The 55,452-nt window shown below is 65.5% G+C and carries 56 protein-coding genes (2 of these 56 only partly in view); 22 read left to right on the plus strand and 34 right to left on the minus strand.

Annotated features, from left to right (window positions below):
* The 8 genes from H5V43_RS02720 to H5V43_RS02755 form a co-directional block, all read left to right on the plus strand.
* Positions 1–950: the 3' portion of an XrtA/PEP-CTERM system amidotransferase gene (locus H5V43_RS02720; RefSeq protein ID WP_193666751.1), read on the plus strand. It extends 946 nt beyond the left edge of the window; 950 of the gene's 1,896 nt are visible here — the last part of the coding sequence; its start codon lies off the left edge, out of view; the stop codon is at positions 948–950.
* Positions 951–1,130: 180 nt separating this feature from the next.
* The gene (locus H5V43_RS02725; protein ID WP_373278240.1) at positions 1,131–2,420 is read left to right on the plus strand and encodes a sugar transferase; all 1,290 of its coding nucleotides are present in this window, start codon (positions 1,131–1,133) and stop codon (positions 2,418–2,420) included.
* A 12-nt stretch (positions 2,421–2,432) separates the two neighbouring features.
* Entirely contained in the window at positions 2,433–3,569 is a 1,137-nt protein-coding gene (locus H5V43_RS02730) for a glycosyltransferase family 2 protein (protein WP_244968650.1), read from the plus strand.
* 110 nt (positions 3,570–3,679) lie between these two features.
* Entirely contained in the window at positions 3,680–4,432 is a 753-nt protein-coding gene (locus tag H5V43_RS02735) for a class I SAM-dependent methyltransferase (RefSeq protein ID WP_025549655.1), read from the plus strand.
* Between the two features lie 2 nt (positions 4,433–4,434).
* The gene (locus H5V43_RS02740; RefSeq protein ID WP_244968678.1) at positions 4,435–5,787 is read left to right on the plus strand and encodes a hypothetical protein; all 1,353 of its coding nucleotides are present in this window, start codon (positions 4,435–4,437) and stop codon (positions 5,785–5,787) included.
* Positions 5,784–6,923 carry a glycosyltransferase family 4 protein gene (locus H5V43_RS02745; RefSeq protein ID WP_025549656.1) on the plus strand — a complete coding sequence of 380 codons (1,140 nt, stop codon included), beginning with the start codon at positions 5,784–5,786 and terminating at the stop codon, positions 6,921–6,923. The genes H5V43_RS02740 and H5V43_RS02745 overlap by 4 nt, the downstream gene beginning before the upstream one ends.
* Positions 6,920–7,672 (plus strand): FkbM family methyltransferase, encoded by a 753-nt coding sequence (locus H5V43_RS02750; RefSeq protein ID WP_025549657.1) that lies wholly within the window; start codon positions 6,920–6,922, stop codon positions 7,670–7,672. The genes H5V43_RS02745 and H5V43_RS02750 overlap by 4 nt, the downstream gene beginning before the upstream one ends.
* Positions 7,672–9,411, plus strand: coding sequence for an MFS transporter (locus H5V43_RS02755; RefSeq protein ID WP_140041518.1), 1,740 nt, complete (start codon positions 7,672–7,674; stop codon positions 9,409–9,411). Before H5V43_RS02750 ends, H5V43_RS02755 begins: the two co-directional genes overlap by 1 nt.
* A gap of 91 nt (positions 9,412–9,502) precedes the next feature.
* Here H5V43_RS02755 and H5V43_RS02760 read toward each other — a convergent pair whose 3' ends face one another.
* Together H5V43_RS02760 and H5V43_RS02765 are read right to left on the minus strand one after the other, a co-directional pair.
* Complete coding sequence (locus H5V43_RS02760) at positions 9,503–11,230, minus strand: amidohydrolase (RefSeq protein ID WP_052816714.1); 1,728 nt, start codon at positions 11,228–11,230, stop codon at positions 9,503–9,505.
* A gap of 53 nt (positions 11,231–11,283) precedes the next feature.
* Positions 11,284–12,153: an NAD(P)-dependent oxidoreductase gene (locus H5V43_RS02765; protein WP_025549659.1), complete on the minus strand. Its 870-nt coding sequence runs from the start codon at positions 12,151–12,153 to the stop codon at positions 11,284–11,286.
* Between the two features lie 97 nt (positions 12,154–12,250).
* Between H5V43_RS02765 and H5V43_RS02770 the strand changes: the two genes are divergently transcribed.
* Positions 12,251–13,498 (plus strand): threonine ammonia-lyase, encoded by a 1,248-nt coding sequence (locus H5V43_RS02770; protein ID WP_025549660.1) that lies wholly within the window; start codon positions 12,251–12,253, stop codon positions 13,496–13,498.
* A gap of 372 nt (positions 13,499–13,870) precedes the next feature.
* Here the strand turns inward: H5V43_RS02770 and wrbA are convergent, their stop codons facing one another.
* Both wrbA and H5V43_RS02780 read right to left on the minus strand, forming a co-directional pair.
* Positions 13,871–14,470, minus strand: coding sequence for an NAD(P)H:quinone oxidoreductase (wrbA, locus tag H5V43_RS02775; RefSeq protein ID WP_025549661.1), 600 nt, complete (start codon positions 14,468–14,470; stop codon positions 13,871–13,873).
* A 124-nt stretch (positions 14,471–14,594) separates the two neighbouring features.
* The gene (locus H5V43_RS02780) at positions 14,595–15,314 is read right to left on the minus strand and encodes a pirin family protein (RefSeq protein ID WP_025549662.1); all 720 of its coding nucleotides are present in this window, start codon (positions 15,312–15,314) and stop codon (positions 14,595–14,597) included.
* Between the two features lie 107 nt (positions 15,315–15,421).
* Here H5V43_RS02780 and H5V43_RS02785 point away from each other — a divergent pair, with 107 nt between their 5' ends.
* The 3 genes from H5V43_RS02785 (at position 15,422) to H5V43_RS02795 (ending at position 18,258) form a co-directional block, all read left to right on the plus strand.
* Complete coding sequence (locus tag H5V43_RS02785) at positions 15,422–16,315, plus strand: LysR family transcriptional regulator (protein ID WP_044661877.1); 894 nt, start codon at positions 15,422–15,424, stop codon at positions 16,313–16,315.
* Positions 16,316–16,524: 209 nt separating this feature from the next.
* On the plus strand, positions 16,525–17,232 hold the full coding sequence (ctrA, locus tag H5V43_RS02790) for a response regulator transcription factor CtrA (RefSeq protein ID WP_025549663.1): 708 nt from the start codon (positions 16,525–16,527) through the stop codon (positions 17,230–17,232).
* 265 nt (positions 17,233–17,497) lie between these two features.
* Positions 17,498–18,258, plus strand: a protein-coding gene (locus H5V43_RS02795; RefSeq protein WP_099185988.1) for an IS5 family transposase whose coding sequence is annotated in 2 segments (ribosomal slippage) — positions 17,498–17,822 and positions 17,822–18,258 — 762 coding nt in all. Because the reading frame shifts where the segments join, the coding sequence is not laid out codon by codon here.
* Positions 18,259–18,366: 108 nt separating this feature from the next.
* Here H5V43_RS02795 and H5V43_RS02800 read toward each other — a convergent pair.
* From H5V43_RS02800 to H5V43_RS02810, 3 genes are all read right to left on the minus strand, one after another.
* Entirely contained in the window at positions 18,367–18,783 is a 417-nt protein-coding gene (locus H5V43_RS02800; protein ID WP_193666752.1) for a hypothetical protein, read from the minus strand.
* A gap of 281 nt (positions 18,784–19,064) precedes the next feature.
* Entirely contained in the window at positions 19,065–19,748 is a 684-nt protein-coding gene (locus tag H5V43_RS02805) for a hypothetical protein (protein WP_099185902.1), read from the minus strand.
* A 99-nt stretch (positions 19,749–19,847) separates the two neighbouring features.
* Positions 19,848–21,170 (minus strand): S8 family serine peptidase, encoded by a 1,323-nt coding sequence (locus H5V43_RS02810; RefSeq protein ID WP_397586870.1) that lies wholly within the window; start codon positions 21,168–21,170, stop codon positions 19,848–19,850.
* 91 nt (positions 21,171–21,261) lie between these two features.
* Here H5V43_RS02810 and H5V43_RS02815 point away from each other — a divergent pair, with 91 nt between their 5' ends.
* Complete coding sequence (locus H5V43_RS02815; RefSeq protein ID WP_044663090.1) at positions 21,262–21,750, plus strand: RNA polymerase sigma factor; 489 nt, start codon at positions 21,262–21,264, stop codon at positions 21,748–21,750.
* Complete coding sequence (locus H5V43_RS02820) at positions 21,747–22,442, plus strand: anti-sigma factor family protein (protein WP_044661881.1); 696 nt, start codon at positions 21,747–21,749, stop codon at positions 22,440–22,442. The genes H5V43_RS02815 and H5V43_RS02820 overlap by 4 nt, the downstream gene beginning before the upstream one ends.
* Positions 22,443–22,737: 295 nt before the next feature.
* On the opposite strand, the gene H5V43_RS02825 is transcribed toward H5V43_RS02820, so the two are convergent.
* From H5V43_RS02825 to H5V43_RS02850, 6 genes are all read right to left on the minus strand, one after another.
* Positions 22,738–25,524, minus strand: coding sequence for a TonB-dependent receptor plug domain-containing protein (locus tag H5V43_RS02825; RefSeq protein ID WP_193666754.1), 2,787 nt, complete (start codon positions 25,522–25,524; stop codon positions 22,738–22,740).
* 185 nt (positions 25,525–25,709) lie between these two features.
* Entirely contained in the window at positions 25,710–26,474 is a 765-nt protein-coding gene (locus H5V43_RS02830; RefSeq protein WP_025549404.1) for a metallophosphoesterase family protein, read from the minus strand.
* 43 nt (positions 26,475–26,517) lie between these two features.
* Positions 26,518–27,072: a dCTP deaminase gene (gene dcd / locus H5V43_RS02835; RefSeq protein WP_025549403.1), complete on the minus strand. Its 555-nt coding sequence runs from the start codon at positions 27,070–27,072 to the stop codon at positions 26,518–26,520.
* A 6-nt stretch (positions 27,073–27,078) separates the two neighbouring features.
* Positions 27,079–27,537 carry a cytidine deaminase gene (locus tag H5V43_RS02840; protein ID WP_025549402.1) on the minus strand — a complete coding sequence of 153 codons (459 nt, stop codon included), beginning with the start codon at positions 27,535–27,537 and terminating at the stop codon, positions 27,079–27,081.
* Positions 27,534–28,199, minus strand: coding sequence for a glycoside hydrolase family 25 protein (locus H5V43_RS02845; protein WP_025549401.1), 666 nt, complete (start codon positions 28,197–28,199; stop codon positions 27,534–27,536). Before H5V43_RS02845 ends, H5V43_RS02840 begins: the two co-directional genes overlap by 4 nt.
* Positions 28,200–28,231: 32 nt before the next feature.
* Positions 28,232–28,714 (minus strand): UPF0262 family protein, encoded by a 483-nt coding sequence (locus H5V43_RS02850; RefSeq protein ID WP_025549400.1) that lies wholly within the window; start codon positions 28,712–28,714, stop codon positions 28,232–28,234.
* 122 nt (positions 28,715–28,836) lie between these two features.
* On the opposite strand from H5V43_RS02850, the gene H5V43_RS02855 reads away from it, so the two are divergent.
* On the plus strand, positions 28,837–30,318 hold the full coding sequence (locus H5V43_RS02855; RefSeq protein ID WP_025549399.1) for a replicative DNA helicase: 1,482 nt from the start codon (positions 28,837–28,839) through the stop codon (positions 30,316–30,318).
* A gap of 104 nt (positions 30,319–30,422) precedes the next feature.
* On the opposite strand, the gene H5V43_RS02860 is transcribed toward H5V43_RS02855, so the two are convergent.
* The 8 genes from H5V43_RS02860 to H5V43_RS02895 all read right to left on the minus strand — a co-directional run bounded on the left by H5V43_RS02860 (position 30,423) and on the right by H5V43_RS02895 (position 38,057).
* On the minus strand, positions 30,423–30,818 hold the full coding sequence (locus H5V43_RS02860; protein WP_025549398.1) for an MAPEG family protein: 396 nt from the start codon (positions 30,816–30,818) through the stop codon (positions 30,423–30,425).
* 204 nt (positions 30,819–31,022) lie between these two features.
* Positions 31,023–31,814: a phosphoadenylyl-sulfate reductase gene (locus H5V43_RS02865; protein ID WP_025549397.1), complete on the minus strand. Its 792-nt coding sequence runs from the start codon at positions 31,812–31,814 to the stop codon at positions 31,023–31,025.
* Entirely contained in the window at positions 31,807–32,247 is a 441-nt protein-coding gene (locus H5V43_RS02870) for a DUF934 domain-containing protein (protein WP_025549396.1), read from the minus strand. The genes H5V43_RS02865 and H5V43_RS02870 overlap by 8 nt, the downstream gene beginning before the upstream one ends.
* On the minus strand, positions 32,240–33,871 hold the full coding sequence (locus H5V43_RS02875) for a nitrite/sulfite reductase (RefSeq protein ID WP_025549395.1): 1,632 nt from the start codon (positions 33,869–33,871) through the stop codon (positions 32,240–32,242). The genes H5V43_RS02870 and H5V43_RS02875 overlap by 8 nt, the downstream gene beginning before the upstream one ends.
* Before the next feature lie 3 nt (positions 33,872–33,874).
* Positions 33,875–34,171 (minus strand): DUF2849 domain-containing protein, encoded by a 297-nt coding sequence (locus H5V43_RS02880; protein WP_025549394.1) that lies wholly within the window; start codon positions 34,169–34,171, stop codon positions 33,875–33,877.
* Positions 34,168–34,956, minus strand: a complete 789-nt coding sequence (cobA, locus tag H5V43_RS02885) for a uroporphyrinogen-III C-methyltransferase (RefSeq protein ID WP_025549393.1) — start codon at positions 34,954–34,956, stop codon at positions 34,168–34,170. The genes H5V43_RS02880 and cobA overlap by 4 nt, the downstream gene beginning before the upstream one ends.
* Before the next feature lie 127 nt (positions 34,957–35,083).
* On the minus strand, positions 35,084–36,517 hold the full coding sequence (astD, locus tag H5V43_RS02890; protein WP_025549392.1) for a succinylglutamate-semialdehyde dehydrogenase: 1,434 nt from the start codon (positions 36,515–36,517) through the stop codon (positions 35,084–35,086).
* Between the two features lie 145 nt (positions 36,518–36,662).
* Positions 36,663–38,057 carry a protein adenylyltransferase SelO gene (locus H5V43_RS02895; protein WP_025549391.1) on the minus strand — a complete coding sequence of 465 codons (1,395 nt, stop codon included), beginning with the start codon at positions 38,055–38,057 and terminating at the stop codon, positions 36,663–36,665.
* A gap of 40 nt (positions 38,058–38,097) precedes the next feature.
* Here H5V43_RS02895 and H5V43_RS02900 point away from each other — a divergent pair, with 40 nt between their 5' ends.
* From H5V43_RS02900 to H5V43_RS02920, 5 genes are all read left to right on the plus strand, one after another.
* The gene (locus H5V43_RS02900; RefSeq protein WP_025549390.1) at positions 38,098–38,967 is read left to right on the plus strand and encodes an alpha/beta fold hydrolase; all 870 of its coding nucleotides are present in this window, start codon (positions 38,098–38,100) and stop codon (positions 38,965–38,967) included.
* Positions 38,968–38,982: 15 nt separating this feature from the next.
* A complete protein-coding gene (locus H5V43_RS02905; protein WP_025549389.1) occupies positions 38,983–40,134 on the plus strand; it encodes a glycosyltransferase family 4 protein in 1,152 nt (383 codons plus the stop codon).
* 94 nt (positions 40,135–40,228) lie between these two features.
* Entirely contained in the window at positions 40,229–41,632 is a 1,404-nt protein-coding gene (locus tag H5V43_RS02910) for an NAD(P)H-dependent flavin oxidoreductase (RefSeq protein ID WP_025549388.1), read from the plus strand.
* Entirely contained in the window at positions 41,632–41,844 is a 213-nt protein-coding gene (locus H5V43_RS02915; RefSeq protein ID WP_025549387.1) for a DUF2093 domain-containing protein, read from the plus strand. Before H5V43_RS02910 ends, H5V43_RS02915 begins: the two co-directional genes overlap by 1 nt.
* 559 nt (positions 41,845–42,403) lie before the next feature.
* A complete protein-coding gene (locus H5V43_RS02920; protein WP_193666755.1) occupies positions 42,404–42,559 on the plus strand; it encodes a hypothetical protein in 156 nt (51 codons plus the stop codon).
* 92 nt (positions 42,560–42,651) lie between these two features.
* Here the strand turns inward: H5V43_RS02920 and H5V43_RS02925 are convergent, their stop codons facing one another.
* From H5V43_RS02925 to H5V43_RS02945, 5 genes are all read right to left on the minus strand, one after another.
* Complete coding sequence (locus tag H5V43_RS02925; protein ID WP_025549386.1) at positions 42,652–44,334, minus strand: acyl-CoA dehydrogenase family protein; 1,683 nt, start codon at positions 44,332–44,334, stop codon at positions 42,652–42,654.
* Positions 44,331–45,197 carry an enoyl-CoA hydratase gene (locus tag H5V43_RS02930; protein ID WP_025549385.1) on the minus strand — a complete coding sequence of 289 codons (867 nt, stop codon included), beginning with the start codon at positions 45,195–45,197 and terminating at the stop codon, positions 44,331–44,333. The genes H5V43_RS02925 and H5V43_RS02930 overlap by 4 nt, the downstream gene beginning before the upstream one ends.
* An 11-nt stretch (positions 45,198–45,208) precedes the next feature.
* Positions 45,209–45,991 (minus strand): SDR family NAD(P)-dependent oxidoreductase, encoded by a 783-nt coding sequence (locus H5V43_RS02935; protein ID WP_025549384.1) that lies wholly within the window; start codon positions 45,989–45,991, stop codon positions 45,209–45,211.
* Positions 45,988–47,241 carry a CaiB/BaiF CoA transferase family protein gene (locus H5V43_RS02940; protein ID WP_025549383.1) on the minus strand — a complete coding sequence of 418 codons (1,254 nt, stop codon included), beginning with the start codon at positions 47,239–47,241 and terminating at the stop codon, positions 45,988–45,990. Before H5V43_RS02940 ends, H5V43_RS02935 begins: the two co-directional genes overlap by 4 nt.
* Positions 47,242–47,382: 141 nt before the next feature.
* A complete protein-coding gene (locus H5V43_RS02945) occupies positions 47,383–47,757 on the minus strand; it encodes a c-type cytochrome (RefSeq protein WP_025549382.1) in 375 nt (124 codons plus the stop codon).
* A gap of 114 nt (positions 47,758–47,871) precedes the next feature.
* On the opposite strand from H5V43_RS02945, the gene H5V43_RS02950 reads away from it, so the two are divergent.
* Positions 47,872–48,765, plus strand: coding sequence for a DMT family transporter (locus H5V43_RS02950; RefSeq protein ID WP_037482658.1), 894 nt, complete (start codon positions 47,872–47,874; stop codon positions 48,763–48,765).
* Positions 48,766–48,918: 153 nt separating this feature from the next.
* On the opposite strand, the gene rplI is transcribed toward H5V43_RS02950, so the two are convergent.
* The 3 genes from rplI to rpsF are packed head-to-tail and all read right to left on the minus strand — an operon-like array spanning position 48,919 to position 50,189.
* Positions 48,919–49,515: a 50S ribosomal protein L9 gene (gene rplI, locus H5V43_RS02955; protein ID WP_025549380.1), complete on the minus strand. Its 597-nt coding sequence runs from the start codon at positions 49,513–49,515 to the stop codon at positions 48,919–48,921.
* Between the two features lie 13 nt (positions 49,516–49,528).
* Positions 49,529–49,753, minus strand: coding sequence for a 30S ribosomal protein S18 (gene rpsR, locus H5V43_RS02960; RefSeq protein WP_004212076.1), 225 nt, complete (start codon positions 49,751–49,753; stop codon positions 49,529–49,531).
* A 13-nt stretch (positions 49,754–49,766) separates the two neighbouring features.
* Entirely contained in the window at positions 49,767–50,189 is a 423-nt protein-coding gene (gene rpsF / locus H5V43_RS02965) for a 30S ribosomal protein S6 (RefSeq protein ID WP_025549379.1), read from the minus strand.
* 288 nt (positions 50,190–50,477) lie between these two features.
* Here rpsF and H5V43_RS02970 point away from each other — a divergent pair, with 288 nt between their 5' ends.
* Positions 50,478–51,881, plus strand: a complete 1,404-nt coding sequence (locus H5V43_RS02970) for a GntP family permease (RefSeq protein WP_025549378.1) — start codon at positions 50,478–50,480, stop codon at positions 51,879–51,881.
* A gap of 35 nt (positions 51,882–51,916) precedes the next feature.
* Here the strand turns inward: H5V43_RS02970 and H5V43_RS02975 are convergent, their stop codons facing one another.
* The 5 genes from H5V43_RS02975 to H5V43_RS02995 form a co-directional block, all read right to left on the minus strand.
* On the minus strand, positions 51,917–52,276 hold the full coding sequence (locus H5V43_RS02975; protein ID WP_025549377.1) for an RcnB family protein: 360 nt from the start codon (positions 52,274–52,276) through the stop codon (positions 51,917–51,919).
* A gap of 382 nt (positions 52,277–52,658) precedes the next feature.
* Positions 52,659–52,829 (minus strand): hypothetical protein, encoded by a 171-nt coding sequence (locus tag H5V43_RS02980; protein WP_193666756.1) that lies wholly within the window; start codon positions 52,827–52,829, stop codon positions 52,659–52,661.
* A gap of 194 nt (positions 52,830–53,023) precedes the next feature.
* A complete protein-coding gene (locus H5V43_RS02985) occupies positions 53,024–54,229 on the minus strand; it encodes an ABC transporter permease (RefSeq protein WP_025549376.1) in 1,206 nt (401 codons plus the stop codon).
* Positions 54,230–54,299: 70 nt separating this feature from the next.
* Entirely contained in the window at positions 54,300–55,001 is a 702-nt protein-coding gene (locus H5V43_RS02990; RefSeq protein ID WP_025549375.1) for an ABC transporter ATP-binding protein, read from the minus strand.
* Between the two features lie 5 nt (positions 55,002–55,006).
* A protein-coding gene (locus H5V43_RS02995) for an efflux RND transporter periplasmic adaptor subunit (protein ID WP_025549374.1) crosses the window boundary here: on the minus strand, positions 55,007–55,452 show its 3' end. The gene runs 1,123 nt beyond the window's last position; only the last 446 of its 1,569 coding nucleotides appear in the window; its start codon lies beyond the right edge, outside the window; it ends in the stop codon at positions 55,007–55,009.

Genomic DNA, 55,452 nt, shown 5'->3' on the forward strand with positions numbered 1-55,452 from the left:
GCACCCGCATCGTATCGCCCGATGATTATGGGCTGATCGATACGCTGGCGCTCCATTTCGACGAACCCTTTGCCGATGCTTCCGCGCTGCCGACCTATCGGGTGTGCGAACTGGCGCGGGAGCAGGTGACGGTCGCGCTCTCCGGAGACGGCGCGGACGAGGCCTTTGCCGGCTATCGGCGGCATCGGTTCCAGATGCAGGGCGAAAGGCTGCGCTCGCTGATCCCGGCTTCGGTGCGGCAACCGCTGTTCGGGACTTTGGGCCGCTGGTATCCCAAGGCCGACTGGGCGCCCCGGCCCCTGCGCGCGAAATCGACCCTGCTCGAACTGGCGGGGGAGGGCGGGGAAGCCTATGCCGCATCGGTCGGCGTGACGCCCCATGCGCTGCGGCAGCGGATGTTCAGCCAGGACATGAAGACCCGGCTCGGCGCCTATCGGGCGGAAGATCGCTATATCAGGACCATGGCGGAGGCGCCCGCGCGCGATCCGCTGGACCGGGCGCAATATGCCGACATTCGCATATGGCTGCCGGGCGACATCCTGACCAAGACCGACCGGATGAGCATGGCGGTCAGCCTGGAGGCGCGGGAGCCCCTGCTCGACCACCGGCTGGTCGAGTTCGCCGCGCGGCTCCCCGTGGCGCAACGGATTCGCGGGAACAGCGGCAAATATCTGATGAAGAAGGCGATGGAGCCTTTCCTGCCGCAGGACATACTCTACCGCCCGAAAATGGGCTTCGTGACCCCGATCAGCGCCTGGTTCCGTGGACCGCTGGCGGGCGAGGCTACGGCGATCGCCGGAGGATCTGCATTGGCGAAGACCGGCTGGTTCGACGCGAAGATGCTGGGCAAGATCGCGGCGGACCACAAGGCCGGGCTGGCCGATCATGGGCGGCTGCTGTGGCAGTTGCTGATGCTCGACAAGGCTTTGGGAAGGTTGTTTGCGCTTTGATCCGGACGATGCACGCTCCTGCGAAGGCAGGAACCCGGCTCTGACCTCCATTCAAACTCTTGAAAGCTGCTCCGACCAGTGCCAACGGAGCGGACACGCCAAGCTGATCAGGGTCCATAAGTGACAGTCTCCAAGGAAATATTGCGGGTGCGCCTGTACCTGCTGTGTCTGCTGGGGGACATGGCGGGGCTTTTCCTGTCCTTTCTGCTCGCCAATTATCTGGTGCTGGGCGCATGGCTGGGCGAACCGGGCAAGCCGCACGGCATCGTCATGTTCGCGATGATCGCGCCGCTTTACGTGCTGCTCGGCGTGCAGGGGGGCGCCTATGGCATCCATATGCTGGAGGATCTGCGGCGCGGCATTTTCCGGGGGTTGATGGCGCTGGCGCAGGCGGCGATGCTGATGCTGCTGATCGTCTATCTGGGGAAGATCGCGGAACAGCTTTCGCGTCTGACCTTCATCGTCGGCCTGGGCATTTCGGCAGTTGGCGTGGCTGCCGTCCGACTCGCCATCGGGCGGCTCGGCGCGCATCTGCTGGGCGAGGTGCCGCATCTGACCGTGGTCATCATGGACGGCGTGACCATCGACACCGGCCCGCACATGCATGTGATCGAGGCTGGGGCAGCCGGCCTGCAGCCCAAGGGGCATGACGCGGACATGGCGGCGCGGCTCGCCGCCGCCGTGGGCATGGCGGAACGGGTGATCGTCGCCTGCCCGATGGAGCGGATGGACGACTGGTCGGTGGCGCTCAAGTCCCTGTCGGCGCGGGGCGAGATCGTCGTGCCGGAACTGCTGCGCTTCGCCCCGGCGCGGGTGGACGAGTTCGACGGTCAGCCGACGATCATCGTCGCGGGCGGGCCGTTCCAGTTCCGCGACCGCCTGATCAAGCGATTCTTCGACATCGTCGTCGCGACGGCGGCCACCATCGCGCTTTCCCCGGCGCTGATCGCGGCGGCGCTGGCGGTGAAGCTGACCAGTCCCGGCCCGATCATCTTCCGCCAGCCGCGCATCGGCCGCGACGCCCGGCCGTTCAACATCTATAAATTCCGTTCCATGCGGACGGAGGCGAGCGACCGGAAGGCCGACAAGCTGACGGCGCGCGATGACGATCGGGTGACGGCTGTGGGCCGTTTCCTGCGCAAGACCAGCATCGACGAGCTGCCGCAACTGTTCAACGTGCTGCGCGGCGACATGAGCATCGTCGGCCCGCGCCCCCATGCGGCCGCCGCAAAGGCCGGCGACCGCCTCTATTGGGAAGTGGACGAGCGCTATTGGGAGCGGCATTGCATCAAGCCGGGCATGACCGGACTGGCGCAGGTGCGCGGCCATCGCGGATCGACCGACCATCATCAGGACCTGATCGACCGGCTCCAGTCGGACCTGGAATATGTCACCAAATGGTCGATCTGGCGCGACCTGCGCATCATCGTCGCGACCATCGGCGTGCTGGTGCACCACAAGGCCTATTGAGGGATGGGCCTGTTGACGGACAGCATCGACCTGATCGCGGCCCTGGCGCTGCTGCTCTCGCTGGTGGCGGTGGCTTGGCCGTTTCTCTTCTACCCCCTGATCCTGCGCCTGCTGCCGACAAAGGCGGAGCAGCCGGCCGCTGGGCCGCCGCCATCCGCATCGCTGCTCTTCTGCGCTTATAATGAGGCAGCGGCGATGCCGGAAAAACTGGCCAATCTGGCGATGTTGAAGGCGCGCCATCCGGCGCTGGAAATACTGGCCTTCGACGACGGCTCGTCGGACGAGACGGCGGCGCTGATCGAAGCGCGGGGCGATCTGGTGACGCTGCTGCGCGGGCCGGGGCGCAGCGGCAAGGCGCATGGCATGAAGCTGCTGGCGGCGCGGGCGCAGGGCGATGTGCTGATCTTCACCGACGCCAATGTGATGCTGGACCCCGACGCCATCGACAATCTGCTGGCGCGCTATGCCGATCCGGACATCGGGGGCGTGCTGGGGTCCTTGCATTATATGGGCGACGGGGAAAGCGCCACAGCCTCGGTCGGGTCGCTCTACTGGCGGATCGAGGAACGGTTGAAGGACGAGGAATCGCGCACCGGCAATGTGCTGGGGGCCGACGGGTCGATCTTCTCCATCCGGCGGGCGCTCTATCCCGACTTTCCCGACAGCGTGCTGGACGATCTGACGGTGTCGATGGCGGTGGTCTTCGCCGGCAAGCGGCTGGTGAAGGCGAAGGACGTGATCGCCCGGGAGCGGCTGGTGACGGCGCGTGGCGACGAATATCGGCGCAAGGTCCGCATCGCCGCCCGCGCCTGGCATACGCACAGCCATTTGCGGCCGCAATTGCGACGGATGCGCGGGGTCGACAGGTTCAAATATGCCTCGCGCAAGATCGTGCGATGGTTCGGCGGTCTCTTCATACTGACGGGGATCGTCGCGGCGGGGACGCTGGCGATGCGGATTTCCCCGATGCTCTACATGGTTGGCGGGCTGACCGGAGTATTCATCCTGTGGCGCGGGCTGCGGTCCAGGGGCGGACCCTTCGCGGCGGCGGTGGACATCGTGCTCGCCTATTTCGCGACCTTGCAGGGCGTGGCCAAGGCGATGACGGGGCGAACCGTGACTATCTGGAACCCCGCCAAGTCGCGCTGATTCCCGCCTTTGCGGGATGTCGGGCCTGATGGGCCACGCACAACGGAATCGCTCGCCAAAGCGGCGGCATATTGTATAGGCCGGTGCCAACTGCTTTTTGGAGCCAAGGCGTGATCACTTTTCAGCGGGTGGCGAAAGCCGCCGGCAAGCATCTGACCCGGACAATGCTGGCCGTGCGCAAGGCCATGGGCGCGCGGGCGAACCGGGCCTGCCCGGCCTGTGGGCAGGCGGTGGTGGGGTTTTTCCGCTATGGCGACAATGCCGAATGGGGCTGTCCGAACTGCGGCGCTTCCCCGCGCGAACGGTTGATGAACCATCTGATCGCTGGCCATGTGCTGACCGTGCCGGAACAGGGCGCGGTGCTGCACATGGCGCCCAATGAAGGCAGCCTGGTGCGCCGCTTCTCCACTGTCGCCGACTATACCCCCGCCGATCTCGATCCCGGCCGCTACCATGTGCCGAACATGCGGCGCGTCGACCTGATGGCGCTCGATGCCAGCGACCGCTACGACCTTTTCTATGCCAGCCATGTGATGGAGCATGTGCCGGACGATCATGCCGTGCTGCGCAACATCCATCGCGCGCTGAAGCCCGGCGGCGAAGCCTGGCTGATCGTCCCATTATGGGACAGGCCGACCGAGGATGGCAGCTTCGACATGCCTCCGCGCGAACGCGAACGGCGTTTCGGCCAATGGGACCATGTGCGCCAATATGGCCCGGACTTTGCCGACCGCATCCGGGCCGCCGGCTTCGATCTGGAGGAGATCGACGCCAGCGCCATCGATGCCGATACCCGGCATTATTTTGCACTGGACGACAGGCTGTTCCGCGCGCGCAAGCCGCTCGCGACCGGCGCCCGGTGAGCATGCCGCCCGGCAGCGCGCTTGCCCGGATGGAGGGGTCGGCGCGCATCCTTGCCCTGATCAAGCTCGCCAATGTCGGGCTGACCCTGATCTGGGGCTTTGCCGTCACCTATGTGTTCGTGCGCGCCCTGCCGCTGCGCGAGTTCCAGTCCTTCCTGCTGCTGGTGGCGTTCGGCAATTTCACTATCTCCGCCGAGTTCGGCCTGACGAGTATCGTCTATGCGCGGCTGCGGCGGCATTGGTTGGGGAATGTGGGGTCGGGGAATTTGGGGCCGGGGAATTCAAGACCGGGCCAGGACGGGGCGGGCGGATTCCGGCTGGAGGAAATGGGCGTCCTGTTCCTGTTCCTTGGCCTGCTGATCGTCGGCGGCCTGGCGATCCTGTCGGTTTCACTGGCGGCGGGCGGATTGCGCACGGGCATGCCGCTGCTGTTCCTGCTCTTCTTCCTCTCCGCCTGTCTCAACCTGCCCGCGCTGCTCGCCAAAAGGGCGCTTGCGGCGGTGGACGGCAATTTCCTCTGGGAAGCGCTGGATTGCCTGCGCCGGGTGATGACCATCGCGCTGCTGCTGTTCATCCTGCAAGGGCTGGACCCGCGCGTCTCCGTCGCCCTGCAACTTTGCGTGAGTGCGGCGGTGATCGGCTATGCTATCGCCCTGGTGCATCGGCGCCTCGGCATGGAGGCGCGGCACTGGCTGTCCTTCAGGGTCGGTGGCGGCCATGTCAGGCGCCATTATCTGCGGGACATCGGCGCATCGGCTGCCTTCACCATTTCCGAAATCCTCGCCTATAACGTGCCCTATTTCACCATCGCCGCCGCGACCCATGACGCGCGGCCGATGTTGATCTTCGACTTTTTCTTCAAGATGTCCCGCTCGCTTTCCATGCTCGTCAGGGCGACTGTGGAGGCGGCCTTGCCCCGGATCACCCGCGCTTTTCATGCGGGCGACGGGGCAAGGCTGCGTCAGTTGATGGTGCGGGCGCTTGGCGCGGCGCTTTTCTTCGCGCTCGCCGCTTCGGCGGCCTTGCTGCTGCTGGGCGAATGGCTGTTCGCAAAGCTGTTCGACGGCCGCGCGGCGATCGACCGGATCGACCTGCTGCTGATCGGCGGGGCGCTGTTGGCGCTCGCCCTGATCTGCGTGTCCGTCTATGTGCAGGGCGCGCTGGGACGGTTCACGCTGCTGCTCGGCCGGTCCTTGCCCTTCCTCGCCGGTTCGCTGCTCAGCGTGCCGCTGGCCCGGATATTCGCGCCGGAGCGGTTCGACCTGCTGTTCCTGATCCTCTACACGCTGACCCTGTTCGCCGCCGCATTCATCCACGGCCTTTCCCTGCGCCAGTTGATGGGGAAGCGCGCATGAAGGTCGCGATGTGCGATCCGTCGCTCTTCACCGGCCGCTATGACGACAGCCTCTGCGCGGCGATGGCGGCAGAGGGCGTGGACGTCACCCTGCTCGGTCGACCGATGCGGGAGACGGATGCCATCGTGCCGCAGGGCTATCGCTATGAGCCGCGCTTCTTCCGCCGGAGCGAGACCCTGCGCCAGCGCATCGGCGAAGGTCGGGCCTTCCGCCTGCTCAAGGCCGCGGAATATGGTTTCAGCTGCGCGCTGGGCGACCTCGCCCCACTGGCCAGGGCCGATGTGGCGCACATGCAATGGCTGCCGCTTGCGCCCGCCGACCGGATCATGTTGCGGCGGTTGAAGGGCAGTACCGCGCTGGTCCATACCGTGCACAATGCCGATGCCTATCATGCCGACGCCGGGGTGCAGGGCAGGGGCTATCGCGGCCTGCTCGACATGTTCGACGCGCTGATCGTCCATGGCGGGACGACGCGGACCGCGCTGGAGCGGCAGGGCATCGATCCGAAACGCATCCATGTGACGCCGCATCCGCCGATGCGACTTGCGACGGCCGGGACGGAGGATCTGGCGCAGGTGCCCGACGCTGTCCTGCCGCGCCTGCTCTTCTTCGGCACGATCCGCCCCTATAAGGGCGTCGACCTGCTGCTGCAGGCCTGCCTGTCGCTCTGGCGCGCCGGGCATCGTTTCGAACTGGTGCTGGCGGGCAAGCCGTTCATGGACATCGCCCCGCTGCTCGACAGCGTCCATGCCGCCGGCTTTGGCGAGCGGCTGATCGCCGATCTCGCTTTCCTGACCGAACAACGGCTCGACGCCCATATGGCGAAGGCGGACATATTGGTCTTCCCCTATCGGCATATCGACAGCAGCGGCGCTTTCCTGTCGGCCCTGCACCATGGCAAGGCGATGGTCACGTCGGACGCGGGCATGTTCGCCGGCCTGCCGGAGGAAGTCGCCGTCAGGACCCCGGCGGGAAATGCACCCGCGCTTGCGCAAGCCCTCTTGCCCCTCGTAGAAAGCGCGGCCATCAGGCAGGCTTTGGGAGCGCGCGCGCGCACCTATGGAGATTCAATGGGCAATTGGAAGGACATGGCGCTGGCCACCATCGCCATCTACCGCAGCGTGACCGGGAAATGAGCCGCCATGTCCGGGAACTGCGCGACCGGGCGCTGGCGGTGCGGCTGGCGCTGGCGGGGCGGGTGCATCAATATCCGGAAATCCAGGCGCTGCGCCGTTTCCTGAGCGCCTTCGCGGTCGATTGCGTGTTCGATGTCGGCGCCAACCGGGGCCAATATGCGACGATGCTGCGCAAGGATGCGGGCTTCGACGGCACGATATTGTCCTTCGAGCCCAATCCGGACATCTTCTCCGAACTGGAACGGAATGCCTTGTCCGACCGTCAATGGCATGTGTTCAACATGGCCCTGTCGGATTTCGACGGCATGGCGAGCTTCAACATCATGGCGGCCGACCAGTTCAGTTCGCTGAAGACGCCGTCCGGAGAACAGGACGCGATCTTCGCCGAACGCAACAGGGTGACGCGCTCGGTCGACATGCAATGCCGCCGGTTGGAAAGCCTGCTGCCCGAACTGAAGCGCGCCCATGGCTTCACCCGACCCTTTCTCAAGATGGATACGCAGGGGCATGACCTGTCCGTCTGCGAAGGCGCAGGCGATGCGCTCCACGACATGGCGGGGGTGCAGACCGAACTCGGTGTCCGGCCGATCTATGAAGGCGGGACCGGCTATCGCGCGATGATCGACTGGCTGGCGGAGCATGGCTTCGTCCCCTCCGCCTTCTTCGCCAACAACAAGGGGCATTTCCCCCTGCTGGTCGAGATGGACGGCATTTTCGTCAATCGGGCTCTGCTGCCGCAGGAAGGCTGATGTTCAATCGGTTGCGCCCCATCAGTGCCACCCGTCTGCTCCTTGCGGGCGCGATCGGGCTGACGCTCTGGCTGGGCGCGACCTTCCTCTGGCATGTGACCTACAGGCAGGGCATCAGCCTGGCGGTCATCCTGTTCCTCGATCAGGATTTTCCGGCGCTTCTGGGCGCATTGCTGCTGCTGACGCTGGCCGCCCCCTTTGCGGAGGGTCTGGGCTGGCGCCTGCCTACGCCGCGCGCGCGCATAATGGTGCCGCTGGTGCTGCTGTTCGGCCTGATCGCCTGGGCGGGCCATTACTGGCTGTTCCAGGACTATTCCATCTCCCGCGACGAGGAGGTCGCCCGCTTCGCCGCCGCCTATATGCGGGAGGGTTTCCTGGCCCGCCCGATCCCGATGGAGTGGGAGGCCTATCGCCGGGCGATCATGCCCGAATTTTTCTCCCCCTTCGGCGCGGCGGATTATTGGACCGCGGCCTATCTGCCGGTGAACAGCGCGATCCAGGCGCTGTTCTGGCAATTGGGCGACCCGAATCTGGCCGGGCCGGTGCTGCTGATGGCGGGGCTGTTCGCGCTGTGGCGGGTGGCGCTGCACCTTTTCCCCGACAGGCCCGACGCGGTCTGGGTGACGATGCTGCTTGGCCTGTCTTCGGCACAGCTCTGGGTCACGGCGATGACGCCCTACGCCATGACCGGGCATTTCGCGCTCAACATGATCTGGCTGGCGCTGGTGCTGCGCGGCGGGCTGATCGGGCATCTGAGCGCCGGGGTGGTCGCGCTGGCGGCGGCGGGGCTGCACCAGTGGCATTTCCCGCCGATCTTCATCGCGCCCTTCATTCTCTGGATGCTGCTTGGGAAACGGTGGAAGGTCGCGATCTTCCACATCCTCGTGCTGGCTGCCATCGTCATAGTCTGGGCGAAGCTATGGCCGGCCTTCCTGACGCATGTGCTGGGGCAGCCGACCGACGTGCGTCCTTCCGCAGGCGTGGCGGACAAGGTGGGCAGCCTGTTCGAGCGGTTGGGTGACCGCTGGCAGCCGCTGGTGAATCTCAGCCGCTTTGCCGCCTGGAACAATATATTGATGGTGCCGCTGGCGACGCTGGGCGTCTTCGCGATGCGCTGGCGCAAGGCGATCCGGGGGCAGGAGATCGCGCTGCCGCTGGCGCTGGGCTGCTTCGCCGGATGCGCCCTCGCCCTGGCGCAGGGCTATGGCTGGGGCTATCGCTACGCCCATGGCTTCATCGGGCCTTTCTGCCTGCTGGCGGGCCTTGGCTGGGCGCGCTTCCGGACCGGCGCCATGCGCCCCATGTTCCTGGGCGCGGCCATAACATTGCTCAGCAGCGCCTTTCTCGTGTGGCGGACGCATGGCTTCGTCGCGCCTTATGCCGCAAGCCACAGGATGATCGACGCTTCCAGGGCCGATGTCGTGCTGGTCGACCCGCGCGGCGGGCTTTACGTGACGGACCTGGTGCGGGGACGCAACGGCGTGCCGGGCAAGCCGATGGTGATGAACCTCGGCATGCTGACGCTCGAGCAGGTGGACAATCTCTGCAGGAATTATGTGGTGGAGCTGTTCGACCGCGCGGAGTTCCGGCCCCTTGGCGTACCGCTGGCGCGATGGAATCTGGGGCGCATGGACGCGCTGCGGGCGCATATGAAGGAAGAGGGCTGCGACAAGCCGGTCCAGCCGCCGCTGCCGGAGACGGAGGAAGAAGCGTTCAACGCGGCGGGGGCTGTGCTTTGATCCTGTCGTCGTCCCAGCATTGAACGGCCAGCATCGAGCGGCCGGCATTGAACGGCCGGCATTGAACGGGATGACGCCATGTTGGTCGCCGCTATTGCCCCTTCACATAGACCCGCTTGCCGCCGATCCATGTCTCCAGCACTTGCGTCCCGCGAATCTCGACCGGGCTTGACGTGGAAATATCCCGGTCGATCAGCAGGAAATCCGCCCGCTGCCCCGGCGCCAGACTGCCGAAGCGCTTTTCCGCGAAGCCCGCATAGGCTGCCGTCCTGGTGAAACCGTCCAGCGCCGCCTCGAAGCTTACCCGCTGTTCTGGCATCCATCCGCCCGCCGGCTGCCCCGATGCATCTTCCCGCGTCATGGCGGCGGCGATGCCGGGGAAGGGATTGGGGCTTTCCACCGGCACGTCCGACCCGAAGGCCAGCGGCACGCGATTGTCCAGCATCGCCTTCCACGCATAGGCGCCCTTCAGCCGCGCCTCGCCCAGCCGCGCCGTGGCCATGCGCCAGTCGGAGGTCTGATGCACCGGTTGCATCGACGCGACGATGCCATATTGCCCGAAGCGCGGCAGTTCCGCCGGATCGACGATCTGCGCATGCTCGATGCGCCAGCGCCGGTCGCCCTTGTAGGTTTCGCTGAGTTCCTGCACCGCATCCAGCACTTCGCTGTTCGCCGCGTCGCCGATGGCGTGGACCGCGATCTGGAAATTGTCCATCGCCGCCCGGCTCATGATGTTGCGAAGCTGGGTGGACGGGATCATCGCCAGACCGCGCTGCCCCGGCGCGTCGGCATAGTCCGCCTTCAGCCAGGCCCCCCGCGATCCAAGCGCGCCATCCAGGATCAGCTTGACCCCGCCCATGCGCAGATGATCGTCATAGAGCCAGGGCGTCGGCTCAGGCCCGGCGATCACCACCATATTCTCAAGGCCATAGGCATAGGACATGATCCGCACCCGCAGCGCGCCGCGGTCCGCCGAACGGCGAAAGGCCTGCCAGTCGTCGATGCTGGTGCCCATGTCGGCAATGCCGGTAATGCCTTGCCGCAGCAGCGCCTGCTGCGCCTTCTCCAGCGCGATGTCGCGATCCTTGGGCGCCGGCGGGGGCACGACGCGCGTGATCAGATCCATCGCCTTGTCGACGAACACGCCCGCAGGCTTTCCCGCCGCCATTTCGATCCGGCCGCCGGGTGGCGCCTTGGTCGCCGCGGTGACGGCCGCCGCCTTGATCGCCAGCGAATTGGCCCAGCCCGCATGGCCGTCGACCCGTTCCAGCCAGACCGGAACGTCGCTGACCGCAGCATCCAGCTCAGCCGCCGTCGGAAAACGGCCCAGGCCCCAAAGCTCCTGATTCCAGCCCTTGCCGATGATCCATTTCCGGCCCGTATTGGCGGCGGCATAGGCCCTGATCTTCGCCTGCGCCTCCGCCAGCGATTTGGTTTCCGAAAGGTCCAGCGTGATCAGCGACAGGCCATAGCCCATCACATGCCCATGGGCGTCGATCAGCCCGGGGATCAGCGTCTTGCCGCCGGCGTCCAGCTTGAAGTCGGGGCGGCTGGGCTGTGCCTGCTCCGGCTCGTTCTTCTTCCGCTTCCGGGGGCGCGGCTGCTCCGGCTCCCGATAGCGGTCGGGCAGCAGCTTATCCACCTTGCCCTCATCGTCGATGGTGAGCGCCCGGAAACGCACCACGCGGCCATTGGCATCCAGCGCGATGCCGTTCACATTGTCGATGATGCCCGAAGCCAGCGCAGGGACGGGCAGCGTCAGGGCAAGGGCGACGGCAATCCTGCGTCCGTTCGCGCGGAGCTTGCCGCCGCGGCGCATTGTCCTTGGGTCAAGCCCGGGGCGGACGGCGCTGCTGGTCATGCCGGCCTTGTTCATGCCCGCGTGATCCGCCGAACGAGCGCGCTGGTGTCCTGCCGGTGGCCCCCCATGGCCTGCACATCGGCATAGAATTGATCGATCAACGCCGTCACCGGCAGCGTGGCGCCATTGGCCCGCGCTTCCTCCAGCGCCAGCCCCAGATCCTTGCGCATCCAATCCACCGCAAAGCCGAAATCGAAACTGTCCGCCGCCATCGTCTTCCAATGCTTGTCCATCTGCCAGCTTTGCGCCGCGCCGCCGGAAATCGCCTCGAACAATGTGTCGAGGTCCAGTTCAGCCGCCTGCGCGAAACGCAGCGCTTCGGCCAGGCCCTGCACAACGCCCGCGATGCAGATCTGGTTCACCATCTTGGCGGTCTGCCCCGCGCCTGCCTTCCCGACATGGACGATGCGCGGCGCATAGGCCTGCATCACGATCCGGGCGGCTGCCACCGCGGGCTCGCTGCCCCCGCACATGACTGCAAGGCTGCCCTTTTCCGCCCCGGCCTGACCGCCGGTCACCGGCGCGTCGACGCAATGCAGCCCCCGGCTCTCGCCCTCCACGAACAATTGCCGCGCGATCCGCGCCGACACCGTCGTATGGTCGATGAACAGGCCGCCCGGCTTCATCGAGCGAAAGGCGCCGTCGCGGCCCAGGGTGATCTGGCTCAGATCGTCGTCGGTGCCGACGCAACTGATGACGATCTCCGCATCCTCCGCGGCCTTGGCCGGGTTGATCGCGACCGCGCCGCCATAGGCCTCCGCCCAACGCTTCGCCTTGCCGATGGAACGGTTGTAGACGGTCAGCTCATGCCCCGCCTTCGCCAGATGCCCCGCAATCGGGCCGCCCATGACGCCCAGGCCGATAAACGCGATTTTAGCCATATGCCTCGATCAGTTGGATGCGCGCCCGCAAGCCATAGGCAGAGTTTTCGGTCAGTGCCAGTTCCTTCCGAAGCAATTTTAAGCTAGGTGGCGCGCCATGAACACGCTGAGCAAGATAGAGAGCGCCGTGCCGCTGCCCATTTCCGTCGACGACATCCTCGCGGCGCGGGTGCGAATTTCCGGCTCCGTCGTGCATACGCCGACGCTGGTCAGCCAGACGCTGTCGGCCATGTTCGGCTGCAAAGTGTATCTGAAGTTCGAAAATCTCCAGTTCACCGCCGCCTATAAGGAACGCGGCGCGCTCAATCGCCTGCTCCAGCTGGATGAGGAGGCGAAGCGGAAGGGCGTGATCGGGGCTTCCGCGGGCAATCACGCGCAGGGCCTGGCCTATCACGGCAAGCGGCTGGGCGTGCCGGTCACCATCGTCATGCCCAACACCACGCCCACGGTAAAGGTCACGCAGACACAGGGTCATGGCGCCACGGTCGTCCAGTTCGGCGAGAAGTTCGACGATGCCTACGCCCATGCGCGGCTGCTGGAGGTCGAGCAGGGCCTGACCTTCGTCCATCCCTTCGACGAACCCGACATCATGGCGGGGCAGGGCACGGTGGCGCTGGAAATGCTGGAGGACGCGCCGGAGATCGACACGCTGATCGTGCCCATCGGCGGCGGCGGCCTGTTTTCGGGGGTGGCGACGGCAGCCAAGGCGATGAAGCCCGACATCCAGGTCTATGGTGTGCAGGCGGAGCTTTATCCGTCGATGTACGACTATATCAAGGGCGCCAACCTGCCCTGTGACGGCGATACGCTGGCGGAGGGCATTGCCGTCAGGGAACCGGGCGAACTCACCCGCCGCTTCGTCGAGCGGCTGGCGGACGATGTGCTGCTGGTCAGCGAGCGCCATCTGGAGGAAGCGGTGAGCCTGCTGCTCCAGATCGAGAAGACGGTGGTGGAGGGTGCGGGCGCCGCCGGCCTCGCGGCGCTGCTGACGCACAAGGAACTGTTCGCCGGGCGCAGCGTCGGGCTGATCCTGACCGGCGGCAATATCGATACGCGGCTGCTGGCCAATGTGCTGCTGCGCGACCTGGCGCGCTCGGGCCGGCTGGCGCGGCTGCGCATCATCCTGCAGGACCGGCCGGGCGCGCTGTTCCATGTGGCGCGGATCTTCGACCAGGAAGCGGTCAACATCCTCGAACTGTCGCACCAGCGGATCTTCACCAATCTGCCTGCCAAGGGCCTCAGCCTCGACGTGGAATGCGAGACGCGGGACGGCGCCCATCTGGAACGCCTGATCGCCGCCCTGCGGGCAGTGGGCTATGAGGTCGCGCCGATCGAGGTCGCCTAGCCTGATTAGAAGACTGAACGAGCAGAAGGGTGGAAAGCGGACACCCGTTTTATCCCTCTCCCTTGAGGGAGAGGGCTGCGCAGACTTGGCAGCCTGCTGCCTTAGTCGTAGTTGGGTGAGGGAGGTGCGATCCAACGGATCGCACGGCCCGCAGGCCCGCTCCCCCTCGTCCAGATCAGCCTGAACTCCTTCGCCGCCAGGGCTTCCCGTCCTTCTCAAGGGAGAAGGAAGGTCTTGCACTGGCCACTTCCCGCAAAACCCGACAATAAAGGGAGCCGGCGCGCAGTCCCATGCGCCGGCCCCCCATTTGCGTTGATGCCTTGCGACCCAAGGCTCTCAACGACTGCACCGTACAGACGGCGCAGCGATGCGTTATCCGTGCAGTTTCAGTGCCGTTTCCGCAACGCGCCGGCCCTGATAGCGTGCGCCCGCCAGTTCTTCCTCGCCGGGCTGGCGGCTGCCGTCGCTATCCGCCAGCGTGGTGGCGCCATAGGGTGATCCGCCGCGGACCTTGTCGACGCCCATCTGCCCGGCAAAGCCATAGTCCAGGCCGACGATCACCAGACCGAAATGCAACAGGTTGGTGATGATCGAGAACAGGGTGGTCTCCTGCCCGCCATGCTGGCTGGCCGTCGAGGTGAAAGCACCGCCCACCTTGCCGTTCAGCGCGCCGCGCGCCCAGAGGCCGCCTGCCTGGTCGAGGAAGGCCGCCATCTGGCTCGACATGCGGCCGAAACGGGTGCCGGTGCCGATGATGATCGCATCATAATCCGCCAACTCCGCGACAGTGGCGACCGGCGCTTCCTGATCGAGCTTGAAATGAGCGGCTTGCGCCACTTCCAGCGGCGCCGTCTCCGGCACGCGCTTGATGTCGACCTGCGCGCCGGCAGCTGCCGCGCCTTCCGCCACGGCCTTCGCCATCGTCTCGATGTGGCCGTAGGAGGAGTAGTAGAGAACCAGAACCTTTGCCATGAGTATCTCCATTTCGTCTAATGCATTGATCGTAAAAAGGTTTCGAAAAAATCGGCCGCCCGCGCAGAGGGAGGGGGAGAAGCGCGGGCGGCCTTTCGGCCCGTCCGGGGGAAGGGGACGGACCTTATTCGCTGTCCACCAGGACGATTTCGGCGTCCTCGATCGCCTTGATGGTGATGGGCGCGCCGCCGATGATCGCAGCGCCGTCACGCGCCTCGAAGATCTGGCCGTCGATCTCGATCCGCCCGGTCGCCGGAACCAGATAGAGATGACGTCCTTCGGCACTGTCGTAGGTCACGCTTTCGCCCGCCCTGACGGTGCCGCCCAGCAGACGGGCGTCGGCGCGGATGCGCAGCGCTTCCACATCCTCGGCATGGCCGCTTGCCAGGACCACCAGCTTGCCGGACCGGTCGCCCTTCGGAAAGGGCTTGGCGCCCCAGCTCGGCTGGCCGCCGCGACAGCGGGGCGTGACCCAGATCTGAAAGAGCGTCGTCGTCTCTTCTTCCAGATTATATTCGGCATGGCGGATGCCGGTGCCCGCGCTCATCACCTGAACGTCGCCGGCCTCGGTCCGGCCCCTGTTCCCCAGGCTGTCCTGATGGGTGATCGCGCCCTTGCGGACATAGGTGATGATCTCCATGTCCGCATGCGGATGCGGCGGAAAGCCGGAGCGGGGGCCGATTTCATCATCGTTCCAGACCCGGATCGCGCCCCAGTTCATGCGGGCGGGATCATGATAGTCCGCAAAGGAAAAATGGTGCCGCGCGTTCAGCCAGCCATGGTCGGCATGACCGAGGGACGCGAAGGGGCGGCGTTCGATGCGGCTCCCGACTGTCGTGCTCATATTCAGGCCTTTCGATTGCGATGCCGGAAGGTTCCGGCTTGCTTTCCGTCAATCTAGCGATCAGGATCGTTTCTTGAATAAGCAGCATTGAAACGGATTGTTTCCTTATGCGTCTTCCCGATTTCGAGGCATGGGCGATGTTCGCCGCCGTGGTCGAGCATCGCAGCTTCACCGACGCGGCCAAGGCGCTGAGCGTTTCCAAGGCCACCGTGTCCAAGGCGGTGACGCGGCTGGAGCAGCATCTGGATACCAGCCTGTTCAGCCGCACCAGCCGCCGTCTGGCCCTTACCGAAAGCGGCAAGCGGCTGGCCGAGCATGCGGCGCGCATCCTGTCGGAAGGGCAGGCGGCGGAGGAAGCGGCGAGGGACGAAACGGCCGAACTTTCCGGCACGGTCCGGCTGGGCGCGCCGATGACCTTCGGCCTGCTTCGCGTCGCGCCGCTGGTCGCCGAATTCACGAAGCAGAACCCGCAGGTGGACATCGACCTCCACCTGTCCGATGCGCGCATCGATCTGGTGGAAATGGGCCTGGATGCGACCATCCGCATTGCCGACATGCCGGACAGCTCGCTCCGCGCCCGTCGCCTGGCCGACGTCAAGCTGCATGTCGTGGCGTCGCCCGCCTATCTGGCGGAAAGGGGACGCCCCACCCATCCGTCCGACCTCGGCAGCCATGATTGCCTCTGCTATTCCAATACGCCGACGCCCGACGTCTGGCGCTTTTCCGGCCCCGGCCAGCAGAATGTCGTGGTGCAGGTGCGCGCCCGGCTGACGGTCAACAGCGGAGAGGCGATGCTGCCCGCGCTGCGTACCGGCGTCGGCATTGCCCGGCTGCCCGATTTCATTGTCGGGGACGCGCTTGCATCGGGCGAACTGGAGGAGATTCTGGTCGACTGGCGGCCGCCGCCATTCGGCATCCACCTGGTCACGCCGCCATCGCGTCTGCGGCCGGCCCGGGTGGACGCCGTGCTCGATTTCCTTACCCGCCATCATGGCTGTTGAGGACTCGTTCCACAGGTGAATCCATCTTGACTCCATCTGAATCATTTCGCCTGCAAAATGTCGAAAACAGATTCAAAATCCCACGACTCGCGGATTCCTGCCGGTTAGCGAAAAATTAACCTTTGTCCTTCAGAAGTTTTTTGGTTAATGAATTGGAGCGGCCGTCGTTCTCTGGGGGTGAACGGGACTGCTACGCAAAGGGGCTTCACATGCGCGTGCTGCTAATCGAAGACGAACCGACAACCGCGAAGGCTATCGAGCTGATGCTCACGACGGAGGGGTTCAACGTCTATACGACCGACCTTGGCGAAGAGGGTCTCGACCTCGGCAAGCTCTACGACTACGACATCATCTGCCTGGACCTGAACCTGCCGGACATGCATGGCTATGACGTGCTCAAGAAGCTCCGCGCGGCGAAGGTGCAGACGCCGGTGCTGATCCTGTCCGGCGTGGCGGAAATGGACAGCAAGGTCCGCTCCTTCGGCTTCGGCGCCGACGATTATGTGACCAAGCCGTTCCACCGAGAGGAACTGATCGCCCGCATCCATGCGGTCGTGCGCCGGTCCAAGGGCCATTCGCAGTCGGTCATCCGCACTGGAAAGCTGGCGGTCAACCTGGACGCCAAGACCGTGGAGGTGGACGGCAACCGCGTCCACCTGACCGGCAAGGAATATGCGATGCTGGAGCTGCTTTCGCTCCGCAAGGGCACGACGCTGACCAAGGAAATGTTCCTGAACCACCTTTATGGCGGCATGGACGAGCCCGAACTCAAGATCATCGATGTCTTCATCTGCAAGCTGCGCAAGAAGCTGGCGCTGGCCTGCGGCGGGGAGAATTACATCGAAACCGTCTGGGGCCGCGGCTATGTGCTGCGCGATCCGGACGAGGCGGAGGAATTCGCGACCAAAGTCGCCTGATCCGAGCCATTGCGACAGGAAGAAAAGGCTGGCGATCCCGACAGGATCGGCGGCCTTTTTCATTGTTGCGCCTCTACGGGACGGGCTCCTGGAGCGTTTCCCAGGCAGATGGAATCATCTGCTGACTCGGAAAACGCGACAAAACAAAAACTTAGAGCAGTCGAGCCGATGCAATCGGATCGGAATCCGCTCTAGGCCGTAGTGACATTTTAGGGATTCACGACGGTTTGGATTTGTGATTCAAGGCTGGCTTTTGGAGGCTGGCGTGGAAGGCGAAGTGCTGCGGGATGATCAGTGGGAGCGGCTGCGGGAGTTCGTTCCGGGCGGGCGCAAGGGCAAGCGTGGTCCTCGCAGTGACGGACGGTTGTTTCTTGACGCCTTGCTCTGGCTGGCGCGTTCAGGAGGACGCTGGCGCGATCTACCCGAGAAGTTCGGTCCCTATCAGACCGCTAAACGGCGTTATTATCGCTGGGTTGAGCAAGGCGTGATCGACCGGATCTTCGAGGCTGTGTCGGATGATCCCGACATCGAATGGCTGGCGATCGATGCGACCGTGATCCGCGCCCAGGCCCAGGCGGCTGGGGCTCGGGTAAAAAGGGGGGCGCTCAAGCCCAGGCTCTCGGGCGCTCGCGAGGCGGGTTCGGCACCAAGATCCATGCCGTAGTCGATGCCTTGGGCTTGCCGATCCGCTTCATCCTCGGCCCCGGACAGCAAAACGACATGGCGCCCGCCTGCGATCTGATCCGCGGCATCCCGGCTGGCAAGGTGCTGGCTGATCGTGCCTATGACGCCGACAGTTTGCACGATCTCATCTACGAGCAAGGCGGCGAGCCGGTCATCCCACCTCGCCGCCATCGCAAATATCAGCACCACTATGATCGCATCGCCTACAAACAGCGTTGGGGCATCGAGGGCTTCTTCGCCAAGCTCAAGCAGTGGCGCCGTATCGCAACACGCTATGACAAACTCGCCGCAAACTTCCTCGGCTTCGTCAAACTCGCCAGCATCATGCTATGGCTCAAATGATTAAATCGTCACTACTGCCTAGAAACGCCGCTCAATGCTTTCGGGCAAATGAACGTCGCGCAATCCAAACGGCCGAATGCCGATCGTCTGCTCAGGGCAGAAGCGAAATCACCGCCATTTATTGTTGGTGTCCGGCCCCTGTAACCGCGTCCGGAATCCGGGCCGCTTCGTCTCCGCCGATGGCCGGAACGCCTCGGGCACCTGATACCCCTCAGCCGGGCGATCGGCGGGGGCGCGACTTTTCACCACCTCCGGATTGATCTGCGCCTCCAGATGCACGCCGAAGCTCTGTCCCTTCCGCCATGCGATCTTTCCCTGCGCCGGTCGGCAGTCGGGCAGGAGGATGACGACGCTTTCCCCCACGGCAAGGTCGAACTCGCACCGCCCGCCAAGACCCATTTCCGACACGTCGCGAACGAGGATGTCGATCTCGCCATAATCCGGATGACGCATGCGCGCCTTCAGCAGCCGACGCTGGCGGTCATGCAGCCGCTTGGAGGCGAAATCGGAATCCGAAACGGACATTCAGTCCCGTATCTCTTCAATATCTGGTGCCGCGACGCACCTATGGCGACCCTTGGCTCCATTCGGCACTGCCGGCCGGACCCATATGAAATGACGGTGTAGACATTCAGGCGCGCCATGAAAAGCGCCATCATCTTAAACCATTTATATCAAAGGCTTTTAGCGTTTCCTTCAGAAAGAGGGAAGGCCGGCGGCCCGATGAGGGTCGCCGGCCTTCGATCAGGCGGTGAGGCGGCAATGCGGCTGAAAGCCGGTCGGGGATATGTCGCCTCCGGGCGAGGTCAGTTGGCCGCCTGATCCGAAGCGGCCGAGCTGGCCGAACCCGAAGCCTGTCCGCTGCCCGAAAGCTGTCCGGAAGCATCCACGGACCCCAGGCCGCTCGCGCCGTTCGCCGCACCGTTGGCCGCGCCCGCGGCGCTGCCGGCGGCATTGCCTGCTGCCGAACGAGTCCGGTTCACGGCGTTGGCGGCGCGGTCCCGCGCTGCTCCTGCGGTGGCGCTGGCGCGGTCCTTGGTTTCGGCGACGGTTCCAGCGGCCCGGTCCCGCGCCGCGCCGGCCGTGTTGCCGGCCTGGTCGCGCAGGCCGCCCACGGCATTGCGCACATCGCCCGTCCCCAGCGTGTCGGCCGTCAGGCTGCCGCCTGCCGATCCGCTGGCGGAGCCCGAAGCGCTGCCGCTGCGGCTCTTGCCATGGCGGCTGACCGATCCGGAGGCGGAACCGCTGCCGCTGCCATGGCCCGAACCGCTGGCGCCGACACGGCCATTCTCCAGGTCGATGCTGCGGTCGAGGCCGACGCCGCCCGATCCGCCGAGCGTGCCGCCCAACGATCCGCCCGCGCCACCCAGCGCGCCGCCCAGGCCACCGCCCAGCATGCCGCCGCCACCGCCGCCCAGCAACTGGGCAGAGGCGGGCGCGGCCGTCAGGGCGGCAAGAGCGGCGGTTGCAATCAGGAACTTGACTTTCATCGATCGTCTCCTTGTTCGTTGTCGATCCGATGACAGGACAACGGGACGGCGATCCGGTTTAATCCCAAAGTGCCGGAAAAAATTTCAAGCCATTGAAAATCAATCATTATTTCTGCAATTGCCGCAAATGATGCTGAGGCCGGAGCCTCGCTTCGCCTCCGCCCGCAGGGCCGCCACGCTGCCCTTGGCGAACAGCCGTCCCGCCACCAGCGGCGCAGCGAAGGATGTACCGCGGACCTTACCCTTGCCGCCGTCGGCCCGGGCCGCATTCATGTCCGCCCCCGGTGCGGCGAAATCCACATGACGGGCTCGCCCCGCCTCGGGCAGGACGCGGCCCCGCCCGTCAATGCCGGTGACGGCGATCACCCCGGCATAGGAGGCCGGATAGGCGGGCGGCGCGGCCGGCCCGTCATTGCCGACCGCCGCGACCACGGACACGCCACGTTCCCGCGCCAGACGGATGGCGCCGGCCAGCAGGGGATTGTCCGGGCCCACCAGGCTCACCGTCACGACATCGGCCCCGCGCGCCGCCATCCAGCCAAGCGCCCGCGCCATTGCGAAGGCGCTGCCGCCCGCCGGGTCGTCGCCATAGACATCGGCCACCAGCAAGGGCGCGCCGGGCGCTGCGCCCCTTATGCTGCCCGTCCCGCTGATGAGGGAGGCGACCGCCGTCCCGTGCGCGCTGGCGCGGGGAGCCCCTCGGGCGAAACCCCGCTGTTCGACCGGGCCGGTCAGGCTGGGGTGCCGGGCCACCCCGCCGTCGATCAGCCCCGCCGCCTTGCCCCGCACCGACGCGTTTTCCGCAAGCGCGGCGGCGGCAAGACCCATGGAAGCGCCGCTGGGGAAATAGAGATTGTCGGCACTGGCCTGCGCTTCCGGGGCGAGGGATCGCACCTGCTTCAACGCACGCGACAGGCTGCGGCCCTGCGGCACGGTCAGGCGGGTCACGGCAAGGTCCAGCCCCTCTATGGCGGCATCTTCCACGCCATAGCCGGCGGAACGCAGCGCGGCGACGCTTTCCGGCCGCGCCCCGGTCAGCAATATGACGCCGCGCCGCGCCGGTTCGCGCCGGTCGTCCAGTTCCACCGAATCGGCATGCCGCCACACCAGATCGTCGATCCGCGCTGCCCGCGCCGCCAACAGCCGGTCGGCCAGCCGGGCAGGCGACAGCCGGTCAAGCCCGGCCTGATCCAGCGTTCCTTCCACCCGATCCATCACATGCGGCACGATGCCGCCTGCCTGGCCGCTCACCTGACCCAGGGCGCTGCCCGGCGAAGGCAGCAACTGCGCCTGCGCGCCCGGTGCGGTCAGAAGCAGGCCGGCAACGATCCATCGACGCGCGAATTTCATCTCGACCTCTCCACCGCCGGCACTTCCACCATCAGACTGCCTTCCGGTCCTTTCGCTCTCAAAATGATTCATTGCGAAAAAATTTCCGATACAAGATTCATGCTCAGGGATGAAACGTGCGGCGGCAGCCGTTTCATCCTTCAGGAAGCTGAATGGAGACCGGATGTCGTTCGAAAGCGATCTGTTGGCGATCCTGCCCCGGCTGCGGCGCTTCGCCGCCAGCCTGTCGCGGGATCGCGCCGATGCGGACGATCTCTGCCAGGCGGCGTTGGAAAAGGCGCTCCGGGCACGCGATCAATGGCAGCCGGGGACGAGACTGGATAGCTGGATGTATCGGATCATGCGCAATCTGTGGATCGACGAGGGCCGCTCCCGGCAGCGCGCCGCCCGCACCTTCGCGCCGGAGGAGGCGGGCGAGCATGTCGGCCATGCGGGCGACCGCGATGTGGAGGCGCATGTCATGCTGTCCGATGTCGACCGCGCGATGCAAAGCCTGCCCGACGAGCAGCGGGAGGCTATCGCGCTCGTGCTGGTGGAGGGGCTGTCCTACCGGGAGGCGGCGGAGGTGCTGGACATTCCAATGGGCACGCTGACCTCGCGGCTGGTGCGCGGGCGCGGCGCTTTGATCGAACTGCTGGGGGAAGCGGCATGACGGACATGGACGAAGCCATGCTGATCGCCTTTGTCGACGGCGAATTGGACGAGGTGAACCGGCGGCGCGTCGAACGTGCCGTGGCGGAAGACCCGGCGCTGGCCGCGCGGCTCGACATGCATGTTCGCCTGCGGGAGCGGTTGGCCGGCCATTATGCGCCCATCGAAGCCGAGCCTGTGCCGGCCGCGATGCGGACCTTGTTGCAGGAGGATGCGAAGGTCGTCCCGTTCGCCCGTCCGGTCCAGGCGCGTCGGCGCGTCTGGGCCATGGGCGGCGCCATCGCCGCGAGCCTGCTGCTGGGGCTTGGCGTCGGGCATTTTTCCGGCGGGAGCGACGGTCCGATTTCAATAGAGCGGGGCACGATGGTCGCACAGGGCGAGTTGGCGTCGGCGCTCGAAACCCAGCTCGCTTCCGCGCAGGAGGAAGCGCCGATCCGCATCGGCCTCAGCTTCCGGCGCAAGGGCGGCGGATGGTGCCGCAGCTTCGAAGGGCAGGCCCTGTCGGGCGTCGCCTGCCGCGAGGGGCAAGGCTGGCAGGTGCAGCAGCTCGTGCCGGGCGCGGGACGGGAAGGGGCCTATCGGCAGGCATCCTCGGGCGATGCGCGTCTTATGGCGACTGTCGATGCCTTGATGGACGGCTCCCCCCTCGATGCCGCGCAGGAGAAGGCGGCGAAGGACAGGCGGTGGCAATAGGATAGCGGCTGAAGGAAGGGCGGTATCGGACACCCGCTTTATCCCTCTCCCTTAAGGGAGAGGGCTGCGCAGACTTGGCAGCTTGCTGCCTAGTCGTAGCTGGGTGAGGGGGTCGCGATCCAGGGGATCGCGCGGGCAGCAGGCCCGCTTTCCCCCTTACCAATCAACCCAGCCCCCTTCTTCGCCAAGGTTTCCTGTCCTTCTTCCTCAAGGGAGGAGGAAGGTCTTAAAAGGGCCAAAGCCGGCCCCAATAGCACCGCAAGAACAGGCTAACGCATCCCCATGGCCGCTTCGCTCAAAACTCGAAATTCAACCGCCCATAATAAAATCCGCCGCTGGTCCCATAGGGCGAATATTGGTTGTAAAGGGAAAAGCCGTTGCCCTGTAGCAAAGTGGGCAGCTTGTCGGGATAGCTGTTGAACAGATTGTTCGCCCCGGCCGTCAGTTTGATGCCCTTGCGCAGTTCCATCCCCAGTTCCAGGTCGAAGATGACCTTGGGATCGATTTCCGCATCCAGGGAAGGCGTGGTCGGATGGACCATCGTCACCTTGCCGTAGCGCGTTGCGCGCAGGTTCAGGCTGGCAGGCCCCTTGGTCCAGAGGATGTTGGCGATGAACTTGTCGCGCGGCGTGCCCTTGGTGAAGTCGCCCTGTTTCGACCGGCCGATCAGCACCAGCTGGGAATCGGCCAGTACCGGCGGTACGGCATCGACATGGGTGAAGACGGTCTTGTTGAAATTGGCCGACAGGCTGAACAGCGCATTGCCCCAGTCGCCCAGGCCCGCCCGCCAGGTGCTGACCACGTCCAGCCCCCGCGTCCGGGTGTCGGCGGCGTTGGAGAAGTAGAAGCCGCCCGCCGAGGATGTGATGCCCGCCGCCGCCAGCACGCTGCGCACGAGCGGGCCTTGCAGGGTTTCGGACAGCAGGATGCGGTCCCTGATCTTGATCTGATAGGCGTCGACCGTGATGTTGAGGCGCGGTGTCGGCGTGAGGACGATGCCGGCCGAAAGGTTTCTGGACTTTTCCGGCTTCAGCGCCGTAGCGCCAAGCGCGACGGCCGCGGCGGAATCGACCGGCAGTGCGGATACGGGCAGCAACACGCCGCCGACATTGATCGTGCTGGCGGAGGAATAATGCTGCTGTTGCAGGGTCGGCGCGCGGAAGCCGGTGCTGGCCGTGCCGCGCAGCGCCAGGCCGCGCACCGGCTCGATCCGCACCGACGCCTTGCCGGTGTCGGTGGTGCCGAAGTCGGAATAATCCTCATGCCGCCCGGCCAGCGCGACCTCGAACCCCTCCACGACCTGCTGTTCCAGGTTCAGATAGGCGCTCCAATTGTCGCGGCTCCATTTCCCGGCGGAGGAGAGGGGAAAACCCGTCACCCCCTGCGACCCGGATGTCCGCAGCACACCGGCATTGGGGCCGGTGGTCGACCGGTATCCGCCGTCGATATAGGAAACGGGGTCGCCCGCACCGATGGCATAGCCGTTCCAGCGATATTCCGCGCCCAGCGCCACCAGCAACGGTTCGGCCAGCCCTACATCGACCGTCTTCTGAAGGTCGAGATTGGTGGTCCACTCCTTCGACGTGACGGCGCCGATATACATGTCGGTCGGGCTGGCCGGACCGAGCGAGGCGTTGATGACCGAGCTTTCCCGATATTTCACCCAGTTGCGGGAAAAGCTGCTGGACAGATCGTAATGGAATGTGTCGGACAGGTCGCCGCGCAGCCCCGCCGCGGTCTGGAAGTCCTCGTCATAGATGTGGAGATGCGGGCTGTAGCCATTGGGGAACAGTTCGGGGATGTTGTTCGGCGCGTCGGGGAAGCGATAGGTCAGCCAGGCGTCGCTATGCCGGCGCGACGCCGTGCCGAACAGGTAAAGTTCGACCTGATCGCTCACCGGCAGCGACAGGTCATAGGCGAAGTTGATGCCCGACACCTGCGGCTGCCCGCCCCGGTTTACGTCGCGATCGACGGTCGCCTCACGCGGGTCGAGCGCACCCGTGGCCGATGAATAGAGCTGGCCCACCCGCGCATAGAACTGGCCCGGATTGGGCGCGCTGCGATAGGTGCGGCCCTGAAGGAAGACGTCCAGCGTGAAATGGACATGGCCACCGTCCCCGATGCCGAAGCCCTTGCTGATCTGGAACCGGCCCTGTTCGCCGCTGCCGTCCGCCGTGGCCCCGCCCAGGAAGGACGCGCTGCCGCTGGCATCGTTCTTCAGCAGGATGTTGACCACGCCTGCGATCGCGTCGGACCCATATTGCGCCGACGCCCCGTCGCGCAGCACCTCGATCCGCTCGATGGCGGAGGAGGGGATAAGGTCCAGGTCGGGCGGCGACTGGCCGTTCTGGGTCGTGCCGTTGATGAACAGGGTCGCCGTATTGTGGCGCCGCTTGCCGTTCACCAGCACCAGCAACTGGTCGCCCGCAAGGCCGCGCAGCGACAGCGTCTTGACGGCGAAGCTGGCGCCCGCGCCGCTGTTCGACACGTTGATCGACGGCACCAGCGTGCCCAGCAGGTCGCGCACCGATTGCTTGCCGCTCGCCTCCAGGTCCCTGGCGCTCAGCACGTCGATGGGCGCCAGGCTTTCCGCGACGGTGCGCGTGGTCTGGCGGGTTCCCGTGACGATGATCGGGGCCGAGGCATCGTCCCCATCGGCGGGCGCCATGGCGACCGGGGCCGCCGACGCCCCCGCCACGCCGACCTGCGCAAGCTGGACCGCCAGCGGACTGCGATGGGCGACGGTGCGGTTGGCCGGCACGGCGAGGGCGATGACGCCGACGCCCGCTTCGCTATGCTTGAGCGCGGTTCCGGCCAGCAGCCGTTCCAGCGCGTCTTCGGTCGACAGCCAGCCCTGCACGCGCCGGCTGCGGATCGATGCGACCTCGTCATAGGGGAAGAGGATGCGCACGCCCGACTGGGTCGAAAGCTGGCGCAGGGCGCTGCTCAGCGGCTGCGGGGCGATGTCGAACTTGTGCCGCTGCGACAGGGTGGCGTCCATTTTCGAGGATGCCATCAGCTCCGTGGGCAAAACAAGGCATGTGGCGAGGGCGAACCCCGCCAGTGCATGGCGAATGCGCATCGATTGTTCCCCTGTTGCAGACGGCTTTTGCCGTTCCGACATCTTCCAACGAAGAAAAGGTCCCGACCCGCCATCCATTCCGGAGCGGCGGACAGGAACGATCGGATGCGACCGATAAAGGATCGGGAAATCAGCGGGAAATGAGATTATCTTATCATAATATTACAAATGGCGCTCAGCCCGGATCAGGCGCTGGTCTGCAGAAACCAGCGCCGGTCCTTTTCCAACCCGATCGCGGTCAATCGGCCGCTGCGGAAAGCGCCGGTGTCGATGCCGATCCTGTTGGGCTGCACATCCACATCCTCGCTGATGCTGTGCCCGTGGACGATCATCTTGCCGAAATGTCGCCCATGGTTCAGGAAATCGCCCCTGATCCACCGCAGATCGGCAGGAATCTGGGCATCAAGCGCGACGCGAGGCCGCACCCCCGCATGGACGAAGAGATAGTCGCCAAGCGGCAGCATATCGGCAAAGTCGTCCAGGAAATCGACATGATCGCGGGGGACATGGGCCAGCATCCACTGCGCCATCGCCTCGTCGCTCATGAGCGCGCTGTCCTCCGCCCCCAGGCCGTAGCTGGCCAGCGTCTCCACCCCCCCATATCGGCGGAAGAGGCGCGCCGCCTGCGCCTTTCCGCGGGCGGCTGCAATGAACATCTCCTCATGATTGCCCTTGAGGAAGCGGATGTCGCCGGTCGAGCGCGCCAGGCCCATCGCCCGTTCCACCACCTGCCGCGACTGCGGGCCCCGGTCGACCAGATCGCCCAGCAGGATCAGCAGCCGGGGCAGGGGATCGCGCTCCGCCTCGTCCAGAGCGATCCGGTCCAGCAATTGGGCGAAAAGGTCGTCGCGGCCGTGAATGTCGCCTATGGCATAGACGCGCCTGTCACCCCCCACGCTGGGGGAAGGCGCATCGTCCCGCGCCTTCCGCCTGCGGAACGGCATCAGCATGGCGGGCTTGCCTCACACATCATGCCGCCACTGTCGCACAGCGTTACAGGCGCGGCAATGTGACGCCCTGCTGCCCCATATATTTGCCCGCGCGGTCGGCATAGCTGGTCTCGCACGGCTCGTTGCCCTTAAGGAACAGGAACTGGCACGCGCCCTCATTGGCGTAGATCTTGGCGGGCAGCGGCGTGGTGTTGGAAAATTCCAGCGTCACATGCCCTTCCCAGCCCGGCTCCAGCGGCGTCACGTTCACGATGATGCCGCAACGCGCATAGGTGGACTTGCCAAGGCAGATCACCAGCACGTCGCGGGGCACCCGGAAATATTCGACCGTCCGCGCCAGCGCGAAGCTGTTGGGCGGGATGATGCAGACGTCGGTCTTGCGGTCGACGAAGCTGTTGGCGGCGAAATCCTTGGGGTCGACCACGGCGCTGTCGACATTGGTGAAGATCTTGAACTCGTCCGCCACCCGCGCGTCATAGCCGTAGGAGGAGAGGCCATAGCTGATGCAGCCGTCGCGCCGCTGGCTTTCCACGAACGGCTCGATCATGCCGCTGGTCTGGGCCTGTTCGCGAATCCACTTATCCGACAATATCGACATGGCTGTTCAGCTCTTTCTGGGGGTGATGCCCAAATCGGCAGGGCCGAAGGCATGGGGCAGGAGTTCAGCGACGCGATGTTCGGCCAGCGCGTCTCCTTCCGGCGCCGCGCAGTAAATGGCAAGCGTGCGCCCGGCCATCTGCTCGGCTTCGTTCATGATCTGGCGGCACCGGCCGCAGGGGGTGACGATGGCGTCTCCCGATACGGAGCCGTCCGGCCCGATGGCGCCGCCCACGACCGCGATCGCTTCCACATCGGCAAGGCGGCCCTGCGCGTTGGCCGCCGCCAGCGCCACCGTTTCGGCGCAGAGCGACAGGCCGTAGCTCGCATTCTCGAAATTGCAGCCGGTCACGATCTGCCCGTCGGTCAGCCGCACCGCCGCGCCCACGGCGAAGCGGCTATAGGGCGCGTGCGCATGGCGCATCGCCGTCCGCGCCGCCCCGATCAGCTTTTCCGTCGCATTCATCGCGCCATCACATCCCATCGCACCGGTCCGTCGATGCCGTCGATATGCCGCATATCATTGGCTGTCCACATCACCCATTTGCGCTTCTCGCGATCGGGCGCGAAGAAATTGCGGTCCAGCCATAAGGTCCGGTTGATCCCCGATGCAATGGCATATTGCGCATCGAAATCGTCGCTGACGTTGAGCAGGACCGGCGTGCCCGCATGACTCTCGATCAGGTTGATCAGCGTATTCAGTTCCGACAGCACCGCGTCCTGCCCCGGCCGCGCCCGGCAGCCCGGCTCGAACGCCAGCCTGATCACCGGCGGCAGCGCGGCATTGTCCCGCGGAACCATGGTCATGAAGCCTGTCGCCTGTTCCGAAGCCCTGGCGCACAGGCTGAAATCCAGCGCCGCGCCATAGCGCAGCCCCGCCGCCCGCGCGCCTGCCCAATTCGCCTCGAAGGCCGGATCGCGCAAGCGCCCGCCGCGCGAGGCGCGGATATAGGCGAAATCCGCCCCCTGCGCCGCCAGCGTGCCCCAGTCGATGGAGCCATTGTCCGACGATACCGACACGCCCTGGGTCGGAAACGCCTCCCGATCCGGCGCCCATTCGCGCGCATAGAGCCATCCGCCCAGGGCCATCAGACCCAAGACGGCAAGAAACAAGCAAAAACGGGCCATGAAATGGCCGGCACTGATGATACGGATGCCCCTTACCCCTTGATGTGCAGGACGCAGATCAGCGTGAACAGGCGACGGGCCGTATCGAAATCGACCTTGATCTTGCCGTCCAGCCGCTCGATCAGCGTCTCGGCGGCGGCATTGTGGATGCCCCGGCGTGCCATGTCCACCGTTTCGATCTGCTGTGGCGATGCGTTGCTGATCGCCTGGTAATAGCTGTCGCAGATCGCGAAATAGTCCCGGATCGGGCGGCGGAACCGGCCCAGGCTCAGGATGATCGCCTCCAGCGGATCGCCATTTTCCCGACGTATTTCTATGACCAGCCGACCTTCCTCGACACGCAGGTGCACCTTGTAGGGGCCGGCATAGCCGTCCTCATGGCTGCGCTGCGGCTCGAAATAATTGTCCTCCAGCAGGTCGAAGATGGCGATGCGCCGTTCCTGCTCCACATCGGCATTGCGCCAGAGGATCGTCCGCTCGTCGAGCGTGATATCGATGATGCGCGGATCGGCCATGGACGCTATGGTCAGTGCGGCGACACGCGCCGAAAAGCAAGGGGGACTCTTGTCCACAGCTTTTCCGAATGCTTTCAACGTTCCGCCTTGCAAGGGCGGTTGCTCGGCGCGATGAGGGGACAATGGTCGAACTCGTGCAAATCACCCCCGCCGCAGAAGCCGGCATCACCGAACTCCCCCGCAATGTGGAGGCGGAGGCCGCCCTGCTGGGCGCGCTGATGATCGACAACCGCATTGCCGAGGATGTGCAGCTCAAGCTCAAGCCGGAGCATTTCTTCGAGCCCCTGCACGGCCGCATCTACGAATCCGTGATGAAGCTGGTCGAGCGCGACATGGTCGCCAACCCGGTGACGCTGAAGCCGATGCTGGAGCAGGACCCGGCGCTCAAGGAACTGGGCGGCGTCGGCTATCTGGCGCAACTGACAGGCAATGGCGCGGCGCTGCTGGGCGCCCGCGACTTCGCCACGCAGATCTACGACCTTGCCTTGCTGCGACAGCTTGTCCATGTCGGCCGCGAACTCGTTGAAAACGCTCTGGATACCAGCGAGGACGTAAACCCCCGCGAACAGATCGAGCAGGCCGAGGTCGCGCTTTACAAGGTGTCGGAGGGGGAGGGGGAGACCGGGTCGGTCAAGAGCTTCGCCACGGCCACCACCATGGCGGTCCAGATCGCGGAGCGCGCGCTCAACAGCGGCGGGCATGTTTCGGGCATCACCACGGGCATCAACAGCCTGAACGAAAAGATCGGCGGCATGCACAATTCGGACCTCATGATCCTCGCGGGTCGTCCGGGCATGGGCAAGACGTCGCTGGCGACCAACATCGCCTATAATGCCGCCTCGCGCTGGCTGCGCGACAATGCCGACGGCATTCCGCCGGAAAAGAATATGGGCGCGAAGACCGCTTTCTTCAGCCTGGAAATGTCCGCCGACCAGCTCGCCACCCGCGTTCTGGCCGAACAGTCGGGCATCAGCGGCGAAGCGCTGCGCATGGGCAAGATCAGCCGCGCCGATTTCCAGAACCTCTCCCGTGCGGCGCGGGAATTGCAGGAACTGCCGCTGTTCATCGACGACACGCCGGGCCTGACCATCGCCGCGCTGCGCACCCGCGCCCGCCGGTTGAAGCGGCGGCATGACATTGGTTTCGTCGTGGTCGACTATCTCCAACTGCTCCAGGGCACCGGAAAGGGCGACAATCGCGTCAACGAGATTTCGGAAATTTCCCGTGGTCTGAAGACCCTGGCGAAGGAACTTAACTGCCCGGTTCTGGCCTTGTCCCAGCTCAGCCGCGCCGTCGAACAGCGCGAGGACAAGCGGCCCCAGCTATCGGACCTTCGTGAATCGGGCTCCATCGAACAGGACGCGGACATGGTCTGGTTCGTCTTCCGCGAGGATTATTATGTCGCCGCGAAGGAGCCGGGGAACAAGGAAAGCCCCGAACATCTGGAATGGGCGCAGGAAATGGAGCGCATCTACGGCCTGGCCGAGGTGATCGTGGCCAAGCAGCGCCATGGTTCGACCGGGCGCATCCGCATGAAGTTCGACGCGAAGATCACCCGCTTCTCCGACCTGGCGGAGGGCAGCTATCTGGAGGATTACGAATAGAACCAGGGGCCTTTCACAAGCCGCAGCGTGCTAAAAATATGTGAGCGCCGGAAGTTCGGAAAACCGCCATTTGCAGCCTGCCATTGGCTGCATCCCCACACATCCTAGCCCGAAACAAAAGCCTGGAACACCAGCGCCAGCCCCACCAGGCTGACGAGATAGGCAATGGTCCGCACCATGGGAATGCCCATGCCGTACAGCGGCAGGTAAACCGCCCGCGCCCCCAGCCAGAGCCACCCGCCAAGGGCTGTCGTTCCGCTGGTTTTCCCCGCGATCACCACGCCCAGAAGCACGATGATCGCGATCGGATAGGTTTCGAGGAAATTCGCCTGCGCCCGCACCAGCCGCCCGCCGACGGGATCGAGCGGCGGCAATTCCTCATCCCGCGCGCCCATGTTCCATTTGGTGCCATATTGCCGCGTCTTGATATGCGCCGCCGCGAAGATGTGGACCAGCAGCAGCACGCAACTCCACGCCAATATCTTCAGCTCGACGGCCATATCTCGTCCTCCGCTCAGTCTGTCATGACCGCCGACCATATCGCGCCCGCATGGTCCGCGCCATAAGTCTCGATTGCCGCAGGCGGCGGATTGGCTGCTGGCGCCCATCATCGGGGCCATAGGCCCTCTTTTCGCAACGGGAGGATTCGGAAGAGCGCAATATTCCCACGAGTCGGGATATTCTCGACGCAACCGCCTTTTCGGTCAGAACACCGGCTGGTTGGCCGGATCGTCCGGATCGGCCGCGGGGGAGGGGATCGGCGTCACCGGCGAGTGAATGCCGCACTCGACCTTGTCCCACCCGCGCCAGCGCCCGGCGCGGGGATCTTCGCCCGGCAGCACCTTGGACGTGCACGGTTCGCAACCGATGGACAGATAGCCCTGCGCCTCCAGCGGATGGCGCGGCAGCTTCTCCGCCTCGAACCAGGCCTCCAGATCGTCCTTCGTCCAGTCGCCCAGCGGGTTGATCTTCAGCCGGCCGTCCTCGACCTCGAAACGGGGCAGGTTCTGGCGCGTCACCGACTGGAACGCCTTGCGTCCGGAAATCCACGCATCCAGTCCATCCTTGGCGCGGTTCATCGGCTCGACCTTGCGGATTTCGCAGCAGCCGTCGGGATCGTAGGACCAGCGCAGCCCAGTCTCGTCCTTCTTCGCCAGCACCTCCGCATCGGGCACGACCGCCCGGCTGTCGGTAAAGCCCAGCGTGCTGATCAGCGTTTCGCGATAATCCAGCGTCTCGCGGAACATCTTGAGCGTGTCGACGAAGATCACCGGCACGGTCCTGTCCGCCTTGGCCACCAGCGACAGCAGCACCGCGCTTTCCGTACCGAAGGAGGAGACGACGGCGACATTGCCCGCCAGCCCCTCGGCAAAGACGGTCTTGAGCATCGACAGCGTGTCGACGCCCTCGAAGCGCGCGTTGAGCGCATCCGCATCCGCCTGGGTAAAGGCGGGGCGGGCGTCGATTACGTCGAGCTGGCGGGCAGGTTCAGCCATTTACAGTCTCCGGGTGCCGTTTCGCCCAGATGGGGCGGCGGCCATCGATCGTCTTCTGATAGACGTCGTCACAACGATGGAGCGCGCGCTCCACGGCGGCATCGTCCAGCGCCTTGTCGGGCCGGAAGCTGTCGAAGCCGCAGCGGCGCATCGCGACGATCTGGTCCACCAGCACATCGCCCACGGCGCGCAGTTCGCCCTGATAGCCGGCCTCGCGCAATATCCGCGCCGCCGAATAGCCGCGTCCGTCGCCGAAAGCCGGGAAGTTCACCTCCACCAGCGACAGCCTGTCCAGATGGGGCAGCAACTCGCGAGCATCCTCGCCCGCTTCGATCCGGACGGCGGTCGAATTGGACTGGCCGGTGAAGGATTCGACCGTGACCGCCGGTTCCTGGCCGGTTTCGCCTTCGCGGAAGGACAGGAACTCAACCATAGATCGCCTCCTTGAAGGGCTTCATGCCAAGACGGCGATAGGTGTCGAGGAAGCGTTCGCCCTCCTCCCGCTGTTCGAGATAGAGGTTGGTGACCTTCTCGATCGCGTCGACCACGCCGTCCTCCGAAAAGCCGGGGCCGGTGATCTGTCCGACGCTCGCATCCTCCGCGCCCGACCCGCCGAGCGAAAGCTGGAAATTCTCCACGCCCTTCCGGTCCACGCCCAGCACGCCGATATGGCCGGCATGATGATGGCCGCAGGCATTGATGCAGCCGGAAATCTTGACCTTCAGCTCGCCCAGTTCCTTCTGCCGGTCCGCCGCGGCGAACCGTTCCGACAGCTTCTGCGCCAGCGGGATGGAGCGGGCATTGGCGAGGCTGCAATAATCCAGGCCCGGACAGGCGATGATGTCGGTGATCAGGTCCAGATTGGCCTCGGCAAGGCCAGCCTCGTCCAGCTTCTGCCAGATGGCGTGGAGGTCCGCCTTCTTCACATGCGGCAGGACCAGGTTCTGCGCATGGGTGACGCGCAACTCGTCGAGCGAATATTGTTCGGCCAGGTCCGCAACCAGCGCGATCTGCTCCGCCGAGGCATCGCCCGGAATGCCGCCGCGCGGCTTCAGGCTGATGTTGACGATGGCATAGCCCGGCTGCTTGTGCGCCGCGACCTGACGGTCCACCCAAAGGGCGAAGGCCGGATCGCTGCGGTCGATGCTGTCCTCCAGGCCCGTTTCATAGGCGGGGCCGGCGAAATAGGCGCGGATGCGGTCCAGTTCCTCGGTCGGCGGGTTGAGGCCCAGCGTCCGCATATGGGCGAACTCCTCCTCGACCTGCCGCTTATATTCCTCGACGCCCAGTTCATGGACCAGGATCTTGATCCGCGCCTTGTACTTGTTGTCGCGCCGGCCATAGCGATTATAGACGCGCAGGCACGCCTCCAGATAAGAGACGATCTCATCTTCGGGCACGAAGTCCCTGATAAGCGGCGCAACCATGGGCGTGCGACCCATGCCGCCGCCGGCATAGACTTCCGCGCCTGTCCGGCCGTCGCGCGACACCAGCTTCAGGCCGATGTCGTGCAGGCGCATGGCGGAACGGTCATCCTCGCTCGCGATCACCGCGATCTTGAACTTGCGCGGCAGATAGGTGAATTCGGGATGGAAGGTCGACCATTGGCGCAACAGTTCCGCCCAGGGACGCGGGTCGGCCACTTCGTCCGCCGAAACCCCGGCATATTGGTCGGACGAGATATTGCGGATGCAATTGCCGCTGGTCTGGATGGCATGCATCTCGACCGTCGCCAGTTCGGCAAGGATGTCCGGCGCATCGGCCAGCTTGATCCAGTTATATTGCAGGTTCTGGCGCGTCGTGAAGTGGCCATAGCCCCTGTCGTATTTCGCCGCGATCTCGCCCAGCTTGCGCATCTGCCGGCCGCTCAGCGTGCCATAGGGAATGGCGACGCGCAGCATATAGGCGTGCAACTGGAGATAGAGGCCGTTCATCAGCCGCAGCGGCTTGAACTGGTCCTCCGTCAGTTGCCCGGCCAGACGGCGCTGGGTCTGGTCGCGAAACTCCTCGACGCGGGCGTCGACGATGGACTGGTCGTAGCTGTCGTAACGATACATGGTTCAGATCACCCAGTTGCCGGCATCGGCGTCATTCGGTTTCAGCGTCAGGTCGGGGCGCACCGTCGGCCCCAGGGCGCGGATGCGGTCCTTGATATGCGCGGGGCGCACGCCTTCTTCGGTCACGGTCGCATCGATCACATAGGCGCCCACGACCCGCAACGCGGCTTCCTCCGCCCGGGCCAGATCCTCGCCCTTGTCGCCCACGTCGACGGAATCGCCGACCTGCCGCGACCAGCCGTCGCCCGCCCACCAGATCACGTCCCCGGTGCCGAGGTCATTGCCGGTCAAAATCTTCACTTGTCAGTCTCCGCCCCAAATGTCTCCTGCGCGGCCCAGCCGGCCAGCACATCCTGCGCCAGCGCATAGGCCGCAACCTCCCCGACCACAATCAGGGCAGGGCTTTTCACCTTCTCCCGCGCGACCATCTCGCCCAGATCGGCAAGCAGGGTGCGCAGCGTCCGCATGTCGGCGCGCGTGCCGTTTTCCAGCACGGCCACGGGAATGGCCGGCGACACGCCGTCGGCCATCAGCTTGTCGGCAATGTCCGTCGCCGTCGCCACGCCCATATAGATGACGAGCGTGCGTCCCGCGCCCGCCAGCCCGGACCAGTCCTGATCGGTCAGCCCCTTGCATTGCCCGGCCACGAAGCTGACCGCGCTTGCCGCATCGCGATGGGTGAGGGGAAGTTGCGCCTGCGCGGCGCAGCCGATGGCGGCGCTGATCCCCGGCACGACCTCCACCGGCACCCCGGCGGCGCGGCAGGCTTCCATTTCTTCGCCGCCACGGCCGAAGATGAAGGGATCGCCGCCCTTCAGCCGCACGACCCTGCGCCCGGCGAGCGCCAGTTCGACCAGCAGGGCATTGATCCCGTCCTGCGGCACCGAATGACGGCTGCGCTGCTTGGCGACAGAGATCAGTTCGGCCCGTGGGGAGGCGAGCGCCAGGATCTCGCCGGAAACCAGCCCATCATGCACGATCACCTCGGCCTCGCCGATCAGCCGCGCGGCGCGCAGCGTCAGGAGTTCCGGGTCGCCCGGACCGGCGCCGACAAGGGTGACAGTGGCAATGGGAGTTTCAGCCATGTTGGGCAGATGGCGAAAACAGCCCGCGGTTTCAATTCAGAATGCGTTGGCCAGGGCGAAGGAAAATTTGGGGAGGATCGATTTGATCCTGTCGCCCCGTCGCTCTGCTGCCAGACCACCCGGCCGCTCAATCGCCCATCAGGCTGGTATCGACGTCCTTCAGACCAATGCCGATGGATGCGCGCGGCTGCTCGATCTCCACCGACACGACCGGATAGGCGCAATAATCGGCCGCATAATAGGCGCTGGGCCTATGATTGCCGGAAATGCCCACCCCGCCAAAGGGCGCGGAGGAGGATGCCCCATTGGTCGGCCGGTTCCAGTTGACGATGCCCGCCCGGATATTGGCCCAGAACTGGTTATATTGTTCCGGCGATCCCCCGATCAGCGCGGCGGAAAGGCCATAGCGCGTATTGTTCGCTTCCCGGATCGCGGATTCGAAATCCGGCACCCGGACAACCTGCAACAGGGGGCCGAACAGCTCGACGTCGGGCCGCTCCGCCATGGCGGTCACGTCGATGATCGCCGGCGTCACGAAGGGCAGCCCCTTGGTCGTGCGGACCATGTGCTTGATGGGCTTGCCGCCGTTGCTCATCAGATAGAGGAAGCTTTCCGTCAGATGATCCGCCGCCTGATTGTCGATCACCGGCCCCATGAAAGGCGCGGGGTCCGCATGGGGATGGTCGACGATCAGCCGGTCCGCCAGCCTCTTGACCTCTCCGACCAGCGTGTCGGCCAGCTCCTCCCTGACGATCAGCCGGCTCGCGGCCGTGCAGCGCTGCCCGCTCGACAGGAAGGCCGACTGGACGATCAGCGTCGCGGCGCTGGCGATGTCGGCCGTATCCCAGGCGACGATCGGGTTGTTCCCGCCCATTTCCAGCGCCAGTATCTTGCCGGGATTGGCCGCGAACTGCCGGTTGATCGCGATGCCCGTCTGCGCCGACCCGGTGAAGAGAATGCCCCCCACATCGGGATGGGCGGCCAGCGCCTTGCCCTCGTCGGGTCCGCCCAGCACCAGCCGGACGGCATCCTCCGGCACGCCCGCCTCATGGTAGAAACGCACCAGCATCTCGCCCACGGCCGGCGTCTTTTCCGACGGCTTGAAGACGACGGCATTGCCGGCCAGCAGCGCGGGAACGATATGCCCATTGGGCAGATGCGCCGGGAAATTATACGGCCCCAGCACCGCCATGACGCCATGCGGCTTGTGCCGCACGGACTGACGCGCGCCCATCGCCGCTTCAAGCCGTCTCTGCCCGGTGCGTTCGGAAAAGGCGGCGACGGAAATGTCGACCTTGTTCATCACCGCCGTCACTTCGGTCCGCGCATCCCACAGGGGCTTGCCGGTTTCGCGGGCGATCAGGTCGGCCAGCGCCTCCTCATTGGCGCGCACGACATTGACGAAGCGGCGCAGCGTTTCGATGCGATAGGCGATGGGCTGGGCGGCCCATTTCGGCCAGGCGGCACAGGCGCGGGCGACCTCCGCCTCCACGTCGCTGGCAGTCCCCTGCCACAAAAGAGCACCAGTGGCGGGTTCGAACGAAGTCAGCGTGGCGGACATGGCACCGATATGGAGGATAATGGGGCGTTAGGGAAGGGGCGGCAAACCGCTCCCTCCTCCCTCGGGGAGGGGGAAGCGGGCGTGGCGAGCGGAAGGGCAAGCCGACGTAACGGAAAGCCCGTCCGCCCCGCCAGCGGAGGAGAATTCAGGGCACATCAGGGGCACCGCCCAATGCGTCGCCCATGCGCCGGATCGCCGCCACCTTCGCATGCAGCGGCGTCCAGTCGTCCCGCTCGGCAATCCCGCTCCAGATCGCCTCCACCTCATCGATATGCATGGAGCAGGGCGCCGTATCGGCCCAATAGGCATGATCCTGGGGCCCGCTCGCCTCGAACCCGGCAATGGCCTCGCGAAATCCCGCCCATTCCTCCCCGGCATAAGGCGCGCCGTCGCGAGGATCGCCGCCGCGCCAGTCCTGGAAGAAGCGATCGATCGGCCTTTGCGTCGCGATCATGCCGCGCACCGCCGCTTCGATCATGGTGGAGGCGTCGTCCGTCGGCGCCACCCCCAACCGCCAGCAGAAGCGCCGCGCCATCGCCTCGGCATAGAGCGCCGGAAAGCGCTCCAGCTGCTCGATCAGCGGTTCGGCCTCCACCAGGGGACGCAGCGACACGGCGAGCTGCGCCACGTCCCAGTGGATCGCTTCCGCCTGCCGTCCGAAGGCATAGAGCCCGGCATGGTCGAAATAGGCGGCGGTGAACCCCGCTTCCCAAAGCGGCGTGAACCGCCAGGGCCCATAGTCGAAGCTCTCGCCCGTCACATTGATGTTGTCGCTGTTGAGCACGCCATGGACGAAGCCCGCCACCATGTAGCTCGCGGCCAGATCGGCCGTGCGCTCCACGACCCGGCCCAGCAGTTGCGCGGGAGGATTGTCGCCCGGCGCCTCGCCGTAGAGCTTCGTCAGCGCATAGTCGACGAGCCGCTCCAGCAGCGCCTTGTCGTCGAAATAGGCCGCCCGCTGGAAAGACCCGATGCGGATATGCGAGTGGCTGAGCCGCACCATCACCGCCGCGCGGGTGGGGGAAGGTTCGTCGTTGCGCTCCAGCGCCTCGCCCGTCTCGATGATGGAAAAGGTCCTGGAGGTGTTGACGCCCAGCGCCTCGAGCATCTCCGTCGCCAATATCTCCCGCACGCCGCCCTTCAGCGTCAGCCTGCCGTCCCCGAAGCGGCTGTAGGGCGTCCGGCCGGAACCCTTGGTGCCCAGGTCGAGCAACCGGCCGGCCCCGTCCCGAAGCTGCGCGAACAGGAAACCGCGGCCGTCCCCGATGTCGGGATTGTACACGCGGAACTGATGCCCATGATAGCGCAGCGCCAGTGGCTGGGGCAGCGATCCCTCCAGCGGCTGGAACCGGCCGAAATGCGCCAGCCATTCCTCATCGCTCAGGTCGCTCAGGCCCACGGCTTTCGCCCAGCGGTCATTGCGGAAACGCAGGATGGTCCGGGGAAAGTCGGCCGCCGCGACGGGATCGGCAAAATCGGGCTGCAGCACGGCGATTTCGTTCGCGGGGCTGAATTTGGCGGGTTGCAGGGCAGGGCGCATGCGGCGATATGGGGGATGCAGGGTGGAAGGATCAAGCAGCTTGAGCAGCTATAGCGACGGATACTGGTGGTCCCCCGATGGGCTGAGGCTCCATTATCGCGATTATGCTGGCGGCGAAGATGGCCGCCCTCCCTTGCTCTGCCTGCCGGGCCTGACCCGCAACGCCCGCGATTTCGAACCGCTGGCGGCGCGCCTCGCCGGGCCATGGCGCCTCATCTGTCCCGACTTGCGCGGCCGCGCCGAAAGCGCGCAGGCGAAGGACCCGATGACCTATGTCCCGCTCACCTATCTGCAGGACATCAGCCGCCTGCTGGCGGATCTGGCCATCACCCGCTTCGTCGCCATCGGCACGTCGCTGGGCGGCATCATCACCATGCTGATCGCGGCGACCCATCGCGAATGGCTGGCCGGAGCGCTGCTCAACGATGTCGGACCGACGCTGGAGGAGGCGGGGCTGGCGCGCATCCGCACCTATGTCGGCATCGGCCAGTCGCATCCAAGCTGGGTGCACGCCGCCCGCGCGCTGGAGGAATCCAACGGCGACGTCTATCCCGGCTATGGCCTCGACCAATGGCTGGCCATGGCCAAGCGCCTCTACCGCCTCAACAGCGCGGGGCGCGTCGTGCTCGACTATGACATGCGCATAGCGGAGCCGCTGCGGGTCGCGGGCAGCGAGGCGAGCGTCGACATGTGGCCGGTCATGCAGGCCTTTCGCGGAATTCCGACGCTGGTGCTGCGCGGCGAGCGCTCCGACCTGCTCTCCGCGGCCACCGCCGCCCGCATGGTGGAGGACATCGGTCCCGGCGCGGAGTGCGCGGTCATCTCCAATGTCGGTCACGCCCCCGTTCTCGACGAGCCTGAATCCGTCGCCGCCATCGACCGGCTGCTGGCGCGGGTCCTGAATGGCTGAAGCGGCTTGAGCGGCATGGAGCGTTTCGCCGCGGGCCGGCCTCGGCAGATCGACGGGCCGCCCCGGCTGCTGCATGTCCACGGCAGCTTCTCGCTTGGCGGGAAGGAGGCGCGGGCCGTGCGCCTGATGAACCTTTGGGGCGACCGCGCCCGTCACAGCATCGTCAGCGCCGCGCCCCAATTGATGAGCGCGCGGGACGCCATCGACCCCGCCACGCCGGTCGATTTCCCCCAGCCTCCTCCACTCGCCGGCAGGCCGGGCCTCGGGCGTTTCCGGGCGATTGCGGCCTTCCTGTCGGACTACGACCTCATCCTCAGCTATAATTGGGGCGCGATGGATGCGGTGATGGCGCGGCGCATCCATGGCGGTCCGCCGCTGATCCATCATGAGGACGGCTTCAACGCGGATGAGGCGGGCGGCCTCAAGCCGCAGCGCAACCTCTATCGCCGCCTGGCGCTTCAGCGCGCCCATGCGCTGGTCGTCCCGTCCGTCCGGCTCGACGGCATCGCCCGCGAGGTGTGGCGTCAGCCGCCGCGAAAGGTCCACCTGATCCGCAACGGCATAGACACGGCGCGCTATGCCCTGCCGCCTGTGCCGGATGCCATTCCAGCCCTCGACCGCACGGCCGGCAAGCTGCTGGTGGGGACGGTGGCGGGCCTGCGCCCGGTCAAGAACATCCGCCGCCTCGTCCGCGCCGTCGCGCCGCATCGCGACCGGCTGCAACTGGTGGTGGTGGGGGAGGGGCCGGAACGCGACGCCATAGCGGCGGAAGCCAGGGACCACGGACTGGCCGACATCTGCATGGCCGGATTCCTGCCGGAACCGTGGCGCTTCATGGGCCTGTTCGACATCTTCGCTTTGTCTTCCGACAGCGAGCAGTTCCCGATCTCGCTGGTGGAAGCGATGGCGGCGGGCCTGCCCGTCGCATCGACCGATGTGGGGGACGTCGCTGCCATGGTCGCGCCCGAAAACCGGCCGTTCGTCGTCCCGGACGAAGCAGCCCTGTCCTCGGCGCTGGGCGCGCTCGCCGGCGATCCCGGTCTGCGGCAAAGGCTTGGCGAGGCGAACCGCCAACGCGCCTGCCGCGATTTCACCGAAGCCGCCATGGTGGACGCCTATGCCGGCCTTTACGGTCAGGCACTATCCAGCCCCCATATTTTGCGGTAGGGCGCGCCCAAATATTCGTCATCCGACCGTAAAGCTGCTATAGGGCGGCGTTCAGGTGGTCGGGGGCCACGGGATTTTTGCGCGGGAGATTGCGTTGTTCAAGGGGTTGAAGCCCATCGTTTACGGCGGCCGGGAAGTCTGGCCATTGGTCGAAGGCGGCAAGGGGGTAGCCGTTTCCAACCATGCCAGTTCCGGCGCCTGGGCGGCGGCCGGCGGCATCGGCACGGTGTCGGCGGTCAATGCGGACAGCTATGACAGCTTCGGCAACGTCATTCCCCAGATCTATCATGGCCGCACCCGCCGCGACCGCCATGAGGAACTGATCGCCTATGCGATAGACGGCGCGGTCGAACAGGTGAAGCGGGCCTTCGAAATCGCCGGTGGCAAGGGGGCGATCAACATCAACGTGCTCTGGGAAATGGGCGGTGCGCAGCGCGTCCTCCACGGTGTCCTGGAAAAGACGAAGGGAATGGTCGCGGGCGTGACCTGCGGCGCGGGCATGCCCTACAAGCTGTCGGAGATCGCCGCCTCCTACGGCGTCAACTATCTGCCCATCGTCAGTTCCGGCCGCGCCTTCCGCGCCCTGTGGAAGCGCGCCTATTCCAAGGCATCGGAATGGCTGGCGGCGGTGGTCTATGAGGACCCGTGGCTGGCGGGCGGCCATAACGGCCTGTCCAATGCCGAAGATCCCAAGGTGCCGCAGGACCCCTATCCCCGCGTCCGCGACCTGCGCGCCACCATGCGGGAGGGGGGCATTTCCGACGATGTGCCCATCGTCATGGCAGGCGGCGTCTGGGCGCTCAAGGACTGGAACGACTGGATCGACAATCCGGAACTGGGCGCGATCATGTTCCAGTTCGGCACCCGTCCGCTGCTGACGCAGGAAAGCCCGATCCCGCAGGCGTGGAAGGAACGGCTGATGCAGCTGGAGCCGGGCGACGTGCTGCTCCACCGCTTCTCGCCGACCGGCTTCTACAGTTCGGCCGTCCGCAATCCCTTCCTGCGCTCCCTGGAAGCCCGATCGGAACGGCAGATTCCGTTCAGCACCGAACAGGCCGGCGACCATACGCATCAGCTCGACGCCGGCGTGAAGGGCAAGAATTTCTGGGTGACGCGCGGCGACCTTCTGCGCGCCCGCGAATGGGTGGGGCAGGGCTTCACCTCCGCGCTCAAGACGCCGGACAATACGCTCGTCTTCGTGACGGAGGAGGAAAAGGCCGAAATCCGCAAGGACCAGACCGATTGCATGGGCTGCCTCAGCCAGTGCGCCTTTTCAAGCTGGATGGACAGCGAGACCAATTCGACCGGCCGCCTGGCCGATCCGCGCAGCTTCTGCATCCAGAAATCGCTGCAGGAGGCCGTTCATGGCGGCGACCTCGACAAGAATCTGCTCTTCGCGGGCCATGGCGCCTACAAGTTCAAGCAGGACCCCTTCTATTCGAACGGGTTCGTGCCGACCGTGAAGCAACTTGTCGACCGCATCCTGACCGGCGACTGATGGCGGACATTCAGGGATTGGCGGTGCTGCACTACGACACGCCGCATTTTGAGGTCATGCGTCCGGGACAGTTCGTCCTTTGCGCGGTTTCCGGCGCGCGCATCGATCTGGAAGACCTCAAATATTGGAGCGCTGAGTTTCAGGAGGCCTATAAGGGACCGGAGGAGGCGACCCGTTCCTTCCTGAACCATCGCGGCGCGGATTTTCGGTAAAGGTCTGAATTCAGGCGAATTGCTGGAATTTTATCGGGACCGGCCACGCCCGGGCCTTTTTGCACGGCGGCGGTTCAAGCCTCTGCTTTTTCCATCCGGCGCTTTTATGTCTCCGCCTGCCGCACTTATCCTATTCCTTTGTCCCCGCTGATGGTTTATCCTTCATGAACGAAGCGACGGAGATCGCTCGACCGAGGAAGGATGTAAGCGATGTCGCGGATCGACATTTTTGGTGATCGCCTCTGTGTTGTGACGAGCCTGCTGATCGTGGGCTGGTTCCTTTATAATGTGGCGTTCTGACGGGCGTCCCACCTCGTTCCGGACGGCTCGCTTCCACCCGCAGGACGGTTCCGCGTCCCCCATATCGTGAAACCTGTGGTCTCGCCGTCTTAAGCAAAGCTTTCTTCCATCTCTCTACAAATTGAGTAGATATATTGCCGAGCGCAACGCTCCGCGGCTTTTGAAGGATGTCAGCTTGCTCCGCGTCACCAACGGCTAAAGCGCACGGTACTGAAGCGACGACGCAAGGTTTCGTGTTCCTCCTCGACAGGAGAAGACGATGACCCAGAATGCCACTCGTGCCCGCCGGCAACGCCGTTTCGGCTCCAGCCCGCAAATCCACATCCCCCATTCCTCCTGGACACGTCCCGAACGCGGGTCCGAAACCGCGACGCCGGTCAAACCCGACGAGTTCTGGAGCCGCCTGGGGCTTTAAACCCAGGCGCTCGCGAAAAGGGGGGTGGGCCGCCGGAACCGTGGTTCAGGGGAGTCTACGCGCCCCGCCGCCTTTCGCCATGAGCCGCCTTCTCAATTCCCGCCGTCCAGCAGCCGCCGTGCGATCACCTGCGCCTGGATTTCCCCCGCGCCCTCGAAGATGTTCAGGATGCGCGCATCCGCGAGCAGGCGGCTCACCTGATATTCGGTCGCAAAGCCGTTGCCGCCATGAATCTGCAACGCATTGTCGGCCGCCGCCCAGGCGACGCGGGCGCCGATCAGCTTGGCCATGCCGGCCTCCAGGTCGCAGCGCTTCCCCTCATCCTTGCGGCGCGCGGCGAAATAGGTGAGCTGGCGCGCGCCCATGATCTCCGCCGCCATCATCGCCAGCTTGTTGGCGACACGGGGGAAGTCGAAGATCGGGCGGCCGAACTGCTTGCGGTCGAGCGCATAGGAAAGGCCGATGTCGAGCGCGGCCTGCGCCACGCCGATGGCGCGGGCGGCCGTCTGGATTCGCGCGGATTCGAATGTCGCCATGAGCTGCTTGAAGCCCTGCCCCTCAACGCCCCCCAGCAGGTTCTGGGCGGGCACGCGGAAATCGTCGAAGCCGATCTCATATTCCTTCATGCCGCGATAGCCGATCACCTCGATCTCGCCGCCGCTCATGCCCGGCGTGGGGAAGGGATCGGCCACCGTGCCGCGCTGCTTGGGCGCGATCAGCATGGAAAGGCCGCTGTAATTCTTCGTGCCGGGATCGGTGCGGACCAGCAGCGTCATCACGTCCGCGCGGGCGGCGTGGGTGATCCACGTCTTGTTGCCGTTCACCCGATATTCGCCATCGGCCAGCGCCGCGCGAGTGCGCAGCGAACCCAGGTCCGAACCGGTGTCGGGCTCCGTGAAGACGGCGGTCGGCAGGATCGATGCATTGGCGATCTGCGGCAGCCAATGGGCCTTCTGCCCGTCGGTGCCGCCGGTCAGGATCAGTTCCGCCGCGATTTCGGATCGGGTGGCGAGCGACCCCACGCCGATCCATCCGCGCGACAGTTCCTCCGACACGACGCACATGGCGGTCTTGCCCATGCCCAGCCCGCCGAACGCTTCCGGAATGGTCATGCCGAACACGCCCATTGCGCCCAGTTCCTCGACCAGGGGCAGGGGGATCAATTCATCCTTCAGATGCCAGTCATGGGCGAAGGGCGCGACCTTCTCGTTCGAAAAGGCGAAGAACTGCTCGCGCACCATGTCGAACATTTCGTCCAGCCCGCAATTTTCCAGCGTGGCATGACCCCGCCGGGCAATGAGGTGGCGGGCGATGGCCGATTTCACCGCCTGCCCGCCGCCCTCACGGACAAGGGTGCGGAAAGCAGGCGCGTCGAGCGTCGACAGGTCGTCGGTCAGGTCGGTGGCGCGGATCACCTCGCCCTGGTTCATGGAAATGCCGCCCAGCATCTGCGCGCCATATTCCGCGAACAGGAGTTGGGCGAGCAGCGCCTCGACCTCCCCGAACGCGCCCTGCGCGTCGAGATGGGCGGCCCAGTTGGCGACCTCCCGCATCATCTCCGCATAGGAGGCGAACCAGCCGAAGCCGTGGACGACATGCTGCTCCACATCGGCCAGCACGCGGTCGACCTGTCCCTTGTCGTTGGCGATGCGCGCCTTCACCTGCGGTTGGACGGCGGCGACGAAGGCCTGTGCGGCATCCGCCGCGCCCGAAAGCAGCGCGGGAAGGCCGGGAAGGACCAGCACCGTCTTTTCCAGTTCCACTGCCGCGCTCATCCTTCGCCGGCCTGCTTCTTGTTGGCCGTCGCCATCGCCTTGGCGTCCAGCCCGCCGACGAGATTGCCGGTCATCAGCTGGTTATGCGCATGGGCCAGGTGGTGCATGTGGAACACGCCGTCCATCGCCTGCCGCTTGCCGCGCAGGTCTTCCACGAAGTTGAACGCCTGCTTGGTAAGCGCCATTCCGAAGCGGTCATGCTGGGCGATTTCGGCGGCGATCTTCGCGACTTCCTCACGCAGCGTCTCGCGCGGGAAAATCTCGTTCACCATGCCGAACTGATAGGCGCGCTGGGCCGGCATGCGGCGGCCGAGTAGCAGCAGTTCGCGGGCGACGCGCGGCGGCAGTTCGAAGGCATGGGCGAAATATTCGACCCCCGGCTGGGCCATGCGCTGCACCGGGTCCTGGAAGAAGGCGTCCTCCGACGCGACGATCAGGTCGCAGACCCAGGCCAGCATCAGCCCGCCCGCGATGCAGGCGCCCTGCACCATGGCGATCATCGGCTTGGGAATTTCCTGCCAGCGGCGGCAGAGGCCGAGATAGCCGTCTTGCTCCAGCACATATTGCCGCTCCGCGCCGCCCTTGTTGAGGTGATCCCACCAAAGGGTCGTGCGGAACCGGGGCATGTTGCTGTCCTTCTCCGGCGTGCCGATGTCGTGGCCGGCGGAAAAATGCTTGCCTTCGCCGCCCAGCACGATGACCTTCACTTCGTCATCCTCGACCGCGCGCTTGAACGCATTGTCGAGCTGCCCAAGCAGCCGGTAATTCTGCGCATTGCTATATTGCGGGCGGTTCAGCATCACCCATGCGACGCCGTCCTCGACCCTGTAGGTCACATATTCAGGCTGCACTTCCTCGGACATGGTCGCTCTCCTCAGCGCGGCGGCATGCGCAGGCCGCCGTCCAGCCGCACATATTCGCCGTTCCAATAGTCATTCTCGATCATCGCCAGCGCCATGGCGGCGAACTCTTCCGGCTTGCCGAAGCGCTTGGGGAAGGGGACCGTGGCCGACAGCGCGTCGCGCACCTTGTCGCTCGCCCGCGCCATCAGCGGCGTGTCGAAAATGCCGGGCAGGATCGCGTTGACGCGGATGCCCTCGCCCATCAGGTCGCGGGCCATGGGGAGCGTCAGGCTGACGATGCCGCCCTTCGACGCGCTATAGGCCGCCTGGCCGATCTGGCCGTCCACCGCCGCCGCGCTGGATGTGTTGATGATCACGCCCCGCGCATTGTCCTCCAGCGGCTCCAGCGTCAGCATCCCCGCCGCCGACTTGGCGCAGCAGCGGAAGGTGCCGATCAGGTTGATCTGGACGATCCGTTCGAACTGGTCGGTGGGGAAGGCCCTGATCGCGCCGGTTTCGCGGTCGCGCGAGGCGGTCTTGACGACATTGCCGGTGCCCGCGCAATTGACGATGATCCGTTCCTGCCCATGGGCGGCGCGGGCCTGTTCGAATCCCGCATCGACCGATGCTTCGTCGGTGACGTCGACCTTGCAGAAGGTGCCGCCGATTTCGGCTGCGACCCTGTTCCCCGTCTCCTCGTTGAAGTCGAACAGGGCGACCTTCACCCCCCTGGCGGCGAGCGCGCGGGCGGTCGCTTCGCCCAGCCCGGATGCGCCGCCCGTCACGATGGCGGCAACGCTGTTGTCGAGTTTCATGCTTCTGTTCCCTCCTGGGCAGGGCGCTGGGCGATCGCACCTTCGGCGGCCAGCGCATCGAGCGCCGCATCGTCGAGGCCGAGCCACTGGCCCAATATCTCGCGGCTATGTTCGCCCACGCGGGGCGGGCAATATCGGTAGTCGGCGGGCGTGGCGGACAGCTTGCCCGGATAGGCGACGGTCGGAATCTCCACCCCATCCTCTTCCCGGCGGAAGCGGTGGACGGTCTGCCGCGCCGCGATGAAAGGGTCTTCGAACACGTCCCTGATCGTATTGACCGGCCCGGCGGGCACGCCCGCCGCGACGAAGCGCGCCATCAGCGCGTCGCGGGGGAAGGGGCGGACGATCTCCTGCACCTTCGCCTCGATTTCCTCGCGGTTGATCAGCCGCTGGGCGCTGGTGGCGAAGCGCGGATCGGTGCCGAGTTCCGAATGGCCCATTTCCGTGCAGAAGGCGCGGAACTGCCGGTCGTTGCCAATGGCGATGATCATCACGCCGTCCGCCACCTCGAACGTCTTGTAGGGCACGACGGTCGGATGGCGGTTGCCCAGGCGCCCCGGCACCACATTGCCGACGAGCCAGTTCATGCCCTGATTGGCGAGCATCGCGATCTGGGTGTCGAGCAGCGACACGTCGATCTGCTGCCCCTCGCCGGTTCGTTCGGCATGACGCAGCGCCATCAGGATGGAGACGGTGGCGAACATGCCGGTCGACAGGTCCGCCATGGCGACGCCGGCGCGTAGCGGGCCGCCATCCTCTTCCCCCGTGATGCTCATGAAGCCGCCCATGCCCTGCGCCACGAAGTCGTAGCCGCCACGATCGGCATAGGGGCCGGTCTGGCCGAAGCCGGTGATGGAGCAATAGACGAGGCGCGGGTTCACGCCACGAAGGCTCTCATAATCGAGGCCGTATTTCTTCAGGCCGCCGACCTTGAAATTCTCGACCACTATGTCGGCCTGCGCGGCGAGCTTGCGGATGAGGTCCGCGCCCTGCGGCGTCGCAAGGTTGATCGCGGCGGAACGCTTGTTGCGGTTGCAGGACAGATAATAGGCGCTGGTGCCGATCTCCGGCTCGCCATCCGCGCCGGTCAGATAGGGCGGCCCCCAGGCGCGGGTGTCGTCGCCATGGCCGGGCAGCTCGATCTTGATCACATCCGCGCCGAAATCGGCCAGGATCTGCGTCGACCAGGGGCCGGCGAGGACCCGCGAAAGGTCCAGCACCTTCACCCCTTCGAGAGCGCGGGCGTTCATGCCTGCGCTCCCGTCATCATCCTGTCGTCGGAAAATCGCATCCGCTCCTGTCCCTGAAGTTCTGCTGCATCGCTTGACTCAACAGATAGCGGGACAGGGCGGCTAGCGCAATGATTTTTGCACTATAGGATAGTTTTCAGATCATTTCTTGCCCGCCGTGGCGAGATAGGCGATCAGATTGGCGCGATCCGCGGGGTTGGGCAGGCCCGCGAAGATCATCTTGCTGCCCGGCACCTTCGCCGTCGGCTTGGCCAGGAAGGCGTCGAGCGACTTTGCGTCCCAACGGATCTTGGCGTTCTTCATCGCCGCCGAATAGGCGAAACCCGGAACCGTGCCGGACGTCCGGCCCACCACGCCGGCCAGCGAAGGGCCCAGCCGGTTGACCCCCGGATCGACCGTGTGGCACGCCATGCAGCGGGCGAAAACCGCCTTGCCCTTGGCGGCGTCGCCCGCCTGGGCGAGTGCGGGGCTCGCAATCAGCGTGGCAGCGGCAAGCGCGACGAATTTCGAAATCATCAGTTATCCTCTTCCCTTCATGACCGGCTGGAATCTATACCAGTGTGCATAAATAACAAATAGCAGCCTGAGTCTGAACAGGAATTGAAGATCGGACCGGAAGAAGGACATGCGATGGAGGGTGGTGGAGAGGCCATGCGGCGCTTCGGGCCGCTGGGAATGGTCCTGGCCCTGCTGGTGAACCTGATGTTCGCGCTCAACGTGATCGCGATGAAGGTGGTGGTGGACGCCACCGCGCCGCTGCTGTCGGTGGCGCTGCGCATGGGGGTGGTGTTCCTGCTGTGCGCGCCCGCGATCCGGTCGCTGCCCGGGCGGACGGGCTGGCTGGCGCTCTACGGGTTCCTGAACGGCGGCTTGTTCCTGCTGCTGCTGAACATCGCGCTGTTCATGGCCACCAATGTCGGCGCCCTGGCCATTGCGGGGCAGCTCAGCGTGCCTTTCTCCCTGCTGCTGGGCGCGCTGCTGCTGGGGGAAAAGCTCAACGCGCGCAAGGTCGCGGGGGTCATGCTGGCCTTTGCCGGAGTCGCGGCGCTGGTTTTCGATCCGCACATCCTGACCGAAGTGCCTGCCGTGCTGGTGATGGCGAGCGCGGCGATGACCTGGGGCGGCGCCACGCTGGTGCAGCGCAGGCTGGCGGGCGTCAGCGTGATGAACGGCCAGGCCTGGAATGGCCTGATGGGCGCCCTGACCCTCGCTCCCTTCGCGCTGATGTTCGAACGGCCGGCCATCGCGGGCCTGGCGCATGTCGGATGGGTGCCGGCGGCCTGGTTCGCCTTCAGCTGCCTTGGGTCGACGATCATCGGGCAGGGAACGCTGGCCTGGCTGCTCCAGCGCTATCCGATCTCGACGATCATGCCATTGATGCTGGCGGCGCCGGTGATGTCGACGGTGTTCGCCTCGCTTTATTTCGGAACCCCCATCACCGCCGTGATGATCGGTGGCGGGACGCTGGCGCTGGCCGGCGTGACGATCATCGCCCTGTCGCCGGACCGCAAGGCGAGGGGCTGAGCTTCACGTCGCGGATAGGGTTGGAAAGCGATGTTTCCACGGACCTTCCAACCCACCGGAAAGTCTCTCACCCATTCGAGGCATATGCCCGGCAACAACAAAAAAGCCGCCCGGTGAGGGGCGGCTTTCCTGTTATCGTCCGGAAAGGAAAACTCAGGCTTCTTCGGCCGGAGCTTCTTCGGCTTCCACGGCGATTTCGCCGGGTTCCGCATTCGGATCGTAATCTTCGGTGAAGCCGCTTTCGTCCTTTTCGAACAGATCGGCCATCACATCGACGCCCTGCGACTGAAGTTCGGCTTCTTCCGGCGAGCGGGCGACGTTCACCGTGACGGTGACGGCCACTTCGGGGTGCAGCGCGACCTTGACGTCGAACACGCCGAGCGTCTTGATCGGGCGCTCCAGAACCACCATCGCCTTGGTGACGTTGGTGACGCCATCGGCGTGCAGCGCTTCGACGACGTCACGGACGGCGACCGAACCATAGAGGTGGCCGGCGTTCGACGACTGGCGGATCAGGACGATCTGCTTGCCGTTCACGCCTTCGGCAGCCTTTTCGGCGTCCGAGCGGCGAGCGGCGTTGTCGGCCTCGATCTTCGCGCGGTTCGCTTCGAAGACCTTCTTGTTGGCGGCGTTCGAACGCAGCGCCTTCTTGTTGGGCAGCAGGTAGTTACGCGCGTAACCGTCCTTCACGGTGACGACGTCGCCGATGGCGCCCAGCTTCTCGATGCGTTCAAGGAGAATGATTTCCATGGGTCTTTCTCCCTTACTTCACGATATAGGGCAGCAGGCCCAGGTGACGGGCGCGCTTGATGGCCTGGGCCAGCTCGCGCTGCTTCTTGGCGGACACCGCGGTGATGCGGCTGGGGACGATCTTGCCGCGTTCGGACACGAAGCCCTGCAGCAGACGGACGTCCTTGTAATCGATCTTCGGCGCATCCTTGGCGGCGAAGGGGCAGCTCTTGCGGCGGCGGAAAAACGGGCGTGCCATGGTTCAGATCTCCTTATTCGCCGGCGGCTTCTTCGCGCTCGCGGCGCGGGCCGCGATCGCCCCCACGATCATTGCGGTCGCCACGATCGCCGCGCGGACCGCGTTCGGCGCGTTCCTGCTTGCGCATCATGACCGACGGACCGGTCTCCAGCTCATCGACCTTGATGGTCATGTAGCGGATGATGTCTTCGTTGATCTGCGTCTGGCGCTCCAGTTCCGCGACGACGCCGGCCGGGGCGTCGATGTTCAGCATCACATAATGCGCCTTGCGGTTCTTGGCGATCTTGTAGGCCAGCGAGCGCAGGCCCCAGGTCTCGACCTTCGTCACCTTGCCCTGCATATCCTCGACGATCTTGGTGGCGGTTTCCGCCAGAGCGTCCACCTGCGCCTGTGCCAGATCCTGGCGCGCAAGGAACACATGCTCGTAAAGAGCCATGGGTATTGCCTCATCTGTTGGCCGATCGCTGACGCCCACCCCATGTGGAACGCCCCTCCGGCTGTCGTCTCAAGCATTGATTCGCGCGACCGCGAGTCACCCCGGGTCGTGCGAAGCGGCGCCTATGACGGAAATGCGCGGGAAAGGCAAGGGCGGATCGGCGCAGCAGGGGCACGCAATTTTACCGTTCGGGATGAGCTTGTCGAAGCCCTTTTCTTCTTTAATCTCGGTTGCAAGGATTGACGGGCGGGCTTCGACAGGTTCAGCCCGAACGGAGGGGGGTATCTTATGGCGGTCGGAATAGCGGCCCTGTCGCTGATATTGCTGATGGTCGCGGCCTATCGGGGGATGAGCGTCATCGTGATGGCGCCGCTGCTGGCGATGCTGGCCGTGTTCCTGACCGATCCCGCCGCCGTGCCAGCGGTCTTTTCCGGCGTTTTCATGGAAAGGGTGGGAAGCTTCCTGAAGCTTTATTTCCCGGTATTCCTGCTCGGCGCGCTGTTCGGCAAGCTGATAGAGGTTTCCGGCTTCTCGCGCGCGATCGTGACCGCCGTGATCGGGCTGGTGGGGGCAGGCCAGGCGATCCCCGCGATCATGCTGGTGTCGGCGCTGCTGACCTATGGCGGCGTTTCGGTGTTCGTGGCGGTGTTCGCCGTCTATCCCTTCGCCGCGGAGATGTTCCGGCAGGGCGACATTCCCAAGCGGCTGATACCCGCGACCATCGGTCTTGGCGCCATCACCTTCACCATGGATGCGATGCCGGGAACGCCGCAGATCCAGAACATCATCCCGACCAGCTTCTTCGGCACGACCGCCTGGGCGGCGCCGGTGCTGGGTCTGGCAGGATCGGTCTGCATCATGGGTCTGGGCCTCACCTATCTGGGCTGGCGCAGGCGCGCGATGCAGGCGGCGGGGGAGGGCTATGGCGCGCCGGAGACCCTGGTGAACGAGCCGGAAGCCGCGGACCGGGGCGATCGGACCGTGCATCCGCTGATCGCCCTGCTGCCGCTGCTGGTGGTGGGATTGGGCAATCTGGCGCTGACCATGCTGATCCCGCGCCTTGTGGCGGGGGAGGAGGTGGCCGTGTCGCTGGCCGGCCTGACTGATCCCGTCGTGGTGAAGGTGGCTCAGGTCGCCGCGCTCTGGGCGGTGGAGGGCGCCCTGCTGCTGGGCATAGGGACGATCCTGCTCTTCGCTTTCCCGCAAGTGGCGCGGCGCTTTGCCGATGGGTCGAAGGCGGCCGTGGGCGGCGCGCTGCTGGCGGGGATGAATACGGCGGTCGAATATGGCTTCGGCGCGGTGATCGCCGCGCTGCCGGGTTTTCTGGCGGTGAAGGAAGCGCTGAAGGCCGTGCCCGATCCACTGGTCAACGAGGCGATTACCGTGACGTCGCTTGCCGGGATCACCGGCTCGGCTTCGGGTGGGCTGTCGATCGCGCTTGCCGCCATGGCGGAACAGTTCGCGGCGGCGGGCGATGCGGCGGGCATCCCGCGCGAGGTGCTGCACCGGGTGGCCTCCATGGCGAGCGGAGGGATGGACAGCCTGCCGCACAATGGCGCGATCATCACCTTGCTGGCGGTGACGGGCCTGACGCACCGGCAGGCCTATAAGGATATTTTCGCTCTGACGTTGATCAAGACCTTCACCGTCTTCGTGGTGATCGCGGTCTATTATCTGACGGGGCTGGTATAGGACGCCCCGGAGCGCGGCTCCGGGGCGTCTCGGCCTTAACGGATCGCGCCGGTGACGACCGATGCGATGATGCCGCTGGCGATGGCGACCAACAGCGCGTCATTGCCCGAACGAACCCAATGATAGCCGCGCGGCGGGGTGCGCAGGCGATAGCCGCGATAATTGTCGATCACGCGATAGTTGCTCGCATGGCGGCGGTCGAAACGCTGGCCCTTGGCCCAGCGGCGATGATTGTCCTTGCGGATCACCGTGGTCTTGGTGACGGTGCGGCCATGGGGACCATGCTTCACCACCTGATGCACTTCCCGCTGCGGCGCGGCCTGGGCCTGGCTGACGACCATGGGGCTTGCGATCATGGTGGTGGCGGTCAGCGCCGCGAGAAACTTCCTGAACATGGACTTGCTCCTTCTTCTTCGATCTTGCCGCCGGCTGTCCGGCGTTGAAGCAGAAATAGGACGCATTTGTCGCAGGCTTGTGCCATCGGTCAGCAAAGAATGTCGGAAATTGTAACAGATGCGGAATTAGTCTGAATATCGGTTCATAATTCCTGTTTTTCCAGTGATTTGCATGAATGTCCGTTCAGCTTTTCGAAGAAGGCGTATTTCCATTTTCCGCCTGAGCCATGGCATGGAAGGCTTCAGGGCTTCGTTCCGGAGCGCGCTGCGTCAGGTGGATCGGACGCAGGCCGGACGCTTCAGGTTTCTGTCGCCACCTCTGCTTTATCGCCAGCCGGCGCCCCCTTTGGCGCACGATGGTGGGTAGAAGGCGCGGATGAGGTCAGTCGGAAAGCGGCGTTGCCGTCACGACCATGCGCTGGAGCAGGATCGGACGGTCCTTGCCCTCCAGCACGGGTGCGGGCCGGGGACCGGGGACGCCGCCCCAGGGGCCGACGCCCAGGCCGAACAGCAGGGCGCAGGCCGACAGGCCCAGAATGGCGGTCTTGATCATGATCTCCCTTTCGCAATGCCCTGCGGGCGTCATGGGGGAGCGATAGGCGGCGCTTGTCGCAGGACTGTGCCGGCAGCCAAAAAAATTGTGAGAAAATGTAACGGGCAGGGGGAATTGAATGTTTCCCGCGAAGGCGGGAGCCCGGTCCCAGACCCGGAACCGGCGCCCTGCCTGCGCCATGAACAAGCCATCGCCTATTCGTGGCGCAGGGCGTCTATCGGGTTGAGCGCGGCGGCGCGGCGGGCCGGAAAATAGCCGAAGACGACACCGATCGCGGCCGAGAAGAGGAAGGCGATCAGATTCACCTTCACATCGAAGATGAAGGGCACCTGCATCAGCGGAGCGATCGCGACCGAGGCGATCAGCGCCAGGAACAGGCCGATCAGCCCGCCCAGGCAGGACAGCACGATGGCCTCGACCAGAAACTGCATCAGCACTTCGCGAGCGACCGCGCCGATGGCGAGGCGGATGCCGATCTCGCGGGTGCGCTCCGTCACCGACACCAGCATGATGTTCATGATGCCGATGCCCCCCACCAGCAGGGAAATCGCCGCCACCGCCGCCACGATCTGCGTCAATATAGTGGTGGTGCCGGTCAGCGTGTCGCTGATCTGCTTGGTGTCGAAGACGTTGAAATTATCTTCCGCGCCCGGCTTCACCTTGCGGCGTTCGCGCATCAGCTCCTCCAGGCTGGTCTGGACCGTGCTGGTGTCATAGGCGTCGTCCACCGCGACCATGATCTGGCTGATGTCGCGGTCGCCGGTGAAGCGGCGCTGGACGAACTTGATCGGCATGACCACCACATCGTCCTGATCCCCGAAGCCGCCCTGGCCCCGTGTCGCGAGCGCGCCGATCACCTGGCAGGATACGCCCTTGATGCGTATGCGCTTGCCGATGGGGTCATTGCTCTGGAACAGGTTGGTGCGCACCGTATTGCCGATGATGCAGACGGGTTTTCCCGCTTCCTCCTCCTCCGGCATGAAAAGGCGGCCGGTGTCGGCCTTCCAGCTTTGCACCTCGAAATAGGCGGCGGTGGTGCCATAGACGGTGGTGGACCAGTTGCTGCCTTCATAGATGGCCGTTCCGCTCGACTGCACCATCGGTGCGACCGCGCGGACGCCGGTAAGCTGGTTCTCGATGGCGGTCAGGTCGGCGGGCTTGAAGTCGGGCGGGCGCGGTCCGCCGCCGCCCCGGCCGAACCCCTGGCCGGGACGAAGTTGCAGCACATTGGCGCCAAGCGAGCTGATCTGTTCGCGCACGGCGGCGGTCGCGCCATTGCCCAGCGTGACCATGGTGACGACCGCCGCCACGCCGATGATGATGCCCAGCGTGGTGAGGAAGCTGCGCAGCTTGTGCCGGTTGATCGCGCGAAAGGCGAGGATGACGGTGGTGCCCAGCATCTTCAGCGCGCGCCTTCGTTCATTTCCGTCATCCCCGCGAAGGAGGGAATGACGGGGGAAAATATCGCCATCACGCCGTCACTCCCTGTTCGACCCGCTCCACCAACCCATCCTTGAAATGCACGATGGTCCGCGCGAAGGCCGCCATGTCCGGCTCATGCGTCACCATCAGCACGGTGATGCCGCCATTGCGGTTGAGGTCGGTCAGCAGTTCCATGATCTCCACCGATCTTTCGGAATCGAGGTTGCCGGTCGGCTCGTCCGCCAGCAGCACGTCGGGCTGGGTCACGATGGCGCGGGCGATGGCGACGCGCTGCTGCTGCCCGCCGGACAGTTCGGCGGGCGTATGGTCCCACCAGTCCTTCAGGCCCACCTTGTCGAGCGCCGCCATGCCCGCCTCATATCGGGTCTTCTTGTCCTCGCCGCGATAGAGCAGGGGCAGTTCGACATTTTCCAGCGCCGTGGTGCGGGACAGCAGGTTGAACCCCTGGAACACGAAGCCCAGATAGCGGCGGCGCAGCAGGGCGCGCTGGTCGCGGTCGAGCGTTTCGACATGACGGCCCTTGAACAGGAACTCCCCGCCGGAGGGCACGTCGAGGCAGCCCAATATGTTCATCGTCGTCGACTTGCCGGAGCCCGAAGGCCCCATGACCGCCACGAAATCGCCTTGCGCAATGTCGAGGTCGATGCCCTTCAGCGCCTGAAAGGCGGTCGGGCCGGAGCCATAGACCTTGGTGACGCCGCGAAGGGAGATGATCGGATCGGCGGCCATGCGCGTCAGGTTCCGCTCTGCCGGCCGGTGCCGCGCGGCTCGCCGCCCTGGCCCTTCGGCGCCGATGGCGCGACCGGCGCGGTTTCGGCCTTCCCGTCGCCCGAATTGCCGAGCTTCCCGACAGTGGCCGGGCTGCCGTCGGTGGACCGGCCGCCTTCCGTCCGGCGGTTGCGGTCGCGCGGCCCGCCGCCCTGCGAACCGCCATCGGCCTGATCCTCCGCCGGCGCCTGCTGGCCGGCCGCAAGCTGCCCGGTGATGACGCGCATGCCCGGTTTCAGGTCGCCGCCCGTGATGACCGTGCGCGCGCCGTCGCTGGCGCCGACGGTCACCTGCACGGCCTTGGGATTGCCGTCCTCGCCCACGACATAGACGGTCTGGCTGCTGCCGATGCCGAAACTGACCTGCCGGCTCGCGCCGCCGCGCCGGAACCTGCGGGGGCCGGGGACGATCT

This window comes from Sphingobium fuliginis, from assembly GCF_015074805.1.
GTDB classification, from domain to species: domain Bacteria; phylum Pseudomonadota; class Alphaproteobacteria; order Sphingomonadales; family Sphingomonadaceae; genus Sphingobium; species Sphingobium fuliginis.

Coding starts and splice junctions, on each gene's coding strand:
- H5V43_RS02725 (WP_373278240.1), top strand. CDS start 1,131: ATGGCGGGGCTTTTCCTGTCCTTTCTGCTCGCCAATTATCTGGTGCTG.
- H5V43_RS02740 (WP_244968678.1), top strand. CDS start 4,435: ATGCCGCCCGGCAGCGCGCTTGCCCGGATGGAGGGGTCGGCGCGCATC.
- H5V43_RS02745 (WP_025549656.1), top strand. CDS start 5,784: ATGAAGGTCGCGATGTGCGATCCGTCGCTCTTCACCGGCCGCTATGAC.
- H5V43_RS02750 (WP_025549657.1), top strand. CDS start 6,920: ATGAGCCGCCATGTCCGGGAACTGCGCGACCGGGCGCTGGCGGTGCGG.
- H5V43_RS02755 (WP_140041518.1), top strand. CDS start 7,672: ATGTTCAATCGGTTGCGCCCCATCAGTGCCACCCGTCTGCTCCTTGCG.
- H5V43_RS02760 (WP_052816714.1), bottom strand. CDS start 11,230: ATGCGCCGCGGCGGCAAGCTCCGCGCGAACGGACGCAGGATTGCCGTC.
- H5V43_RS02765 (WP_025549659.1), bottom strand. CDS start 12,153: ATGGCTAAAATCGCGTTTATCGGCCTGGGCGTCATGGGCGGCCCGATT.
- H5V43_RS02770 (WP_025549660.1), top strand. CDS start 12,251: ATGAACACGCTGAGCAAGATAGAGAGCGCCGTGCCGCTGCCCATTTCC.
- wrbA (WP_025549661.1), bottom strand. CDS start 14,470: ATGGCAAAGGTTCTGGTTCTCTACTACTCCTCCTACGGCCACATCGAG.
- H5V43_RS02780 (WP_025549662.1), bottom strand. CDS start 15,314: ATGAGCACGACAGTCGGGAGCCGCATCGAACGCCGCCCCTTCGCGTCC.
- H5V43_RS02785 (WP_044661877.1), top strand. CDS start 15,422: ATGCGTCTTCCCGATTTCGAGGCATGGGCGATGTTCGCCGCCGTGGTC.
- ctrA (WP_025549663.1), top strand. CDS start 16,525: ATGCGCGTGCTGCTAATCGAAGACGAACCGACAACCGCGAAGGCTATC.
- H5V43_RS02800 (WP_193666752.1), bottom strand. CDS start 18,783: ATGTCCGTTTCGGATTCCGATTTCGCCTCCAAGCGGCTGCATGACCGC.
- H5V43_RS02805 (WP_099185902.1), bottom strand. CDS start 19,748: ATGAAAGTCAAGTTCCTGATTGCAACCGCCGCTCTTGCCGCCCTGACG.
- H5V43_RS02810 (WP_397586870.1), bottom strand. CDS start 21,170: ATGAATCATTTTGAGAGCGAAAGGACCGGAAGGCAGTCTGATGGTGGA.
- H5V43_RS02815 (WP_044663090.1), top strand. CDS start 21,262: ATGTCGTTCGAAAGCGATCTGTTGGCGATCCTGCCCCGGCTGCGGCGC.
- H5V43_RS02820 (WP_044661881.1), top strand. CDS start 21,747: ATGACGGACATGGACGAAGCCATGCTGATCGCCTTTGTCGACGGCGAA.
- H5V43_RS02825 (WP_193666754.1), bottom strand. CDS start 25,524: ATGCGCATTCGCCATGCACTGGCGGGGTTCGCCCTCGCCACATGCCTT.
- H5V43_RS02830 (WP_025549404.1), bottom strand. CDS start 26,474: ATGCTGATGCCGTTCCGCAGGCGGAAGGCGCGGGACGATGCGCCTTCC.
- dcd (WP_025549403.1), bottom strand. CDS start 27,072: ATGTCGATATTGTCGGATAAGTGGATTCGCGAACAGGCCCAGACCAGC.
- H5V43_RS02840 (WP_025549402.1), bottom strand. CDS start 27,537: ATGAATGCGACGGAAAAGCTGATCGGGGCGGCGCGGACGGCGATGCGC.
- H5V43_RS02845 (WP_025549401.1), bottom strand. CDS start 28,199: ATGGCCCGTTTTTGCTTGTTTCTTGCCGTCTTGGGTCTGATGGCCCTG.
- H5V43_RS02850 (WP_025549400.1), bottom strand. CDS start 28,714: ATGGCCGATCCGCGCATCATCGATATCACGCTCGACGAGCGGACGATC.
- H5V43_RS02855 (WP_025549399.1), top strand. CDS start 28,837: ATGGTCGAACTCGTGCAAATCACCCCCGCCGCAGAAGCCGGCATCACC.
- H5V43_RS02860 (WP_025549398.1), bottom strand. CDS start 30,818: ATGGCCGTCGAGCTGAAGATATTGGCGTGGAGTTGCGTGCTGCTGCTG.
- H5V43_RS02865 (WP_025549397.1), bottom strand. CDS start 31,814: ATGGCTGAACCTGCCCGCCAGCTCGACGTAATCGACGCCCGCCCCGCC.
- H5V43_RS02870 (WP_025549396.1), bottom strand. CDS start 32,247: ATGGTTGAGTTCCTGTCCTTCCGCGAAGGCGAAACCGGCCAGGAACCG.
- H5V43_RS02875 (WP_025549395.1), bottom strand. CDS start 33,871: ATGTATCGTTACGACAGCTACGACCAGTCCATCGTCGACGCCCGCGTC.
- cobA (WP_025549393.1), bottom strand. CDS start 34,956: ATGGCTGAAACTCCCATTGCCACTGTCACCCTTGTCGGCGCCGGTCCG.
- astD (WP_025549392.1), bottom strand. CDS start 36,517: ATGTCCGCCACGCTGACTTCGTTCGAACCCGCCACTGGTGCTCTTTTG.
- H5V43_RS02895 (WP_025549391.1), bottom strand. CDS start 38,057: ATGCGCCCTGCCCTGCAACCCGCCAAATTCAGCCCCGCGAACGAAATC.
- H5V43_RS02905 (WP_025549389.1), top strand. CDS start 38,983: ATGGAGCGTTTCGCCGCGGGCCGGCCTCGGCAGATCGACGGGCCGCCC.
- H5V43_RS02915 (WP_025549387.1), top strand. CDS start 41,632: ATGGCGGACATTCAGGGATTGGCGGTGCTGCACTACGACACGCCGCAT.
- H5V43_RS02920 (WP_193666755.1), top strand. CDS start 42,404: ATGACCCAGAATGCCACTCGTGCCCGCCGGCAACGCCGTTTCGGCTCC.
- H5V43_RS02925 (WP_025549386.1), bottom strand. CDS start 44,334: ATGAGCGCGGCAGTGGAACTGGAAAAGACGGTGCTGGTCCTTCCCGGC.
- H5V43_RS02930 (WP_025549385.1), bottom strand. CDS start 45,197: ATGTCCGAGGAAGTGCAGCCTGAATATGTGACCTACAGGGTCGAGGAC.
- H5V43_RS02935 (WP_025549384.1), bottom strand. CDS start 45,991: ATGAAACTCGACAACAGCGTTGCCGCCATCGTGACGGGCGGCGCATCC.
- H5V43_RS02940 (WP_025549383.1), bottom strand. CDS start 47,241: ATGAACGCCCGCGCTCTCGAAGGGGTGAAGGTGCTGGACCTTTCGCGG.
- H5V43_RS02945 (WP_025549382.1), bottom strand. CDS start 47,757: ATGATTTCGAAATTCGTCGCGCTTGCCGCTGCCACGCTGATTGCGAGC.
- H5V43_RS02950 (WP_037482658.1), top strand. CDS start 47,872: ATGGAGGGTGGTGGAGAGGCCATGCGGCGCTTCGGGCCGCTGGGAATG.
- rplI (WP_025549380.1), bottom strand. CDS start 49,515: ATGGAAATCATTCTCCTTGAACGCATCGAGAAGCTGGGCGCCATCGGC.
- rpsR (WP_004212076.1), bottom strand. CDS start 49,753: ATGGCACGCCCGTTTTTCCGCCGCCGCAAGAGCTGCCCCTTCGCCGCC.
- rpsF (WP_025549379.1), bottom strand. CDS start 50,189: ATGGCTCTTTACGAGCATGTGTTCCTTGCGCGCCAGGATCTGGCACAG.
- H5V43_RS02970 (WP_025549378.1), top strand. CDS start 50,478: ATGGCGGTCGGAATAGCGGCCCTGTCGCTGATATTGCTGATGGTCGCG.
- H5V43_RS02975 (WP_025549377.1), bottom strand. CDS start 52,276: ATGTTCAGGAAGTTTCTCGCGGCGCTGACCGCCACCACCATGATCGCA.
- H5V43_RS02980 (WP_193666756.1), bottom strand. CDS start 52,829: ATGATCAAGACCGCCATTCTGGGCCTGTCGGCCTGCGCCCTGCTGTTC.
- H5V43_RS02985 (WP_025549376.1), bottom strand. CDS start 54,229: ATGCTGGGCACCACCGTCATCCTCGCCTTTCGCGCGATCAACCGGCAC.
- H5V43_RS02990 (WP_025549375.1), bottom strand. CDS start 55,001: ATGGCCGCCGATCCGATCATCTCCCTTCGCGGCGTCACCAAGGTCTAT.